General features: G+C 46.6%; 49 protein-coding genes (2 of these 49 only partly in view). 24 read left to right on the top strand and 25 right to left on the bottom strand.

The features are described 5' to 3' along the window. The 16 genes from HHL16_RS12295 to HHL16_RS12220 all read right to left on the bottom strand — a co-directional run. A protein-coding gene (locus tag HHL16_RS12295; RefSeq protein WP_169425493.1) for a hypothetical protein crosses the window boundary here: on the bottom strand, window positions 1-984 show its start. Its footprint begins 5307 nt before the window's first position; the window shows 984 of its 6291 coding nt (coding positions 1-984); it begins with the start codon at window positions 982-984; the stop codon falls past the left edge of the window. Window positions 985-993: 9 nt separating this feature from the next. After that, window positions 994-5727, bottom strand: a complete 4734-nt coding sequence (locus HHL16_RS12290; protein ID WP_169425492.1) for a hypothetical protein — start codon at window positions 5725-5727, stop codon at window positions 994-996. 21 nt (window positions 5728-5748) lie between these two features. Next, window positions 5749-6177: a GPW/gp25 family protein gene (locus HHL16_RS12285; RefSeq protein WP_169425491.1), complete on the bottom strand. Its 429-nt coding sequence runs from the start codon at window positions 6175-6177 to the stop codon at window positions 5749-5751. Window positions 6178-6196: 19 nt separating this feature from the next. Continuing rightward, the gene (locus tag HHL16_RS12280; RefSeq protein ID WP_169425490.1) at window positions 6197-6484 is read right to left on the bottom strand and encodes a PAAR domain-containing protein; all 288 of its coding nucleotides are present in this window, start codon (window positions 6482-6484) and stop codon (window positions 6197-6199) included. 17 nt (window positions 6485-6501) lie between these two features. Further along, complete coding sequence (gene vgrG / locus HHL16_RS12275; protein WP_169425489.1) at window positions 6502-8274, bottom strand: type VI secretion system tip protein VgrG; 1773 nt, start codon at window positions 8272-8274, stop codon at window positions 6502-6504. Further along, the gene (locus HHL16_RS12270) at window positions 8274-8966 is read right to left on the bottom strand and encodes a hypothetical protein (protein ID WP_169425488.1); all 693 of its coding nucleotides are present in this window, start codon (window positions 8964-8966) and stop codon (window positions 8274-8276) included. Before HHL16_RS12270 ends, vgrG begins: the two co-directional genes overlap by 1 nt. Further along, window positions 8956-9120 (bottom strand): DUF5908 family protein, encoded by a 165-nt coding sequence (locus tag HHL16_RS12265; protein ID WP_169425487.1) that lies wholly within the window; start codon window positions 9118-9120, stop codon window positions 8956-8958. Before HHL16_RS12265 ends, HHL16_RS12270 begins: the two co-directional genes overlap by 11 nt. 2 nt (window positions 9121-9122) lie before the next feature. Then, window positions 9123-9593, bottom strand: a complete 471-nt coding sequence (locus HHL16_RS12260) for a phage tail protein (protein ID WP_169425486.1) — start codon at window positions 9591-9593, stop codon at window positions 9123-9125. A gap of 1 nt (window position 9594) precedes the next feature. Further along, window positions 9595-10059, bottom strand: coding sequence for a phage tail protein (locus HHL16_RS12255; RefSeq protein WP_169425485.1), 465 nt, complete (start codon window positions 10057-10059; stop codon window positions 9595-9597). A gap of 39 nt (window positions 10060-10098) precedes the next feature. Next, entirely contained in the window at window positions 10099-11085 is a 987-nt protein-coding gene (locus HHL16_RS12250; protein WP_169425484.1) for a hypothetical protein, read from the bottom strand. A 30-nt stretch (window positions 11086-11115) separates the two neighbouring features. After that, entirely contained in the window at window positions 11116-12117 is a 1002-nt protein-coding gene (locus tag HHL16_RS12245) for a hypothetical protein (RefSeq protein ID WP_169425483.1), read from the bottom strand. A gap of 25 nt (window positions 12118-12142) precedes the next feature. Further along, entirely contained in the window at window positions 12143-13564 is a 1422-nt protein-coding gene (locus tag HHL16_RS12240; protein WP_206022402.1) for a phage tail sheath C-terminal domain-containing protein, read from the bottom strand. 53 nt (window positions 13565-13617) lie between these two features. Continuing rightward, on the bottom strand, window positions 13618-14913 hold the full coding sequence (locus tag HHL16_RS12235; RefSeq protein ID WP_169425482.1) for a hypothetical protein: 1296 nt from the start codon (window positions 14911-14913) through the stop codon (window positions 13618-13620). Window positions 14914-14922: 9 nt separating this feature from the next. Further along, window positions 14923-15507, bottom strand: a complete 585-nt coding sequence (locus HHL16_RS12230) for a DUF4255 domain-containing protein (protein ID WP_169425481.1) — start codon at window positions 15505-15507, stop codon at window positions 14923-14925. 467 nt (window positions 15508-15974) lie between these two features. Further along, a complete protein-coding gene (locus HHL16_RS12225; RefSeq protein ID WP_169425480.1) occupies window positions 15975-16895 on the bottom strand; it encodes an aminoglycoside phosphotransferase family protein in 921 nt (306 codons plus the stop codon). A gap of 21 nt (window positions 16896-16916) precedes the next feature. Then, entirely contained in the window at window positions 16917-18134 is a 1218-nt protein-coding gene (locus tag HHL16_RS12220; protein ID WP_169425479.1) for an MFS transporter, read from the bottom strand. A gap of 309 nt (window positions 18135-18443) precedes the next feature. On the opposite strand from HHL16_RS12220, the gene HHL16_RS12215 reads away from it, so the two are divergent. The 5 genes from HHL16_RS12215 (at window position 18444) to HHL16_RS12195 (ending at window position 24072) form a co-directional block, all read left to right on the top strand. Then, window positions 18444-18863, top strand: coding sequence for a VOC family protein (locus tag HHL16_RS12215; protein ID WP_169425478.1), 420 nt, complete (start codon window positions 18444-18446; stop codon window positions 18861-18863). A gap of 170 nt (window positions 18864-19033) precedes the next feature. Continuing rightward, window positions 19034-19624 carry a FecR domain-containing protein gene (locus HHL16_RS12210; RefSeq protein ID WP_169425477.1) on the top strand — a complete coding sequence of 197 codons (591 nt, stop codon included), beginning with the start codon at window positions 19034-19036 and terminating at the stop codon, window positions 19622-19624. Window positions 19625-19713: 89 nt separating this feature from the next. Continuing rightward, the gene (locus HHL16_RS12205) at window positions 19714-21831 is read left to right on the top strand and encodes a carboxy terminal-processing peptidase (protein WP_169425476.1); all 2118 of its coding nucleotides are present in this window, start codon (window positions 19714-19716) and stop codon (window positions 21829-21831) included. A gap of 56 nt (window positions 21832-21887) precedes the next feature. Beyond that, the gene (locus HHL16_RS12200) at window positions 21888-23036 is read left to right on the top strand and encodes an AhpC/TSA family protein (RefSeq protein ID WP_169425475.1); all 1149 of its coding nucleotides are present in this window, start codon (window positions 21888-21890) and stop codon (window positions 23034-23036) included. Window positions 23037-23064: 28 nt separating this feature from the next. After that, window positions 23065-24072, top strand: coding sequence for a TlpA disulfide reductase family protein (locus tag HHL16_RS12195; RefSeq protein WP_169425474.1), 1008 nt, complete (start codon window positions 23065-23067; stop codon window positions 24070-24072). A 294-nt stretch (window positions 24073-24366) separates the two neighbouring features. On the opposite strand, the gene HHL16_RS12190 is transcribed toward HHL16_RS12195, so the two are convergent. Then, window positions 24367-24777 (bottom strand): hypothetical protein, encoded by a 411-nt coding sequence (locus HHL16_RS12190; RefSeq protein WP_169425473.1) that lies wholly within the window; start codon window positions 24775-24777, stop codon window positions 24367-24369. Window positions 24778-24938: 161 nt separating this feature from the next. Between HHL16_RS12190 and HHL16_RS12185 the strand changes: the two genes are divergently transcribed. The 17 genes from HHL16_RS12185 to HHL16_RS12105 all read left to right on the top strand — a co-directional run bounded on the left by HHL16_RS12185 (window position 24939) and on the right by HHL16_RS12105 (window position 44920). After that, window positions 24939-26909 (top strand): sensor histidine kinase, encoded by a 1971-nt coding sequence (locus tag HHL16_RS12185; RefSeq protein ID WP_169425472.1) that lies wholly within the window; start codon window positions 24939-24941, stop codon window positions 26907-26909. Continuing rightward, window positions 26899-27543 carry a response regulator transcription factor gene (locus tag HHL16_RS12180; protein WP_169425471.1) on the top strand — a complete coding sequence of 215 codons (645 nt, stop codon included), beginning with the start codon at window positions 26899-26901 and terminating at the stop codon, window positions 27541-27543. Before HHL16_RS12185 ends, HHL16_RS12180 begins: the two co-directional genes overlap by 11 nt. A 293-nt stretch (window positions 27544-27836) precedes the next feature. Next, a complete protein-coding gene (locus tag HHL16_RS12175; RefSeq protein WP_169425470.1) occupies window positions 27837-30173 on the top strand; it encodes a polysaccharide lyase 6 family protein in 2337 nt (778 codons plus the stop codon). Window positions 30174-30195: 22 nt separating this feature from the next. After that, window positions 30196-30531, top strand: a complete 336-nt coding sequence (locus tag HHL16_RS12170; RefSeq protein WP_206022401.1) for a cupin domain-containing protein — start codon at window positions 30196-30198, stop codon at window positions 30529-30531. A 190-nt stretch (window positions 30532-30721) separates the two neighbouring features. Beyond that, window positions 30722-31474 carry a class I SAM-dependent methyltransferase gene (locus tag HHL16_RS12165; protein WP_169425469.1) on the top strand — a complete coding sequence of 251 codons (753 nt, stop codon included), beginning with the start codon at window positions 30722-30724 and terminating at the stop codon, window positions 31472-31474. 173 nt (window positions 31475-31647) lie between these two features. Next, window positions 31648-32211: a sigma-70 family RNA polymerase sigma factor gene (locus tag HHL16_RS12160; RefSeq protein ID WP_169425468.1), complete on the top strand. Its 564-nt coding sequence runs from the start codon at window positions 31648-31650 to the stop codon at window positions 32209-32211. Window positions 32212-32277: 66 nt separating this feature from the next. Then, window positions 32278-33465, top strand: coding sequence for a FecR domain-containing protein (locus HHL16_RS12155; RefSeq protein ID WP_169425467.1), 1188 nt, complete (start codon window positions 32278-32280; stop codon window positions 33463-33465). Window positions 33466-33578: 113 nt separating this feature from the next. After that, the gene (locus HHL16_RS12150) at window positions 33579-37175 is read left to right on the top strand and encodes a SusC/RagA family TonB-linked outer membrane protein (RefSeq protein WP_169425466.1); all 3597 of its coding nucleotides are present in this window, start codon (window positions 33579-33581) and stop codon (window positions 37173-37175) included. A gap of 25 nt (window positions 37176-37200) precedes the next feature. Continuing rightward, window positions 37201-38703, top strand: a complete 1503-nt coding sequence (locus HHL16_RS12145; protein ID WP_169425465.1) for a RagB/SusD family nutrient uptake outer membrane protein — start codon at window positions 37201-37203, stop codon at window positions 38701-38703. Between the two features lie 30 nt (window positions 38704-38733). Continuing rightward, window positions 38734-39594 (top strand): hypothetical protein, encoded by an 861-nt coding sequence (locus HHL16_RS12140; protein ID WP_169425464.1) that lies wholly within the window; start codon window positions 38734-38736, stop codon window positions 39592-39594. Window positions 39595-39617: 23 nt separating this feature from the next. Then, window positions 39618-40121 carry an LEA type 2 family protein gene (locus HHL16_RS12135; protein WP_169425463.1) on the top strand — a complete coding sequence of 168 codons (504 nt, stop codon included), beginning with the start codon at window positions 39618-39620 and terminating at the stop codon, window positions 40119-40121. Between the two features lie 13 nt (window positions 40122-40134). After that, a complete protein-coding gene (locus HHL16_RS12130; RefSeq protein ID WP_169425462.1) occupies window positions 40135-41163 on the top strand; it encodes a TlpA disulfide reductase family protein in 1029 nt (342 codons plus the stop codon). 87 nt (window positions 41164-41250) lie between these two features. Beyond that, window positions 41251-41976, top strand: a complete 726-nt coding sequence (locus tag HHL16_RS12125) for a porin family protein (RefSeq protein ID WP_169425461.1) — start codon at window positions 41251-41253, stop codon at window positions 41974-41976. Between the two features lie 18 nt (window positions 41977-41994). Beyond that, window positions 41995-43170 carry a S41 family peptidase gene (locus HHL16_RS12120; protein WP_169425460.1) on the top strand — a complete coding sequence of 392 codons (1176 nt, stop codon included), beginning with the start codon at window positions 41995-41997 and terminating at the stop codon, window positions 43168-43170. A gap of 121 nt (window positions 43171-43291) precedes the next feature. Further along, a complete protein-coding gene (locus HHL16_RS12115) occupies window positions 43292-43873 on the top strand; it encodes a hypothetical protein (RefSeq protein WP_169425459.1) in 582 nt (193 codons plus the stop codon). Continuing rightward, the gene (locus HHL16_RS12110; protein ID WP_169425458.1) at window positions 43866-44150 is read left to right on the top strand and encodes a transcriptional regulator; all 285 of its coding nucleotides are present in this window, start codon (window positions 43866-43868) and stop codon (window positions 44148-44150) included. The genes HHL16_RS12115 and HHL16_RS12110 overlap by 8 nt, the downstream gene beginning before the upstream one ends. Window positions 44151-44236: 86 nt before the next feature. Then, entirely contained in the window at window positions 44237-44920 is a 684-nt protein-coding gene (locus tag HHL16_RS12105) for a hypothetical protein (protein ID WP_169425457.1), read from the top strand. 82 nt (window positions 44921-45002) lie between these two features. Here HHL16_RS12105 and HHL16_RS12100 read toward each other — a convergent pair whose 3' ends face one another. From HHL16_RS12100 to HHL16_RS12085, 4 genes are all read right to left on the bottom strand, one after another. Beyond that, window positions 45003-45767, bottom strand: a complete 765-nt coding sequence (locus HHL16_RS12100; RefSeq protein ID WP_169425456.1) for a hypothetical protein — start codon at window positions 45765-45767, stop codon at window positions 45003-45005. A 66-nt stretch (window positions 45768-45833) separates the two neighbouring features. Then, entirely contained in the window at window positions 45834-47366 is a 1533-nt protein-coding gene (locus HHL16_RS12095) for a hypothetical protein (RefSeq protein WP_169425455.1), read from the bottom strand. A 50-nt stretch (window positions 47367-47416) separates the two neighbouring features. Next, complete coding sequence (locus tag HHL16_RS12090) at window positions 47417-50665, bottom strand: TonB-dependent receptor (RefSeq protein WP_169425454.1); 3249 nt, start codon at window positions 50663-50665, stop codon at window positions 47417-47419. 42 nt (window positions 50666-50707) lie between these two features. Next, the gene (locus HHL16_RS12085; protein WP_169425453.1) at window positions 50708-51733 is read right to left on the bottom strand and encodes a FecR domain-containing protein; all 1026 of its coding nucleotides are present in this window, start codon (window positions 51731-51733) and stop codon (window positions 50708-50710) included. Between the two features lie 193 nt (window positions 51734-51926). On the opposite strand from HHL16_RS12085, the gene HHL16_RS12080 reads away from it, so the two are divergent. Further along, entirely contained in the window at window positions 51927-52475 is a 549-nt protein-coding gene (locus tag HHL16_RS12080) for a sigma-70 family RNA polymerase sigma factor (RefSeq protein ID WP_169425452.1), read from the top strand. Here the strand turns inward: HHL16_RS12080 and HHL16_RS12075 are convergent. The 3 genes from HHL16_RS12075 to HHL16_RS12065 form a co-directional block, all read right to left on the bottom strand. Further along, complete coding sequence (locus HHL16_RS12075; RefSeq protein ID WP_169425451.1) at window positions 52472-52924, bottom strand: MauE/DoxX family redox-associated membrane protein; 453 nt, start codon at window positions 52922-52924, stop codon at window positions 52472-52474. The two genes, HHL16_RS12080 and HHL16_RS12075, sit on opposite strands and share 4 nt — an antisense overlap. 119 nt (window positions 52925-53043) lie before the next feature. After that, entirely contained in the window at window positions 53044-55251 is a 2208-nt protein-coding gene (locus tag HHL16_RS12070; protein WP_169425450.1) for a TonB-dependent receptor, read from the bottom strand. Between the two features lie 83 nt (window positions 55252-55334). Continuing rightward, complete coding sequence (locus tag HHL16_RS12065) at window positions 55335-56786, bottom strand: AMP-binding protein (RefSeq protein WP_169425449.1); 1452 nt, start codon at window positions 56784-56786, stop codon at window positions 55335-55337. A 216-nt stretch (window positions 56787-57002) separates the two neighbouring features. On the opposite strand from HHL16_RS12065, the gene HHL16_RS12060 reads away from it, so the two are divergent. After that, the gene (locus tag HHL16_RS12060; protein ID WP_169425448.1) at window positions 57003-57572 is read left to right on the top strand and encodes a GNAT family N-acetyltransferase; all 570 of its coding nucleotides are present in this window, start codon (window positions 57003-57005) and stop codon (window positions 57570-57572) included. Between the two features lie 46 nt (window positions 57573-57618). On the opposite strand, the gene HHL16_RS12055 is transcribed toward HHL16_RS12060, so the two are convergent. Next, window positions 57619-57671 carry the end of a hypothetical protein gene (locus HHL16_RS12055; RefSeq protein ID WP_169425447.1) on the bottom strand. 136 nt of this gene lie beyond the right edge of the window, so only the last 53 of its 189 coding nucleotides appear in the window; its start codon lies beyond the right edge, outside the window — the gene reads right to left on this strand; it ends in the stop codon at window positions 57619-57621.

Raw genomic sequence — 57671 nt, 5'->3', positions numbered from 1 at the left:
CGGGACATGGTTCTCCGGAATGTTCCATACCCAGTGGCTTGAGCCTTTACCATCGCAGTTTTCGAGCCAGGCAAGGTTGCTCACGTTCCGCACTCCGGGTACATCGAGAATTACATGATAAACATCGGAGAGATGGATCTCTTTTCTCATCACTATCGATTCCAGTTCTTCCGTATCCACAAAACCATGGCTCGATCTGAGATCATAAGGCCTGCCTGCAAAGATCTCTTCGATGCTCTTCGATTTGTCTTCGAGCAATTGACGGAGCGTATAGAATTTTGGTGCAGGAGAAAAAAAGTTCCGGAGCGCTTCCACTACTTTGGTGTACACATCTTCAGCGTCGGCATTGAGCTCCAGATCGATATCGAGACAAAGGCCGATAGGTTTCTTTTTCAGCACGATCAGCTGATCGAAATCTTCACAGAGATTTCTGTGGGCCATGAGTTTTTCATGGATGGTTTTGATCAGTGCGGCCTGTTCCTGCTGGTCTGTGATTGATTTTGTATCGTAGTTCTTTTCGAACTCGATGTATACTTTGTACAATCCGTTGTAGCAGTCTGCGCAGTATGGATCGATGTGTTTTCTTTTTTCAGTGCAGGCGTAGAAGCTATCTTCGAGCCACGCATTTTTCACTCCTTCGATATCCACCAGCAGTTTTCTGAAATCGGTGATGGTAAGCGGATTGCAGGTGAGTATCTCTGCCGGCGTGAAAAAGTTGTTCTCTTTTGATTTGTCCAGCGGATTCTTTGCAAACAGGTCTTCGATGGGAAGATGGGTACGATAACCAAGATCCATCAGTGCATAACAAAGCACTTCGAGTATGGTGATGCCGGGATCATGAGCATTGTGATCCGTCCAGATCTTGCCGGCCAGTTTGCCAAGATGATCGAGCCCCTCGGCACGCAGCGCTTCCCAATCGAGGTATTCAGGGAATCCCGTATTGAGTTTGCTGATGAATTGTATGTTCGGATTGTTTTCTGGCATAATTGCAGCTTAGCTGTTAGGAGTGGATTTGCATTCGATGAATTGCACCGGTCTGATGCTGTCTGATGTATCGCCCCATTTTTCGCGGGTTACCGGTGCGATGCAGATATCGATGTCACCTGCGATGAGGATAGATCTCGGTGTAGCAGGACAAATAGAAACCGGCGCCTCCTTTTCATCTGCCGGATATGTTTTGGTCAGTTCGTGCCGCATGTTCAATGCAAGAATGAAATCGATGTAATCCAGCGATTCGAGAAACCCGATGATATTGGATCGGTTAACGCATTGGCCAAACGTGAGTTTGTAGCTATACGGATCGCCGATTGCCCATGGCGCCATGAATGTGCGGATATCCATTGCCAGTTTCTCTTTGTAATAATTTTCGTCTTTACCTTTCATCAGGCGAACCTTCAGGCAGAGATGGATCTTTTCGTATCTGGGATTCATGCTCCGGAACCGAACGAAAGGAGAGGTGCGCTTTCTCACATACTCATCTATCTTTTCCAGTAAGCTCACCGGTGCCTTTGGCTCAAAGGCATTGCCTGCTTTGAGTTTGGTGAGATCCGGGATCACAGCCAGCAGTACATGGCCGGGTGCATACGGGAAATCGTTGATGTGCTCGTGCGCATTCAATCCCAAACTATGGTTGATGCATTTTGTTTTGAAGATCTGCGGAAATGCATCGAGCACAATTCGTTCGTAATCGAACTTTTGATTGGCGCGTCCCTTATGACGAAGATGCTCACTCACGCGAACGTAGTAGAGTTGTTCTTCCTCTGGTATCTGTCCACCAAACGACTCGTATGGCTGCAATATCTTTTTCACGGAAGCATCGGCAGTAACCAATTTGGCGATCTGGTTTGCATCAAGTGGCTTGCTCAGTCTGAGTTTGTCGTTCTCCGGCGTATTGGTGAAAGTAGCGCGGATTGCCTGCGCGTGAATGCCGGTTGTCTCACTCACCAGTTTGCTGTTCTCCGGAATAGTTGCTTTGATCCAATGAAACTCAGGTGGCATGATGGTATTGCCGGTGGTAATGTTTTCCGGTATGGCAAACTGAATGATACCTGATGTGGTAAGGTTTTCAGTAGCATCGTTCAACACTTCAAATCCGGTACGGAGTGGTTTCCATACATTGCTTTCGAGATAATGCCAGTACACTTTTTCCTTGTCGGATTCTGAATCTGCAGTGGCTTCAGCCAATTGAAAAAGAATACTGAGGTTGCTGCCTGGTGTGAGGTTTTCCAGTCCGAGGTATAATGTGCCTTCGTCACAGAATGTAGGCAGCATCATGGGCGACAGCTTTATTACTTCATGTTTGAATGTGTTTTTGAATGGATACAGGTGAATGAGATCGATATCTTCAGCAGATGCCGATGCTTTGTAATCGATGCCTATATTGGAAATGGTAGGTGTCCATGGTTCCTTAGGAATAACGGCGCCTCTGGCTTTGAACATGGTGATATTGTTGTTGGTGTACACCAGCCAGTCGTGTACCGTCTTGAAATCTTTGTACAGCGTTGAGTCTTTCAGTTCATCCTGATCCGCTGGAAGTGGTGGAATGGGAGGCGGTGGTACAGGCAGTCCTACATTGAACATGGCCATCCACACATTGTCTGTGATGTCCACGGTAAATGGTGGAGGCTGCACTTTCACCAGATCGATGATCTCCGTAATCAGCAATTTCAGTGCAGGATCGGCATCATCTGATTTTTTCTTGATATCCTCCAGTTCGTCGAATAGCTTTTTGGGATCGATGATAATGATGTCGTTCTTGTCGTTGATGCCATAGTATACCGCACCGTCAACCAGTGATGGTGTGGGAGCAGAGAGTTTTCCCTCTGCCGATAGCTGGCGCGCCAGTACTATCGGATAATCTGTATGACGGAAGTCCTGGCATCTGAGGCTTAGCCGAAGAAAGCTGTTTCTTACGCTTGTGTCTAATTTCTTAACTCCCTTGTATGGTGCATATTCCCGTGGCTTCTCCGGTAAACCAGTAAACCCAAGATGTGTGAAATGAAATTGATTGGTGTATAGTGATTTAAAATGTTGTTCGTCTCTGAAACACCTGATTGTATTAATGTCGGTAGGCGGATCTGGAAAAAGCGGATCAAGATTGTCTTCGATCTTCGTTTCTTTTACCAGCTCTTTTACTGGTCCTTTATTCGTTTGTTTGATTACTTCTTTTAATACTTCTGTTTCACATTTTTTGTCGCCATCGTTGGGGTACCAGTTGCCATCCTGCAGTATATCTGTTTTCATGAGGAACCTGGCTGTTTCTATTTTGTCGGATACTTTAACAATGTTGCCGTTCTCGTTCCTGTTTTCGGTTTTGTACGCTTCGTAATATTTGTCAAAGTCTTCGGGTTTATCTTTCCAGAAAACATTCACCCAAACATCTGACCATTTCTTCAGGAATACTTCTTCTGAACCGATATAGAAATTGGAATTGATCTTAGGCCGTACACCGAAGGCATAGAACGGACCGCTGGGGTCCATCAGGCTTTCATCGTTCTGTACGATTATTTTTTTGAGACCGCATACCCGTACGTCGATGGTAGTAGTCGGAAGCAGCTTTACCTTTTTGAAGAAATGATAAAGTGATACATCGAAATTGTCTTCAGCCGGATCGCGTTTCAGACAACACTTTTCCTCTTTGTTTTTGGTGCTGAAATTTGTTTTGTAATGATCGTCCAGTTCGAGCTTTACCAATGGGGCGGAGGATTGCAGCTCTTCTTTCAGCTTTTCGTTGTCGAAGAATGTTACTGCAGGTTTATCTGCATTCAACACTGCTTCAACAGTAAGTGTGAATTTTTTTGATATGATTTCTGATACTTTGAAATTGAGTGCCGGCGTATCACTTGGACTGATCCATTCTTTCTCTCCGCTGAATACCAAACTGAATGGTGTTCTCTTTTTGAAGAACTCTTTAACTACATCCAGCGTAGGGTCGATGTTTATTTCGAAATCATTTGCCAATATGATGGTGTCGAAGCGGAATTTCTCTACAGGGCAGTAGCAGAATGGCTGTAAAGGATGTTTGTTAGTTGGGGAGGGTTCAATTTTATTATTAGAAGTAAGCTGCTGCCGAAGGAAGTTTGCCTTTTCTTCACTCAACCCTTTTTTTACTGCTGCTGCAATCAACTCCTGACTTACATAGTAATATTGAGTATTGAGTGCATCCTGCAATACTTCACGTGGATATTTGTCGTGGCTCTTCGGATCACTGGGGTCTTTGGGAATAAAATATGTGACTTCGTATCCAAGATCATTGGGGTAATTGAAGTTTTCCGGACTGGTGGTGCCTGCTGTTTCATCGCAGCATCTTTTTGTTTCAGGATATGATAGCTGCTTCAGGCTGTCGCAGATATTTTCCTTGATTTCACATTGCAGATTGATGGTAACAGTGCGCACGCCTTCCTGCATAAACAGTACCGGCGAGGCGAGCACAAAACCCAGTCTGCTATTGGGATACGGCTTGTATTCTGTTGAACCCGGCAGCTGGTATTTGCTTTCTTTGTTGCCGAGTGTGTAGTAATTGCGAACGTCGGTCTGGAAGTCTTTTTCTACACCGTCTGCCTTTGTGAGATCGGGAGCCATGTAGAGACCTTCGAGCAGATTCTTATCGCCCAATGCCCGATTGTTGAGGTAGAGTGCGCGAATATCTTTCACCTGTGCGCGGTTCACCACTATTTCGTCGTCGAAGGCAAACAACACTTCCTGCTTGTTGATGTCTTTGCCATCTTTTACAAGTAATCCTTTTTCGAGCAGGTATTTATCGAGTTCTTTCTGGATCTCGATCACAATATGCACTTTGTCCGGAACGGCCTCTTTAGGTTTGATTCGGAGAACAGATTTGTAAAAATAATCGAGGTGTTTTCGGGTGAAGCCATTCAGATCGTCCTGCAGTTTGGTGAACAGTTTCAGAAAAGCAAAGAGGAGCGCGAGATGTGGAAGATGTTTCTGATGCAGTTCATCTTTCAACGGATCAAAGCTCTGATCGAGGCTCAGCTCCGCCGATTTTGTGAGCACTCTGATGGGCTCGAAAAATGCACTGAAGAGATTGGTGGTTTGATTGTACAATTCAGACAGCTGATCGCAGCCAGCCGCTTTATCCAGTGCTTTTACCTGCTGCTCAGGCAGGGCAGAGTTGCCGATATTGAAAGTGTCGTTGCTCAGTATCTCTCTGAAATCGATCGCTTCCAGGTTCAGCACATTGGCGGCCATCCGGTTGAGTGCAATGAATTGTATCAATGCCGGACGGATCTTGTCTTTGATGATGCTTTCGAATACACGTTCAACGGGCAGTCCGCTTCCCTGGATCTTCACATACCATTGGTAGATGCGTTTGATAGTGTTGTAGTAGATGAATCTTTGCATCAGCTGCAAACCCGCAGTGGAAGGGCGTTTAGCGAATATGGATTTGTATAGATCCAGCTGTTGCTGTACCGACTGATAATTGTATTTGATGAGACTGGCGAGCACAAATGGAATGCTTTTCTCGAAGAAGGGCTTCCAGTCGGATATATTGAGTTGATTGTCGTAATGGTTGATGTTGCGGCTGAGCTGATAGAAATAGTCGAGCAGGTCTGCCATTTTCCGGGAATCGATCTTTGCGTTCCCGGCAAGCAGATTGTCCATGATGCGCTGCCGCTGACTCACTCCCTGTTCGTGCTGAAAGGGGTGGGGCATGCAATTGCAGAAGCTCGCCTTTTGATCGATATTGTGCTGTTTCCCCGCTTTCATGTTAAATTCTTTTCAAAAACTTTAGATGGTTTTCAGTGCTTCATTCAGGTAATAATCATACACGTAGTTGAACCTTGAATTGGTGCCGGGTATGGTGTATTCTACGAGAATGGTGAACCTGCCTTCGATGAGATCGAATGAGTCGGCTGCTGTGATCTCGATCTTGTCTGCGATGATGCGCGGCTCGTAATAGAGGATCGCATTTGTTACCAGTTCTTTGATGTATCCTCTGATGGTGGCGTTCATCGGTTCGAAGAGATAGTCCTGCAGATTGCATCCGTATTTCGGTTGCATCACTCGTTCTCCGAGGCTGGTACTGAGCAGTATGTTGAGACTTTGGTTGATATCCTGCACGGCACTCACCATTTCCACGGAACCCGCTTCAATGCTGAATTCCGGAGGGAAGGCCCATCCTGTACCGAGAAAAGAATTGAATAAATTGTCGTTCATCCTGATTGGTGTTTACTGGTTATCCTCCGATGATCACGGTAGGGAATCCTGTTACGATGCTGCCTCCGTGTGCTGTGAGATCGCCCTGCCGGGCAGCGGGCCGCCCTCCGATGAGCACGGTGGTGGAGCCCTTGACGATGGAGTCTGGCGGTCCTGCACAAACACAGATGTCAGAGACAACTGCTGCCGGCATACCGCCGATCAGTACAGTGGGCACACCCGGACCAGCTATTGGTCCGCCTACATGCGGATTAGGTGTAGCGAGAGGGCAGGTATGCAAATCTGTTAGTCGTGCTGCTGCTGGCATAATATTTTGGTATTGGGTTAATTGATTTTTACCGGTAATCCTGTTATTTCATTCGGGCCTTGTGCTGCCAGTTTCGCAACTGCTCCTTCGATACTCACATTCGCATCTGCTTTTATGGAGATGCTTGGCCCTCCGATACTCAGTGTGGTGCCTGCTGCGATGGTGAGCGCTGCACCGGCTTTAATGTCGATGTTAGCCGGACTTTCCATCTTGATCCCCGAAGGCTGCATGGTCACTTTGTTATTGTTCTGGTCTTTGATCTCGATCTTCGATTCTTTCTCGTCGAGTGTGATGCTGTTGCCTGCCGGTGTATCTATTTTGATGGTCTTCGTATCGTCGTTGAAACTGATATGCATTTTGGACCGAGTGGTGAATCCTTTTTCGTGATTGGCATCTGAACCCTTGATGGGAGCGGCTTTGGCGCTGCTGTGCAACATGCCGAGCACCACTGCATCGCGGGGATCGTCGTTGATGAAACCTACAATCACTTCATCACCGATCTCAGGCCGGAAGAATGCACCGCGGTCGCTGCCTGCATCGAGAGAAGCCACGCGCGTCCAAATGCCTTGTGCGGCATTGTCGATCACCGGGATCTTCACCAGTATGCGATCCTGTCCGTCCGGATCACTTTGCAGTTGAACAGCGATGCCGATCTGCAATCCACGAATGCCGCCGATGAGCCCTGCTGCAGAACGATCATCGAGATCGTCGTTGTGTTGCTCTGCATAACGACGCGGATCGAGTCCGAATTGAATATTTGTTTCCCAGGTTCCATCTGCTATGTCGTGCTTCACTGCTGTTACACATGCATTGCCGTTGAAGCGTGCGCCTACGCCTGTGATCTTCACCATGTCTCCGGGATGTACGCCTTCAAATCCTGTGAAACGTGCACGTCCTCTGATTTTGGCGAGACGGCTGCGCATCATCATTCCTTCCGTCCAGCTTTGCAGTTCCTGTTCGAGACGATGACCGCTGTGATGAACGAAGTATTTATCCGGACTGGTTGCATTGGCGATATCGCTTCCCGGAATATTGCCGTTTTCATTGAACTGCACAGTAGAGCTTTCTGTTTTGAAGAGCTGCTGATTGCTGTAGTCCCATGATGTGGCTTCGATGTTTTTGAACTGATAGCGGGCATCCATCTCTGCTTCGAATTCCTGAATGGATGATCCATAGGCCACTTCCATTACGGATGCTGCTTTTGTGTTGGGTTTGAAAACCTTAACAGTGCCATCATCCGTTAAAACCAGCATGGCATTGGCTTCTGCGCGAAGCAGCAGAAAATCCCAGTCGGAAATATGATGCTGCACCAGCTCCTTGTGTTTGAGACTGGTTTGTTCTGCATCGGATTTCAGTTTGTAGGGACTGGTGAGCTGATCTACCAGTTCATTGTCTTTAAGGTTGTTGAAGTAACGGCTATGCCGTCCGATGGTCATGCGGATAGCTTCGTCGTGACATTCGATCTGCAATTCTGTTCGGCCCTTCTCGCGGATGCGGATGGCATGTCGCGTGATGATGCCTTTGAAGAATTGCTTGTTGTTGCCATCACGTCCAACTTTGATGATGATCTTCTTGCCCGGAATAAAATCGTTCTTCTCACTGATGGCAAAAGTTTTGTCGGCCACTTCTCCGTCGCGGATCACCAATTTCGCCATGGAGATGCGGTTCACTTCTTTGAGAATGGAGAGGGAGAGCACCTGATAGAATGCTTCCATTTCCTTTCCATCCAACAGAATGGTGAAGGTGGCAACATCGTGCTGCGCAGTATTGGTTGTACTGACTTCTGCCATTATTCTTCGGTTTTATTGAAGGGTGGGAAGATGAGTTTGTCTCCGGTTCTCAGCTTTCTGATGGTGGTGAGATTGTTCACAGCACCCACCTGCAGAAAGTATTTCGAATCGTTGTATATGTTGAAGGTTAGCAGGCAGAGCCGGTCGCCGGTGTGTGCAACCCGCTCGTGTGTGAGATCGGGCGAGCTTCTTTTCATTTCGCCTTCGCGTTTTTTCTCGCTCAGGTATTTGAGAAAAGTAGCGCCGATTTTGATTCGTAGCGGCGATCCGTCGGGATTGAACAAAGTGTAGTTGATATCCAGCTGCGATAACACGCAGGGAAAGGTGAATTCTTCTCCCCAGAAGATGGTGAGAAAGCGCGGGCGATGGATATCGCCCTCCATGAAATACACGCATTTCTGAAACGCTTCCAGCTGTTGCTTTACAGTTTTCTTATCATGCGAAGCATCATAACCTTCCAGTGTTTTGGTGCCGTCGAGAATGATATCGAGTTTGAACTGTTCGGGTTCAGTGGAAGTGTAACGCGGATCGGTGCCCTGTTGTCCGTGTCCCTTATTGGTATCGAGATTTACTTTGTAATTCTGCGTATACGTTTCGGGATTGATGGGCACTTTGAATTCACCGAGTTTCTGTGTGAACTCTTTATCCTTGTAACTCCAGATGGTGATCTTATGGAGGCTTCTATCTGCCATGTTTGTCTTTGATTATTTCCAACACTTTTTCAATGCATGCTTTGACGAGCTCATCATTAGCAGCGGCAGGAGCCGTGCTCTGAGCGGATCCTGCGGCATTGCCACTCTGCGTAACGGTGGCCCTGATGATCAGTTCGCGCACTTCAATTGCCATGATTATGGATTTTGGAACAGCAGGCGGTTGTAATTCAGTTCCAGTGTCTCTATCAGCACTTCGCCGCGTTCGGCATTGAGCTCGCCGATCTTCCAGCTTCTTGGCCATACATTGTTGATGGTCCACTTCAGCATGGGTTTGTGATCTTCTCCGAGAAGCATGATATTCACGGTTGGGATCACTTCGATCTGCTCTTCGTCGAATGCTTTTTTCAGCCAGGCGGTGAGTTTGCTGTCGCTGGGTTTGAGCAATCCGCGTTTCAGGGTAAGCGGACCATACTTCCTCCTGGTAGGCATCACATGCTCAAAGCGGTTTTCCCCTCCCTCTTTGATGGATTCCGTATCCATGGTGGAATCTAGCCCGGTCACCGATTGAAAGCGCACATCGATGCTTTCACCCGGAATGGTGCTGAACTCAACGCTGAAATGAAAGTTGACGGTCTGATAAAATGTATTGGGACTGTTCTCTGCCATACTATTCTGCTTCTACAATTTTCAATCCTTCGTGTACGAGTTCCATTGTTTCGATGGCTACTTCATTGCCATCGGCTTTGAGGTCGGTGCTCTGGATCTTGCTTGGCCATGCGTTCTCCAGCGTCCAGGTGATCACCGGTTTGTGCTCTTCGTTCAGCAGCTTGATGGTGATATCTCTGCGGAACACAGATTTGATCTTGTTCTTCTCCTGAAACTTGGCGGTCTCTCTCCAGAGTTTGAAGAATTCAAAATCCTGCAATACTGTTCCCCGTTTCAGTATCACGTTGCTGTATTTGGTGAGGCCCGGTTGCTTGTGTTTGTTGTAAGTGGGGTTGATGCCTTCGCGATATTCGATCACTTCCGTTTCGAAATCGAGGCCGGTTACTTCGGTGAAACCCATACGTGTACCGCCCCAGCTGACTTCGAAGTGAAACTTCGGAAGCGGATATTTGAAATTGTCTGCCATACTATGCTAGTTTATTGAATGATGAATGTGTTGAGCAGATTAAGAACATCTGCCTTTCGGATCGGTGATGGTAACTGCATCTTTTAAACTGCTGATGCACGATGCAATGGCTTCCTTGTCTTTGCTTGCATTGAGATAATTCTGCGAGTCTGTATTCACTTCGTCTACAGATTTTTTGTAGCGATTGATCACCCACTGCGTGTATTTGTTGTCTGCAACCGGGAAGCTGAACTGCGGCATGATCTCGCAACTGTCGTATCCGCCTGGCGTACCGGGCGTTTGACCAGCACCACCTTTGTCGTCGTTCTTCTCTTTGCATGGATCGCAGGGTTGTTCATCGTCTCCTGCGCAATTGAGGCGGCATTGCCACTCTTCGAGGATGCACGACAGACCGAATGGTGTGCATACATCTTCGTGCACCATGTTGGCGAGTCGGATGATGTCCATGATCTGACGGATGATGTCTTCTTTTGTTTTCAGCACCACGTCGAGACTGGCTTTGTAAGATTCGAGACATTTCATGAAGCCTTGTCCGGGTACCATGATGGATTTATCGAGGTACTTGATGCAGTTCTGCAACGATTCGTATTTGGCGTTGATCTTATCCAGTTGTGAATAGAAATCGCGGATCATGCAGAAGAGGATCTCAACAGCTTTCACGGTGTAACCTGAGTTGTTACAGATCTTGTCCACCTGTGAAATGATGAGACTGAACTGCGAGCAGATATCTTTGGATTGTTCGTCGAGCTGCAGCAATCCATCCTGCCATTTTTTGAATCCGTCCCTTCTTCCTTTGCTGAAGTCGAGTTTGGCTTTTGCCTGAATGGCCTCTTCACTTTTTCTTCCGAATTCATCCTGCTTCTTTTTCAGCTGATCGCTCCAGCTGTCGTAGCAGCAATCGCAACCTTTGCCGGGATCTTCGCCGGGGTCTTTGAGGCAGCAGCTGGCTACGCTGTTCTTGCCCACCTGATCCCAGTTGGCAGGAATCGGTTCGTATTTTTTGCAGTTTTTATCGTTGGATGACATATTGATAATTTTTTCTTTTGGTGATGATGGTTAACAGTCCTGCGGCTGTGGCTGCTTATCAGGACAGGAACTGGTTTGCACGTCTTTGCAGATCTTGCAGATATCCTTCTCGCAGTTCTCCAGTCTCTTGCCGCAATCGCATTCGTCGATCACGCAATGGCAATCGGCACAGCAGTAGAATTGAACGGCATCGCGTACGCCTTCGAAGTCGCTTCGTTTGCCATAGAGTTCCACTTCAGTTTTGGCGAGATCTTTTTTGGATTTCACCAGATCGTCGAGTACAGTTTTGAGATCTGTTTCCGATTGTTTGATGCTGTCCTGAACCTGCTTGTCGAACTTCTTGATGCGATCGGACAGTTCAGTCTGCAAACCATCGAGTGACGTGATGTTGGAGAAAGTCTGAATGCCGGCCACATCGAGCGAAGACTTGAAGATGGAGTCGATGTCGAACGAAAGATTCGAAGGCATGCAGATGAGTTTGTCGATCACATCTTTCACGTTATTGCACTGCTGCGGTCTTTCTTTCTGAGGCTTTTCACCACCACCGCTGCAATTGTTGGGTGTTTCTCCCAGCAGTTCTATGATCTGTGAGCAGTTGCAGATATCGTCTTTGCAGTCGCGGAGTTTGCAGGCTGCTGCGCGCAGATCGTAGGTTTTATCTTTTACATCCTTGATGGATTTGGAGAGTTTCTTCAGTGCGTCTGCGAGCAGTTTATTGCTGGCGAGATAATTCTTCACACCTTCTTTGATGGAGTCGCCGGTTTGCAGCAGCTCTGTGGTTACCATCAGAGAGAGGTTGCGGTGAATGCGGTAATGTCTTTCAGTCCATACGAACCAGCATTGTTTGTCGGCGATGAGGCCGTCGAGGCTTACTTTTTTTACTTCGAGTTCGGCCACTTTGCCTTTCAGTTCGTAGACTTCTTTGCAGTAGTCGTCTCTGAAACGATTGATGGTTTCTTTCTGCGTTGGTGATGGCAGTTCAACGCATCCGCAATCGCCGGACTGTGTGTTTTGAGATTGATTATAACTCATAGATTAGTTGTTTTTTGGGTGATCATTAAACTTCTTCGAGCATTTTGTGCATGAAGCGGAGGATGATGAATTCGGCGGGTCTTACAACGGCCATGCCTATTTCAACGATCATTCTTCCTTCGAGCACATCCTGATAGGTCATGGTTTCGCCGAGGCCTACATGCACGTAGAATGCTTCTCTGGTGGTGGTTCCCTGCAATGCACCTGCTTTCCACTGCTGCGTGAGATAGTTGATGATCATCGATTTTACGCGCGTCCAGGTATTGAGATCATTAGGTTCGAACACAAATTGTTCAGTGGCGTTCTTGGTAGATTCTTCCACCATGTTGAAGAAGCGTCGAACAGGTACGTAGCGCCATTCGTTGTCGTTGCCCGCGAGTGTGCGTGCCCCCCAGATGATGGCCTGTCCACGACCGGGGAAGGAGCGGATAACGTTGATGGATTTGCCTGCTTTGGTATCGACGTTGAGGTCTTCCTGGTCTTCGTGTGTGATGGCATATTGAGGGCCTACTGCATAGTTGATATTCACGTTGGCAGGAGCTTTCCAAACACCGCGACTGTTGTCTACCTGCGCATACACACCTACTACGGCAGGAGAGGCGGGCAGCAGCATTTCCATGCTTGCAATGGCATTCTTTGCCTGAAAGTATTGTGTATTGTTGCCAGCTTTCAGTTCTTCGAGTGTTCCTCCGAATGAAGATCCCTCGATTTTTACGAGTGCATCATTGTCGGAATCGCTGTCTTTCACCTTGTATTGAAAGTCAATAGTGGTGCGGATCTGTGGGAAGTATACGGCGGCATATTTCAGATCGTCGGTATTGCCTCCGAGGTTGTCGCGGAGCAGATCGCGATCGGCTTTCCAGTCGAAGCTGTCGGCGCTGTGGTAAACATCCAGCACTACAAAACGGTCCTGCAGTTTTTTTGCCTGTCTGATGGCATCGGCATAGAGTGCGTAGTAAGTGGGACCATCGGTGAGATTGATGGCGTCCGGAAAAACGATGAGCGTTACTTCATCGATCTTCTCCACTTCGTTGAGGCCGGTGCGCAATCTGGAGTCGAGCACTTCGGTGCCGCTGCTCTGGTAATTGCCGGCAGATACAATGTAGCAGGGGCCTCCGCCATTGGCGAAGAACAGCTGCAATGAGTAGTACATGAGAAATTTCGATCTGGCGGCGGGATCAACTTTTCCTTTGATCTCTGTTCTGGCACCGTTGGTGCTGAACGTAACCACCAACCCTTTTTCCGCATCGGCTCTTCCGAAGAACTGTTCGTATTCCAGCATGGAAGAAATGCGTTTGCCTTTGAAGAGGAGATCATCGTCTTCTTTTTCACGTGCTTTTTCCGTGTACCCGATGAAGGCAGGAATAGCAGTTTCTACAGAAGCGATGGAGGGAGGGAGTTTTGGAATCTCTTCTATGTACACTCCCGGTGTTTTGTATTCTGCCATAATGATTGTTTTGTTACTTGTTATTCAAATTCGGTTTATTGTTAAGAAAACTGTTATACGTCGAAGAGGTCGGATCGCGGAACGATGATATCTGTGTAGATTCTTCCGTTCTCGATCTGGATTGCTTCATAGGAACCCGGATTGGCTATGTATTTGGAGCCTGATAAGGTTTTGAATTCAGTTTGCACGTAGCTCGAATTGCGCATACTCAGAGAGGTGAGTATGCCTTTGCCGCTGTCGTATTGGAGGTAAGGATCGAGGATTGGATTTTTTTTGATCTTCAATTGCTTGTTGTTGCGATATCTCCAGAATGTGAAACGGCTTTTGAAACGGATCTCGAATATGGGTGGCGGAGTGATGCCTCCGGCAGTCAGCCTACGCGTGCGAAGGAGACCCTGATTGTCTATGAGTGTGAAATCGTTGTTGGAGAGCGATGGTTTCAGAGAGATCAATCCCCATGTATCCTGTTCGATCAGTTTGTTGTCTGCAAAGATGATATTGTGGGTGGCGCTGAAACCATTGTCCCCGCTTACTTTCAGCGTGTATTGTTTAAATGGTTGTACGCCGGCAACCGAACGCAGATCGATCAGCACTTTCTCTTTGGAGGACGGGAGAGGCTTTTGCATGGTCCATAGTGTTGATCCGCCATCATCCTTCAATTCGAAATTTGCAGCACTGACATTGCCTGCATTGAAGAAGCTGTAGGTGAAGATGGATGGAAGCAGCGTACGATCGTTCTCCGTAACAAAATTCCCGGCATTCAAAGTTTGCCATTGATCAGTGCCGGCACTGTCCACAAAAAATGCCTGCCAGGTATTGCCTCCGGCAAGTGTTAGCTCTCCCTGCTCGTAGGTGTCCTTAGAGCCGGCGGCAGGAGGCTGGGTAGTCAAAAATGGGAACAGTTTTGGAACGGCTGATTCCTGATTGGTGAAGTAAAATAAGGCAGGCATCACCTTATTGATACGTGTATTGGTAATGGTTTCGAGTGAATTGTTTTTCTGTGTGAGCTGAATATTGATCAGCAGATCTTCGGGAAGCGGAACCAGTGGCCGGTAGGCTGTATCTCCCGAAGGGAGTGTGGTTTCGGTGACGGCCATCATAACGCTGAAGCCCGAATAGCGGGGCACAAGCTTCAGCTGGCATCCTGCCAGTTGCGATAGCTGTGCAGGAGGAAAATTGTATTGCAGATCGTCATTAACAGATGGTCTGTTTTGTTTCAGTTTGTTCAGCAGAAAAAGTTGTTGTGCATCAGGAGTAGGTTGATCGAAAATGGTATCTCCGTTACTGTCGGTGAGATAGTATTCGTGCAGTATGCGCAGTTCGAATAGTGGCTGATACAATCTTGACATATTCTGCGGTTAATTGTTGGGCATTTTTTTGATAGCAGTGTCCACGCCTTCGATGAACGGAACTTCGCGCAGCATGGCCCTTTCGGTGATGGCCACCAGGCGGAGTTTGTACATCACAAAGGGAATCTGTCGTCCTCCCAATGATCCCCAGAGGTGATTGATCTGTTCGAATGTGAGGGTGTACAGTTCCATGGTGAATTTCAGTTCGGGAATATCGTTGGAGCCGGATACTGCTCCATGTGTGAATGAGTTGCGGCTCTGGAAAAAACGAACGACCGCTGAAAGCCGCTCCAGCGCATGTATGTATTCAGTACCGGAGTAATTGCATGTAACCAGTACATATAGATTAAGGAATACCGGTGGATTCTCGTAGATGGCCATATTGGACATGCCTTTCTTCACTGTAGCAGCATTCTTCAGTGTGCTTTCTTCTTCGATATTCACCAGTGAGATAACAATTCTTTTGGTGAGGGAATCGCTGTTGGCGGTTTCGAGCAGGCCGATATTGTCGATCACCACATCGGCTCCACCGATGGACAGATCGATATAATTCTGCAGGTTGTCGCGCAGTGAGGCAAGTGCTTTATCAATCATCGCACCATTGGGTTAAAGTTGAGAAAATAGCATCCTGTCTGGAAGTTGATTGTTGTTTAAAATCAACGCCAGTAGAGGATTGTGTGAAATCGTAACGGTATGTATGGGCACGGAAGGGGTGGTTCCTTACGGTAATGTAAAACCGAAAGGAATAAGCGTAGAACCTGACATAGGAAAGTCTGTCAGCTTCGCGGCCGTTAATCAGCATTAACCAGTGGTGGAGAAAAGATTACGGATGGAGAACAGGGAAAAACATCATGCTAGTAATCGAAGTATTTCATAAGGTCGGAACTGGGATCGGGTCTGGAAGGTTTGTATCGAGGCATGGTGGTGGGGAAAGAATGGTGCCTCGATTCAAATTTGTCAATAATTCAATCGATGTCCAAATAAAGTTCGGTGAACTTTTCCACTTTTTATTGACGAAGTTATGCACTTACCTGTTAGTGGTATACGAGACAAAGAGGCGCTCAAAGATTTTCAACGGCCCATTGTTTTATTTCGTGGTAACCTTCTTCATCGTTTCTTGCGGTGTGAATGTGTAAGTGAAACAGGGTATAATGAATATTGTAACATTCGAGCACTTTATCGAAATGCGGAATGAGTTGATCTTTTTCTTCCTGCATCTGTTTCCAGAGTTTGATGAAGGTGAGGCCATCGTTTTGTTTCCAGGGCTCGCACATATGAATGATGTCGTAGAAAGGATCGCCGATCATCATCTCCGCCCAATCGATCACAGCAGCTACCTGATTGTTGGGAGTGAGCAGGAGGTTGTCGTATCCAAAATCTCCGTGTTGCAGTTTTCTGGTTTTCGGAAGATAGGGGAAGAGTGCCTTCATTTTTTCAATCATCTTTCCAAAATATTCGCCATCGAGCCAGGTGGTAGATGCGAATTCCTGCCAGGTGATGGATGTTTTTGAATTGAAGAAAGCAAGCAGAAAATCTTCCCATGTATTGAAGAGACCATTGCCGTTGGCATCGGTGTAGCCCCATCCGGAATAATTGCCAATGTCGAGCTGATGAATATGATCGAGCTGTGTGAGAATGGTTCTGCCAAGATCTTCGTGGCCGGTAAGGTCTTCTGTGCGAATTATTCTGTCGGCAGGAGTGCCTTCGATGAATTCGGAGATGCAATAGAAATAGCCCGGACTGAAGTCTCCCGTTGATTTTACTTCGGGAATACGACAGCCAGGGCTATTCAAATGCCGGTATGCAAAAACATCTTTCTGAAAATCTCTCAGATGCTGATTGATGCGCAGTACCAGCTTTTCTTCTCCGGCATAAAAAGTGAGGGCCTGCGACCACCATCCATCTGCTACAGGTTCGATGTTATGGATGTAGTTGAACTTTGTATCGAGAAACTGTTGTATCTGTGGGATATCGAAATGCATATCCAAATATACAACCAGCTTTTAGTTTGCTTCGAGAACGGGTTGAGGAATTTGTTCAGCAAAAACTTCTTCCTCTTTTTCTTCCACCGGTGATTCGGTGGCTTTCTTCGTCTGTGTTAAAAATGTGAGTGCAAACGCGAGCAGCAGCAGTGGAATGCTCATCCACACTACATTCTGGATGCCATAATGTACAATCACCAAACCTCCGGCCAGTGAGCCGACTGTGATACCTGCATTGTAAACCGAAGGCAATACACTGTTCACCACTTCAATTTGTTGTTCAGGCAGCCCGGTGATTGTATGCACATTTGCAGCGAGGAAGCCACCGGTATGAATAAAGCCCCACAAAGAAAGTATCAGCACTGCAGGAACAAAGTAACCACCGAACTGATAAACCAGCAGGTGTACAACAATCAGTGACAGGAAAAATGCACGTGTGGTCAACACTACGTTTTTGCTGAGCGCAATACCCATTGCCCAGTTACCTGCAATACCTGTGATACCGAATACCAGCAACATGATGCTGATCTGCGTACCGTTCATATGCGATACTTTTCCAAGGAACTCTGCGAGATAACTGTAAGAAGTGAACATGCCTGAAAGCATAATGAATACAATGCCCATCTTGAGCCACAGAATACCATTTTTGAAAACTGCTGCATAATTCTGTGAAGACTGTTTCTCCGTCACCGGCATGCTCGGCACAAAATAAGCGATGCCTGCGAATGCGATCAGGTTGATGATGCTTGCCACATAAAAGCTCGCTTTCCAGTTGAACACATCAGCTGCATAGGTGGTGATGGGAACACCCAGCACCGTTGCGATGCTCAATCCAGACATCACAATGGCGAGGGCTTTGGGAGCGTCTTTTGGTCCGGCATGTTTTACCGCCACCGAAGCCGATACAGCCCAGAACACAGGATGCAGAACAGCAGGCAATAACCTTGCGATCATCAGCATGGTGAAGCTGGTAGAGAAAGCAGAAAGAATGTTTGATACTACAAAAATGGCAAGCACCAACGCCATTATATGCTTACGGTTTATTCTGGCTGTGAGAGCTGTGGTGAAGGGGCCTGTTAAGGCAACTGTCAATGCAAATCCACTCAGCAGCCAACCTGCCGTATCGATACTTACATTAAAATTATCCCTGATGGCAGGTAAGATCCCAATGACGCCAAATTCGGTAGTGATGATACCAAATGCGCCCAGCGCCAGTATATAATAAATCGACTTGTTCATTTTTCGGTTTTTAAGTATGGTTTTGGAACAAAGCACTGCACTGCTTCCTAAGGAAGCTTTTTCAAACGACAGCAATTAAGTTGAAGTAGATAACCCGGCCGGGGTAAATCGATGATGCAAATTTATAGAAAGATCGAAATGTTTCAATAAATAATTTATCAAGAGAAATGTTAACATCTTTGGGCAAATGAGAGTGAACCATTCTGATAATCCGGTTGTTGCGGGACATTTGGCCCGGATCTTTGCTGGCTGCCGGCTATTTTGCAGGGGAATCAAACGGTTGAAAAAACATCCAAAACAGCAAAGAAAATGAAACAGCATATCGCTCATATTGCGCTCGTAGTGCGGGATTATGATGAAGCCATTGCCTTCTACACGCAAAAACTCAACTTCAGATTGATTGAAGATACCGTGCTCAGCGACGTCAAGCGCTGGGTGCTGGTTGCGCCTCCCGGTGCGAAGGAATGTTGCCTGCTGCTGGCGAAAGCCGCGAACGAAACACAGGCTGCGCACATCGGTAATCAAACCGGTGGGCGTGTATTTCTTTTTCTTTTTACAGAAGATTTCCATCGCGATTATGAGGAAATGTTGCAGCGTGGCATTCATTTCGTGCGTCCGCCAAAGGAAGAACCTTATGGTACGGTAGCGGTTTTCGAAGACCTCTACGGCAATCAATGGGATCTGCTGCAACCAAACGAATTGAATACGGCAGCGCAGCTTGAGCAATAATCAGAAGTAATTTTTATTCGGTAATCCAGGTGTTCGCATCTTCCAGGGTTCCGCACCGATGCATTAATGAAAGCGATGATGTCCTGCACTTTCGGAAGTATATGAATTGTTTATGATATGAGTAATGTGCTTCCACTTCTTTAAATTTGACCTCGCCTTAAAACTGCTTCATGAAAAAGAACGGAATTATTCTGATTGCCTTGCTGATTGTTTCCGGAACTGCACTGCTTTACCTGATGTTCAGGTCGGGGCAACCGGTGAAGGAGCCTGGGTTTACCGGCAGGGATACCATCGCGGGGTCGGCGGTTTCCGGTGATACTTTCGTTCCTCCTGCAGATACTTTTCCGTTCAACAAACATGCTTTTGAAGAAAAGCTGCTGAAGGACAGCAGCCGGGTACTGGTGCTCGAAGGGTCGAGCGTTAAACAATCCGGTTCGGGTAGGCAGGTACTGGCCGACGGAGAACTCATATTCCAGATCCCTCAAAGATCACTGCCTTTTGTGGTGAATACCCGGATTTTGCAGCTGACAGTATTGCAGCCATCCATATTCCGCGTAAGCGCTTTCAGTCACGAAAATGGTGAGCTGATAGAAGTGCTGGAAGGTGCGGTGGAAGCTAAAAAGCGCTACCAGTCTGATTTCCCTGAGAAAGATACTGTCCGCTCTGCCGAACTGCTGATGATCAACGACCAGATCGACCTGATGGAAAAAGAGAAAGATTCTCTGAAACCGCTCCGCCAATGGTGGACCGACCGTAAATAAAATTCCTGTCCGCCCGCTTCACCCTATTTCCGCAATTCGTTGTCTTATTGAAAGATTGGCCATCGCAAACAGGGCCAGCTTTCAATGATATGGTAAGATTAAGATCCGCATTCATTATCCCTGCTATCGGCGCTGCGCTCTGTGTAAGCACTGCAAAGGCCCAGACCTTCAAGGGAATCAGTGACGACAGTCTTCGCAACGGCATCCTCAAATCTGTTGCATCCAAACTCAAAAAACAGCATTACAGCCCCAAACAACTCAACGATAATTTCTCTAATCAGGTATGGGATCGCTTCATGGCGAGCCTCGACCCGGCGAGGAATATTTTCCTCAAAGAAGATATTGCAAAACTGGATAAGTTCCGCAATCAGATCGATGAAGAGATCAGCCAGCCTTCCACAGCATTCTTCGATGCGGCTTACGCCATTTACGTAACGCGCATGCAGGAAACCAGCAAGCTGGTAGAGCAACTGCTCAGCAAGCCGATCGATCTCACAAAGAACGAAGTGTACAATACAGACAGATCGAAAGCCGAATATCCTGCAACAAAATCAGAAAGAGAAAAGCTCTGGCTGAGCTACCTGAAATATTCTGTGGTACGCAATTACTACACACTCGAAGCGGCAGCGGGCGGCAATAAATCCGGAGCCAAAACAGATGAAGCCCTCGACAAAAAAGCAAGAGAGAAAGTAGGCAACTGGTACAAGAAATACTTCCTGAAAAATACCAACGACAAGAGCCGCAACGAGAAGTTCGCGGTTTATATGAACACCATCACACTGGAGATGGACCCGCATACGATGTATACATTCCCTAACACAACTGATAAACTGAATATCAGACAGGGAGCATTCTTCGGCATTGGCGTAGAGCTGGGTGTAGAAGATGCGGATGTATATGTGAAAAGAATGGTGCCGGAAGGATCTGCTTACAAAAGCGGATTGATGAAAGAGAAAGACAGGATCCTTGCTATTGCCGATCAGGATGGCAAAATGCAATCGACCGCAGCGATGGAGGCAGATGAAATTGCAGGAATGGTTCGCGGCGCAAAAGGCACATCCGTGAAAATGATCGTACAGCAACCTGGTGCAGCAGAAAGAGAAGTGTCTATACCACGTGCAGAAATTTCTGATAACCCCAACCTCGCCAAAAGCGCGGTGGTGATCAATAACGGAAAGAAGATCGGTTATATCTTTTTACCGATGTTCTATGTGAAATCTGATGACCCGAATGTTCCAGGTTGTTCTGCAGACATCGCACAGGAAGTAGAGAAACTGAAAGATGAGAATGTAGACGGCATAGTGCTCGATCTTCGCGGAAACGGCGGAGGTGCACTGATGGAATGCGTGAGAATGGGAGAGAACTTCATTCCCTCCTCTGCTATCACTTTCCTGAAAGCAAAAGACAGCATTACTCCATTTACTTCACCGGTGGTAACAGCGCCACGTTTCAGCGGACCTTTGGCTATTCTGATAGATGAAGGCAGTGCATCCGCATCTGAAATGTATTCTGCTGCCATGCAGGATCACCGCAGAGCGCTGGTGATCGGCACCTCTTCTTCATTCGGAAAAGGAACGGCGCAGCAGAGCATGAACATGGGCAAAATGGGCGATGCTTCCAAAGGCATTCCCGATGTCAGCTACGGAAGCATCCGACTCACCGTTCAGAAATTCTATCGCGTAAATGGCGCTACCACACAACTGAAAGGAGTGATACCCGATGTAGTGCTCACAGAGAAAAATAATCTTTCGTTGCAGCGTGAACAGGATCTGCCTGCGGCACTCGCTTCTGATTCGCTGCCGCTCAATGGATATCAGCAGAACTTCCAGAAATGGAACTATGCACTGGTAAAATCAAAAGCCATTGCACGTGTTAAGAACAATGCTGCACTGCAACAGCTGAATGGAAATATGGAAGCGCTGAAAAAACTGCAGCAGGCACCAACACCCATTAGCCTTGCAGCCTACAGAGCACAGCAACAGCAGGCGCAGCAATACGAAAAAGCTATTCAGGATGGCAAATCTATGCAGAACAATACCCTGCAGATGAAAGCCTCCGAATGGACCCGATACAGTCCGGATTTCAACAAGAGAACCGAAAGCCAGGAGAAGATCTATCAGGAATGGCTGCAGAAGCTCAGCAAAGATCTTTTCTTGTCCGAAGCTGTGAATCTTGTTCAGGATATGATTGACAATCCATCAAAATAACCGCCGGTTAAGTCGGCAGAGATACATACACTGATAACTAAAACAAACATTTTACAATGAAGAAATTGATCCTCCCCGCATTGCTGATGGGCGGTTTTGCTGCCAATGCTCAGGATGCAGTAACCATCACCGGAGAAGCTTCCTGGTTGCCTAACGATACAACTGTTTATCTCGCGGAGTTTCGCGCGAATACAGAATTCGATAGCGCAGTTATCAAGAATCACAAATTCACTATCACCAAAAAACTGCCAAGAGGCGGCAATATCGGCATGCTGAAGATTGGTGCAGGATGGCCGGAAGGTGCTGAAGGAGAAAAGAAAATAGCTATCCTTTATCTCGAACCGGGTACAATGAAAATGACCAGTGGCACTACGCCTGGTATGAAGACTGCCAATTACGATGGAAGCAGCTTCGCTAGAGAGTGGACTTATTTCCAGAACAATATTTACGAAACATCTCCAAAATACAGCCGCCTTCCTCAGCTGGAAGCAGAGATCGGCAAAGCAAAAACTGTAGGGGATGAAGATGCTTCAGAAGCAGGCATCAAAGAATGGGAGAAACTGGCGGCGGAAAGAAATAATGATGCCCTGGCATTCATTAAGAAATATCCTAACTCAGGTGTATCTTCTTTCATCATCAACATCTATTTCAATGGCACAAAAATGCGTGACTCTCTGTTGAATTCACTCACAGACCATGCAAGAAGCAACTATTGTGCACAGAGAATGATCAACCCCGATCCGGAAATCAAACAACAGTTTTCTTTCGGAACTCAGGCTGATAAATTCGCTGTAGGTACCGTTGCTCCTGACTTTACAGCTTATGATGTAGACGGTAAAAAAGTTACCCTCGCAGATTTCAAAGGAAAATATGTATTCCTCGATTTCTGGGCCAGCTGGTGCGGACCCTGCAAACCGCAGATGCCATTCCTGAAAGCAGCGAACGATAAATACAAAGGAAAGAATATGGTGATGCTCGGCATTTCGCTCGACAAAACCAAAGAAGCCTGGACCAAAGCCATCGAAAAAGAAGGCCTCAACTGGCTGCATATTTCTAACCTGAAAGGCTGGCAGGAACCCGTTGCACTCGCATTCGAAGTTGGAGCGATCCCTGCAAACTTCCTGATCGGACCCGATGGAAAGATCGTTGCTAAAGGTCTGTACGACGACAATATCGAAAAAACACTGTCTCAACTGATCAAATAGTTTTTTCACATTAACCAACTGCTGTTACATGAAATTGAAATCAATCATTCCCGCATTGCTGTTAGCATTTCCTGTATTGTCATTTGCACAGGGATTTGAAATCAGGGGCAAAGTTCCCGGAGTTATCAGCGGATCTGCAAGGATCAAAGTAAATCAACTGGGATCAGGTGAAGATTTCAGAAGAATCTATGCTCCCGATTCATTGTTAGCAAAAGTGCGTATAGAGAATGGTGAATTTGTGCTGAAAGGGAAACTGGACCATCCGGTGTCTGTTACACTTGGCATCAGCACAAAAGCAATCGGCATGTTGTTGGAGAATGCCAATTATACCGTGGAAGCACCTTTTGCAGAACTGAATGAAAAAGCAGTGAAAGGTGGTACAATGAATGCAGACTATGTTGATTTTGCTGCAAACAGAACCGATCCGGAAACTTACATAAGAAACAATGCATCCAATCCTTTTGCAGGATGGGTGGCATACAGATACTTCAGTGAACCTGTTTCAAAAGCACAGGAGTTTCATGCGCTGCTGGCGCCTAATGTACAGCAAACGTTCTTCGGCAATGAATTGCAGAACATCATCAAACGCGAACTCTCTTTGTCGCTCGAAGGAAAACCAGCTCCCGTTATTGCTGTGAACAAAGCAGAAGGCGGAAAGCTGAACCTGCAGCAGTACAAAGGAAAAGTAGTGGTGGTCGATTTCTGGGCCAGCTGGTGTGCACCATGCAGATTGTATCTTCCCACACTCAAAAAGATCTATGAGAAATTCAAGGCTGATGGTGTGGAATTCCTGAGCATCTCTATGGACGATAAAGACGATAAATGGAGAAAAGCGCTGGAGGAAGAAAAGATTCCCTGGATGCAAACCATGGCTGACGGCGGTTTTCAGCCAGATGGACTGAGAAAGGTTTTCAATTTCAACTACATCCCTTATCTGATCGTGATCGGAAAAGACAATAAGGTAGCAGCAGAAGTGGATCATTCCAAAAAAGCAGAGCTCGAAAATATCATACAAAAAGAGTTGATTAGGAATTAGTAGTATTTTCTCTTTATGTTCAACAACAGGCTGTCCCGCAAGTGCAGCCTGTTTGTTTTTAGGTATATCCTGATGCAGGTGCGGTGTTGCTGATGGCAATGTCGCACCTGTTTTTATTGAAGGCTGCAATGTTTTTTTGAAGCAGGAGTGCGCATGTATGAAAATCAGCAACCATGCAGCTATTCAGCCAATCGCTGAATTTTTGCATGGTTGCTGACTTGCTTAAAAAGCCGAAGCCGCTCCTTTCGAAGCGGCCTCTTACACAGGTGGCTTATGTCTTATAGTGTTTGTTTGTTAGAGTCCAACTCCATAATCAATGGTTCCGCTGATAACATCATTGCCGGAAAAAGTCTGCGTTTTTACCACTTTGCCATCATGCAGAATTTCAAGCTTTGCATTTCCACTTGCAACGATGCCAATGCTGAGTGCAATCACTCCGCGTTCGCTCATAGTAACATTTAATTTCTTGCTGAATGGAAGACTTGCATCTGCCAGGCTGCTCTGGCCGCCTGTTTCATTTGTGAAGTGCAGGTCTGCTTTAGGAAGGCCGCTTGTTGATGTAACTTTGTACTCGATGGCGAGTGTGCGCGGAAATCCTTCGTCTTTCTTATCGCTCTTGCTGCAGGAAGCAGCGCCTAACATCACTACAGAAAGTAATAATGCAAAGGTCAGTTTCAATGGGTTCTTGCTCAAAAGTGTCTTCATGATCATTGTGTTTAGTAACTGATACGTAATTAGATGTACAAAAGTACCGGACCATCGATGGTATAACAATCCCTGCTTATATGGTTTTTGCTTTACCTGTTTCCCGGTATTTTTCCACTAATTGATTTTTGTTCCTCAATTATTGTTTATTTGCCTCCATTATGCGAAAAATCAGTCTGACCACCCTCGTCGTCTTGATCACTTTCTGCAGCCTGGCACAGAAGCCCAACCGCTATACAGACAGTTTGAATGCAATTGTTCAGAACGGTCCATCCGATAGCGCCAGGGTAAGGGCAGCACTACTGCTTTCCTACCACTGGGCAGCATGGGATCCAGGTAAGGGACAGGAGTATATCGATATTGCGAAGGCCAAAGGAGCGGAGAAGATCCCTTACCTCAATGCCCTTACTTACTGGTACCAGGGTATCATCCATTATGTGAAAGAAGAGCTCGACAAAAGCTCCGAATCATTCATGAAATCGAACGAACTGCTCAAAGCATTCGATACGCGCGAAGCGCTCAGTTTCCGTTCTCAGGCATGGCATAACTATGGTATCGTATTGCAGACGAAAGGAGATGAAGAAGGTTTTGCCAGAGCCATGATCGATGAAAGCATTCCGCTTGCACAGCAGGCAAAAGATACCGGCTATCTCGGAAAGAATTATCTCGATCTCGCCATCGTTTTCAAAAACACCAAACAATACGATAAGGCAGTTGCCTATCTGAAAGATGCCATCAGTACACTGGCACAATTCAGAAAACCGCTCGATCTCATCAATGCTTATACCACTCTTGCCGAAACATACACTTTTAAAGAAGAGTATAACAATGCAAAGCCGATGTTGGATAGTGCGCTTGCATGGCTCACCCGCCGTCCAAATTCTTACCTGATGGTGGAATACTACACGGCAGAATCTATCTACTACGTTGCTGTGAAGGAATATGGGCAGGCGCTCACCAGTGTGGAGAAAGGAGTGGCCATCGCAAAAGCGCAGGATAGAAAATACGATGAGCAAAGGTTGCTGCTCGAAAAATACTATGCTTATTATTTTCTGAAAGAATACAAGAAGGCAAAGGATGTATTGGCGTATCTGTACGAACAGCCGCAGTTTATGCAGCTTTTCTCCAGCAGGCTCGAATTGTTCTCCGGCATGGCGCTTACCAATGCTGCCATGGGAAATATGAAAGAAGCGTACGACTGGCAGGTACGTTACAGCAAACTCAGCGACAGCGTAAATGAAAGCCGGCTGAAAGACGAGATCAATGCACTCGAAGTGAAATACGGCAATGCCGAAAAACAAAAGAAGATCGAAGTGCTGAAAGCGGAGAACGAAAAATCGTCGCTCTCTGCACGCAATACCATGCTGATGATCTGGTTCCTCGGATCTGTTTGCGTTTTATTACTGGTGGTTGCTGTATTAACGTTATTGTATATCCGAAATAATAAAAAACTTGCCCGCCAGAAAGATCTGAACCATCAGCAGCAGCTGAAGGAAATAGAGCAGCAGCAACAGATTCAGGTCGGTCATGCATTGTTGCAGGGCGAAGAAAGAGAACGCAGGCGTGTTGCCGGCGACCTGCACGATGGGCTTGGTGGATTGCTCGCTGGTGTGAAGATCAATCTCTCAGGTGTAGCAGCAACAGATCAGCACCGCGATCTAAGCAGGGTAGTGGATCAGCTCGATCATTCGATCAGTGAGCTGCGCCGCATCGCCAGAAACATGATGCCCGAAGCATTGCTGAAATTCGGCCTGGAAACAGCGCTGCGCGAAGCCTGCGAGAACCTCATCACCGATAAAGTGAATATCCATTTTCAGAGCTATGGCATCAGCAAGGATATTCCACATGAAAAACAATTGACCATCTACCGGATTGTACAGGAGTTGTTGACCAATGCCATCAAACATTCATCGGCAAGCGAAATACTGCTGCAATGCAGTCAGAACGATGAAACGTTTTTCGTAACCATCGAAGACAATGGAAAGGGCTTTGATACGGGAGCGGTAAAAGAAGTGAAAGGCATCGGCCTGGGCAATGTAAAGAACCGGGTTGAATACCTCGCAGGAAAACTGGAGATCAGCTCCGCCATTAACGAAGGAACCTCAATAAATATAGAACTGAATGTTGCATAATACCAACGAAAAGATACAGCTGGCCATTGTAGACGATCATCCTGTGGTGATCGAAGGCTTGCAGCGATTGCTGAACAGCAGGGATTATCTCGATGTGGCAGGCACTTTTACATCGGGCAATGCTTTTCTGCAACACCTCAAGGGAAATAAGATTGATATCGTACTGCTGGATATTTCACTGCCAGATATCAATGGCATGGAGCTCTGCAAGGAGATCAAGAAACGATCTCCCGGAACCAGTGTGCTGGTGTTGAGCAATCATAGCGAGCGAAGCATCATTATGCAGATGCTGCAGAACGGTGCCAGCGGTTATCTGCTGAAGAATGCCTCTGCTGATGAACTGCTCAACTGCATCAATGAGGCATTGAACGGACAGATCAGTTTCAGCAATGAGATAAAGCAGATCATTGCAAGGCCTTCTGCCCATGAACTGAAAGAAGTGCCCCAGCTCACCAGACGCGAGAAAGAGATCCTGCACCTGATCTCCGACGGATTAACCACGCCGCAGATCGCAGAAAAGCTCAGTCTCAGCCAGCTCACCATCGAAACACACCGAAGAAATCTGTTGCAGAAATTCGATGTGAACAATGTGGCCGCTTTGATCAAAGTGGCTGTGCAGCAGGGATTGGTGTAATTAATAGCTTTCTTTTTACAATATTAGTCCTGATCTGAAGGCGGCCTGCTGCATGCAGCGAAAGCCAGTGTTCATTTCAAGTGGTAAGGCCCTGATCTTTTGATCGATCAGATCGATACGCGCTTCCTTACTGAACCCACCTCTGGCGTTCAGGTATGGGAGCGCTTTTTTATGCAAAAAACTCCCTCCTCAGCATAGCCTCAAAGCTAATATTGCTGCACGGTTTGCAAATATTCGGTACAAACGAGTGAGTACATTTGTGAGAGTACCCCGTAACCTAAAATAATAAGGCTATGATCAGAAAAATTGTCTCCATACTGCTTTCTGCCGTTATGGTGATGATACTGCAAACCGGATTCGCCCAGCGTTACCGTGTAGCTGATAATGAAGGGTTGAAGCGTGCAGTATCCAATGCCAAACCCGGCGACAGCATTGTACTTGCCAATGGTGTATGGAACAACGTGGCTCTTGTGATAACTGCACATGGAAGTTCGGATAAACCCATTGTGATAATGGCAGAGAAGGAGGGAGGGGTTGATTTTTCCGGAAATTCATTTATCCGTTTCGGATCGGATTATGTGATTGTAAGCGGCATCTATTTCAGAAACGGATTCACAGAAAAAGGAGCGATTGTAGAATTCAGGAAATCGGACAATGAGCTGGCAAATAATTGCAGGCTTACTCACTGTGCAATCGGGAATTTCAGCAAGCCGGATCGTGCCGAAGAAGATCACTGGATAATCCTTTGGGGAAAGAAGAACCGCATCGATCATTGCGTAATCGGCAATAAGCTCAATGGTGGCACCACCATCATCGCAGAACTGAACGATGCACGCAGCCAGCAGAATGAGCACAGCATTGACAGCAACTACTTCAAAGGACGACAGCCGCTCGGCGCCAACGGCGGCGAGATCATCCGCATTGGCGTATCACGATATTCACTTACCAACAGCAGTACGCTGGTACATCATAATTACTTTGAAAGATGCAATGGCGAAGTGGAGATCATTTCCGTAAAAAGCGGCAACAACCGGCTCACTGAAAATACATTTTATGAGTGCGAAGGAGGATTGGTGTTGCGGCATGGCGCCAATAACACTGTACTGAACAATGTATTCATCGGAAATGGCAAACCCTATACCGGAGGTGTGCGCGTAATAAATCCCGGCCATACCGTTGCCAATAATTTATTTGTCGGTCTTGCCGGAACCGGCTTCCATGGCGGATTTACAGTTGTGAATGGAGTACCCAATTCTCCGCTCAACAGATATTTGCAGGTTACTGATGTGGATATTCATCACAATACCTTCGTGCATTGCAAAACCATTCTTTTCGGTGCGGGAAAAGATAATGAAAGGATACTTCCTCCAGCGCGCGTAACATTCAGGGATAACTTAATTCTCTCCAATAGCAATACTGTTTTTGAGGATGCCAACAAGGATGGCGGCATCCGGTTCAATAACAATGTTTTTTCAGGAAAGACCGATCAGCAGTTGCCACTCGGTTTCATCATTTTGAAACCGGTTTTCAGCACTATCACGTTTAACGGAATGCGATATGAGATACCAGTTGCAAAAGCAGGAGCAGATCTCTCTAAGCTGCAATTGATGGACGCCACGAACACGGGTGTTAGCTGGGCAGATATTTCGTTATCAGCTCCGGTAAATTCACAGGTGCATTTGGTATCTGCTGCTGAAAGCAGGCTGTTGCCGGAAGTTGTAAAGAAAGCAAAAGCAGGGGATACAATTCTGCTGACGGATGCAGCTGTTTATCCGGTAACAGAACCTTTGCTGATTACGAAGAACCTTGTGTTGAAAGCCAAATCCGGAATTGCCGGAAAGCCACAACTGGTGAATGTTTCAGCAAACAGCCTCTCTTCATTTCTGTTGCTCGAAAATACGCCTGGTCTGCACGTGGAGAATATCATCTTCAACAGCGGGTATGAAAATTATGGTGATGTGAAGAGCGGCATAAGTACTGTTTCTAAACCCATGAGTCTGCACTATGCTTTAACGGTAACGGGATGTGAATTCATTAATTTCACTGAAGGCAGTCATATTTGCATCAGAGGCAGCAAAGGCACTTATGCAGATTCTGTGCTGATCAGCGACTGCCTCTTCAAAGACAATGCAGGAGTGGGCATCGATTTCGGAGCAGAAAAAGATGATAAAGGCATTTACAATATCGGACTATTGCGCATCACCAATACAGCATTCGTTAACATGCTCAGCGGCGCTGTGAATGTGTACAGAGGTGGTAATGATGAAAGCACTACCGGTCCGTTTGTAATAATCGATCACTGCACGTTCAACAATGTGGAGAATCGCATGCAGGGAACAGTGCTGAAGCTCATCGGTGTTCAGGTAGCATCGGTTACCAACAGCATCTTTCACAACAGTGGCAAGGGTGGGAGAGTGATCTGGTTCGAAGAAATGGCCTGGGACAGACTGAATATAAATTACTGCAACCTCTACAACAGTGGCCGGATCAGCACTTTCTTCAACAAAGCAAAGGGAGCGAATATTTCGCAGAAGAAAACGATGTTTGTAAACGATCAGAAGAATGATTGCCGGCTTGCAAAATCTGTACAACTTGCCGGCAGCGACGGCAAACCAATGGGCATACTATAAAAAAACTACAATAAACAACATCATGAGAGCAAGCAATGTATTTCAGTTTGAGCAGGAGGTTCCGTGGGAAGATCTGGGCAACGGCATTCAAAGGCAGGTGTTTGGTTACGATGAAACCATCATGCTCGTGAAAGCGAAATTCGAAAAGGGCGCAGTTGGTACAATGCATCAGCATCCGCATGTACAGGTTACCTACGTGGAAAGCGGAGCATTTGAAATGACCATCGGAGAGGAGAAGAAGATCATCCGCAAAGGTGATGGCTACTATGTTAAGCCCAATGTGATCCATGGATGTGTATGCCTCGAAGCCGGAACGCTTGTAGATGCATTCAGCCCGTTAAGAGAAGATTTTATCTGATCATATTCATCCATCCGTACAGATGATGATGTTCTCACTGGTTACGTAGCAGGGCTGTGCCATTCGGTGCAGCCCATTCTTTTTACCATCATCGCTGTTGGGAAATACCACTAAAATGGTAACCCCCCGATTGCGGTGTGTATGCCATAGTAGCGTACATTTGAAGAAGTAACCAGGTAAATGAATAAGCATGGACAGTACCAGAAGATTCAGCAACCGGGTAGAAGATTATGTGAAGTACAGGCCGCATTACCCGAAGGAAATTGTATACTTTCTCGAAAAGGAATATGATATTACTCCTGATACGATGATCGCCGATATTGGCGCAGGTACAGGTATTTCTTCAGAGCTCTTTCTCGAAGCAGGTTTCAGCGTCATTGGCGTGGAGCCCAATAAGGAAATGCTCGACAAAGCCACTGAGCTGCTCGCAGATTATCCCACTTTCACTCCGCATAACGGCACTGCCGAATCTACAGGATTGCCCTCTCATAGCATCGATATGGTGCTGGCCGGACAGGCTTTTCACTGGTTCGACCAGAAAAAATGCCGCTCCGAATTCAAAAGAATCCTTCAGAAACATGGTCTGCTGGTACTCATCTGGAACGAAAGGCTGATCGAAACGCCCTTCGAAAAAGAATACGACGCACTGATTGTTGAACACGGTACCGACTACAAAAAAGTTGATCACCGGAACATTAGTCCTGACGACATCGCATCGTTCTTTTCGCCTGCTCCCGTAACGCAAACCATTTTCCCCAATAAACAAGTCTTTGATTTTGAAGGCCTGAAGGGCCGTCTCCTCTCATCTTCCTACATGCCCGCCCTTGGCGATTCCGGCTATGAAGGCATGATCGCCGATCTGCAGAAACTCTTCGACCGCTACAAAGAGAATGAGCTGATCGTGATCAATTATGCCACCCGCGTTTACTCCGGCCTCATCTAAGGTGATTGGGTATTTGAGCGGGTTCCGGAAAAATATTTTCATTCGCATTCACCCTCTTTTGAGGTTGCGGTGTTATGTCGTTACCAGAACTATTTTAATTTTTTATATTTGACGCAAATATCCGGTCCATTTTACCTTTCCTGACTAAAAGAGAAAATTCACTATGACTGCCAATGGAAGGTAAACACGGACATATCATAGATTTATCCTCGCTCGAAGCCCTGTTCAGAGAGCACTATCAGGCATTATGCCAGGCTGCCTATTTTGTTACGGGCAGTGAAGATGTGGCTCGCGATATGGTGCAGGACTTTTTCTTCCTCTGCTGGAACAGACGGAACGAACTGCTGATTTCAGGTGATTTCAGAAGTTATGCCATGAAGGCCGTTCGCAATGCCAGCCTCAATTATCTCCGCAGCAACCGCAAATTCTCATTTACCGATGATCCCGAACTGGGTAACAGGGATGCCGAGCCTCAGCGTCATTCATTCGACAAGGAGGCCGAAGAGCGCAGAAATAAAGCGCTGTGGGATGCTATTGGCAGATTGCCGGAGCAGCGGAGAGCTATTTTCTTATCGAGCAACAAGGATGATCTCACTTATGCGCAGATAGCAGAAAAATTCGAAATATCGGTAAATACAGTAAAAACACAGATCCGGCTTGCCTACCAGTTTCTGCGTCAGGAGTGCTCCTGGCTGGTATATTCCATGCTGGTGATACTGTTCTTAAAGTTTTTTTAAAAAAAACTGAAAATGGTTTCACCCTGTTTGCGGGTAGCTGTGTTTAGTCAATAATATAAGTAGTATATGAACAATACCCAGGACGATAATATCCGCTGGGATAAACTGGAAGAGAAACTCAACGAATCAGCTTCGGACGAAGCTGCGGGGAGTGATTTGACCAGTGAGGAACAATCTGTTTTCCTGATTTTCAAAAAAATCAGGGCAAGACTAAAGCCGGTAGATGTGCAGAAAAGTTTTCCATTAGAAGAAGGATGGACGTCCCTCAAAGAAAGGATCGAAGCGGCCGAAGGTCTGCAGAAGGGAAAACTGAGATCACTCAGAATCTTTAGATATGCAGCAGCGGCTGTACTGGTGATAGGTGTTTCCGGTGCGGCATGGTGGCTGATCACAACCCGTAGTGATGATGCCAATAAGAAAACCATCGCAAAAACAAAAACGGAGATACATCAGAAAGCCGAACTGTCTCCATCGGACAATGTACAGATTGTGATGGCGGATGGCAGCAAGGTAGATGTAGACAATCATCCGAAAACTATCACCGAAGCCAATGGTGTAGCCATCAAAACAGCTGACGGTGCGGTGCAATACACTGCGCCGGCTGAAACATCCACCCAGGAGGTGTCTTACAATAGTCTCATTGTGCCAAGAGGCCGCCGTCATCAGATTATTCTGCCCGACGGAACAAAAGTTTGGCTCAACTCTGCATCGAAACTGAGCTTCCCTACTGTGTTTGCAGGCAAATCCAGAGAAGTGCAATTGGATGGAGAAGGTTATTTCGATGTAAAGAAAGACATGACCAAACCATTTGTGGTACAAACAACCGAAGCCAAAGTAGCTGTTCTCGGCACTGCCTTCAACGTAAACACTTTCGATAAGAAGATTACACTTGAAAATGGCAGTGTAAAAGTTACTGCACACGAACAGGATGTACTGCTTAATCCCGGTGAACAGGCCAATGCCAGCGGCAATCTGAAAAAAGCATTCGTGAATGTGAAAGATGTAACGGCCTGGAAAGACGGAAGCATCTTCCTCGACAACGTTACTCTGGCAGAGATCGCTACTGTACTGGAACGCAGCTTCGATTATGATTTCAGTTTTGCAAGTCCTTCCGTCGGTTTGCAACGCTTTACACTGGGAATGAAAACTCCGGAAACGCTGGAAGAAGTCCTGAACAACCTTCGTCTCCTTGCCCCGCAGTTGAAATTTTCGGTCGACGGAAGAAAGGTGCTGGTTTCATTAGAGAAAGAATAACGGTATAGTATAACCGTTTTATTATAGACCTGAACCTTAAACCTTTTAGTCCTACTGATATTCCTGGCCAGGCCCGCCGCCTGGTATTCACATCAACAAAAACTGCTCAGTAAATGAGAAAACTTGCACTGCTGCCTGCTGTACGGGTGGAGCGTAGACTTTTATTGTCTTTCGCTTTCCTGTTCTTCATGTGTTGTTCTACCGGAACTTTCGGCCAGGTGTCGAAGAGTCCGCTCGAACACAAAATTAGCTTCAAAGTAGAGAACGCTACGGTGACTCAATCGCTCAAAAAACTGCACGATGTCACCGGCATCAACTTCAGTTACCGTCCCGAAGATCTGGACGATCTCCCCCGCGTTACCCTCAATTTATCTGACGCAACCACCAGAGCAATTATCGAAAAACTGCTCGAAGGATCCAACCTGCAATATGTTGAATCTGCAGGAGGAAATATTCTGGTGATGCAGAAACCCAAAAAGAAAGCTCCTGTAAAAGGAGACAGATGGGTAGACCTAAATGGTAAAGTAGTTGACCAGAAAGGAAATCCCATGCCAAGAGTTTCCATTGTGAACTCTGCATACCAGCAGGGTACCACTACAAACGATAAGGGAGAATTCAATCTCTCTGTTGCATTGGGCTCTGTATTGAATTTCAGCTTTGCAGGTATGAAGTCTTACAACTACACAGTGAAAGACGACAAATTTGCCGTTATCAAAATGGATACCTCTCCTGTAGTGATGCAGGAATTTGTAGTTACAGGATATCAGTCAATTAATAAAAGAATGGTTACAGGTGCAGTAACCGTACTCACCCCTGAAAAATTTCTCGTTCCCGGCGTTGCCACTGTAGATCAGATGCTGCAGGGTAAAGTACCTGGTATGATGACCACCTTTAATTCGGGCAGCCCCTCAGCCACTCCCAAGATCCGCATCAGAGGAACATCTACCATCCTCGGAAATGCTTCTCCACTCTGGGTTGTAGACGGAATTCCTAAAGAAGATCCGGTAAACCTTTCACCCCTCGAAGTGAACAATGCACTGAGAGCTGCACAGGATGCAAATTTCAGCATGGTAGGGAATGCCATCTCCGGTATTAATCCTAATGATATAGAAAGCATCACTGTATTGAAAGATGGTGCTGCTGCTTCCATTTATGGTGTACGTGCTGCCAATGGTGTGATCGTAGTAAAAACCAAAAGAGGTAAAGCGGGCCCTCTCAACGTGGGCTATGTTTCCAGTTTTGGTTTTACCGGAAGACCACATTACAGCAAACTCAATCTCATGAACTCCAAAGAAAGAGTGGAAGTATCGAAAGAGAATCTGGAAAACGGTATTTATTATGCTTCACCTCCCTTCGAGAATTCTTATGAAGGAGCGTATGCCAAGCTGAGCAGAAGAGAAATCACTCAGGACGAATTTGCTGCACTCGTAAGTAAACTCGAAACCAACAATACCGACTGGTTCAAATTGCTGGCCGCAAACAAACTCAACACAAACCATAGCATTGCCATTTCAGGCGGAAGCACCAAAGGAACTTTCCGCGCATCTATCAATTACGGCTCCAATAACGGCGCCATGAAAGGTGATGAAATGCAGAACTTCGGTGCAAGCATGAACGTATTTGCACCCTTGGGTACCAAGGTTACAGCCAATGTGATCATGAATGCCAACATAAGAAAGAACAAAGGTTTTTATCAGCTGAATCCACTGGATTATGCAACCAAAATGAACCGCACCCTTCTTCCGGATGAGTTTTATCCTGCTGAGATCTCTACTGTTCAGAGCGATAACCTGAATTCTGTACCAGGCAATGTTATTCATTACAATTTCCTGAACGAAAAGGCCAATACATCCAGTGCAAGTACCAGATCCGACCTTTCACTGACTGCGAATCTCAGTTACAGAATTCTTCCAAACCTTACGCTCGACGGAGCTTACAACATAGGCAGTAACAGTGTACACGAAATGTCCTACGCTACCGATCGCAGTTACTATATTGCCAGAGTAAGAGGATACGATTTTGGTGCATACCCTGCCGGACACGATTACCAGAAAAGATCCAGACTCCCGTACGGAGGTATTGCCTATCCCGGGGAGAATAATCTTTTCTCCTATCTTATCAGGCATGCGCTGCGATACGATATCGGCCTCTTCGAAGGAAGACATCATTTAATTTTAAGCGCTTATCAGGAATTGAGATCAACAAAAATAGAAGGAATGAGAAGCCAGGAACCCGGATATTATCCTGACCGTGGCAATACCTTTTATTCTGATTATTATTCCGCTGGTGGTGGCGCTGTGGCTACTGCCATCAAACATACCGTTGCCCGTACCAGTACGCTGGATAACAACACCAGCCTTTTTGGTAGCCTTGAATATACTATTGGAAGAAAGTATGCTTTCTCTTCGTCTATCAGAAACGATGGCAATAACCGCTTTGGCCAGTATTCCAATGCAAAATTCCTACCCGTTCTGAGTTTCGGCGCCCGCTGGAATATATCGGAAGAGAAATTTCTTGAAAAGGCTTTGTGGTTGAATAACCTGGGCTTCAGAGCAAGTTATGGTACACAGGGAAATGTGGTGAAGGCTGTAGGCCCCAATCTCATTGCTTCTTATCCTACTTCACCTATTGATGGACTTACCGAAGAATTTATTCTAGGTCTGAAAAGCCTTCCTTATCCAGACCTTCGTTGGGAAAAAACACGCACCTGGAATTTTGGCTTCGACCTGAGTATGTTCAACAACAGGATAAATGTTGTAGCAAGCTATTATAGTAAACTCACTGTAGATATGCTGCTTGAAAGAGCTATTCCGTTTGAATATGGCATCGGCTCGATGTACGTGAACTATGGAAGAATGAGCAATATCGGAATGGAACTCGGTGTTTCAGTTGTTCCTGTTCGTACCAAAGACTTTGAATGGACACAGGATTTCAGCTTTTCAAGGAATATCAATAAACTCACAGAGTCTGATTCTCCCAACAAACCGAATGACTATCTCATGGGAACCGCAGTGGTTCCGGGAATGGCTTACTCTTCTTTCTATTCCTATAAATTTACCGGCCTTGATCCTCAGCATGGATATCCGTTGATCTATGTAAAGAAAGGACCTGATGGACAGGATGATCTCGATCCACTGAGTTACCTGGTTTACTCAGGAAGAAAAGATCCGATTGTTGAGTTTGGTACCAGTACCAGTCTCAGATACAAACAATTTTCGGTGACGGCTCTCTTCGTTGTGAAACTGGGCAATAAGGTAAGATTAACGCAGCTCTACAGTCAGAACAAACTTGCCGGTGCTCCTCCTGCAGAAGTTAATCTCTCGCGCGAACTGAAATACCGCTGGCGCAAACCAGGTGATGAGAAAACCACCACTATCCCTTCATTCAGCAACTGGTATCAATATACCGGTGAAGTGTCTTTGCCGAATGGCCAGAGAGTGAGTCCTTATCAACTGTATGATCTGTCTGATCTGAGATTGGCCGACGGAAGTTTTCTTCGCTGCGGAGGCATAAATGTAGGCTGGAATGTTCCTCAAAAGATTCTGAAGACGCTCGGATTTCAAATGATGTCAATTAACGGCAGCGTATCGAATCCATTCTATATCGGCGACAAAAAACTGAATGGTCAGGACCCCGAACAGGATGGCCCTGGCGCTACAGCCCTCCCGATTGTACCTTCTTATAATCTGGGCTTCAACATAACATTCTGATCCTTTTACGGCAAAATAATTAGAAATGAAAAAACATTGCTTATTGCTGCTGATGATTGCGATCAGCTTTTCATCCTGCAAAAAATTCCTCGAAGAGCGCACCCAGAGCGACATGACGCCTGAAACAACGGAAGACTTCAGCCAGTTGTTAATGGGAACAGGTTATCCCATCAAAGGAGATGTTTTCAATCATTACCTCTTTCTGATGGATGATGATATTCAGGCCTATTCCAATGATGAACAGGATGAACTGGAAATAATCAAAGCATACGACTTCTTCAGCTGGCAACCGGATGCTTACCAGAGATCCAGTGATCGTGGCATGGGGGTTGGTGCTTCAACTCCCTATCAGAAATATTTCAGCAAGATCATGGGATGCAATATCGCTTTGCAGAACGGAGATAAATCATTGGGAAACCAGGTAGAAAAAGATCAACTGATGGGAGAGGCTTACGCATTGCGCGCCTACTATTATTTCCATCTGGTGAATCTGTATGGCCAGCCTTATAACGATTCTACCACTACTCCCGACAAAAGCCCTGCCGTTCCGCTGGTAGTAACAGCTAACCTGAGCGAAGGTCGGATGACGAGAAACTCTGTAGCGGAAATTTATGCTCAGATCGAAAAAGATGTGGATAGCTCTGTTGTGCGATTGAAAAAATCGAAAAAAGAAACTTCCATATACCGCATTAATCATCTGGCGGCAGCAATGCTGGCGTCGAGAACTTACCTGTTCACAGAAAAATGGGACAAGGTGATCGAAAACGCAAGCTATGTGCTGAACAGCAAAATGCCCTTGCTGGATCTGAATTCCTGGGATCCTAACTACGACCCGCTGATGAATAATGTTTCAAAGCCAATCTACTGCGAACAGACACCGGAAACATTGTGGTTGTTTGGATGGCCCGACGATTATAACGGAAATGCCGGCCTCAATATGTTCTATGATGTTTCGGAAGACCTGGTTACTAAATTCGAACCCACCGACCTGCGCAGCAAAATCTACTTTTTCAAAGTGCCGGATTGGATTGCATGGGTATTCAAAATGCCTGTTCTCAATATTAAAAGAGCTGTTGCAGAAGGTAATTTCAAGCAGCAAAGCGGAGGTTCTTTCCGTGTAACTGAAGCGTTACTGAACAGGGCAGAAGCTTATGCGCAGAAATACAGCACTACCGGTGATGCAACATTTGCAACCAAAGCGCTGGCCGATCTGAACCTGCTGCGTTCAAAACGTTTCAAAGCCGCGGATTTTGTACCTGTGCCTATGATGCCTGCTGCGGATCTTGTGAATTTCTGCCGCGAAGAAAAAAGAAGAGAAATGTTCGGCGAGAACATGCGCTGGTTCGATCTCCGCAGATATGGAATGCCCTCCATTTCACACTCCTATGCTCCCAAACCTGGCGTAAGGCAAACCTATGTGCTGAAAAAACGAGATCCCATGTATCTGTATCAGATTCCTATAGATGCTATGGAAGTTAACCCCAGACTGATTCAGAATCCTAATCCGGGCAGAAGAAATCCTTCTTAATACGGCTTACACTGATTAAAAATGAAATCGATGAAACAACATATTTCTTTCCTTAAAGTTGCTCCCGCAGTATTGCTGGGAACAGCTTTCCTGGCATTCTCTTCCTGCAAGAAAGAAGCTGCACTCACTCCGTCTGAAGACAACCGACTCTATCATATGCCACAGGGCAACAAACCGGTTGATCAGCAGATCATGCAGGTGCTGAACAAGTACAGAACCTATATTTTATACAATTTCACGGAGCCTGATTTTATTTATACGCCAACAGGACCATTCTCCAGAAATGCCACGGCAACATCTGCGGGCCCGGAACATGCACAGGAAGCAATGGATTTTCTCAATGCCAACCTGTTCAGCCTCTATCCGGAGGAGTTCCTTCAAAAGGCAATGCCATTGAAGATACTGCTGGCAAAGGATCTTATCGTTCCATTGCAAAATAACTATCCTTCAAGTGATCTGACGCCAACCTACCCGGCAGCGAGAGATGGCTACAATCATATTGTGCTTGGATGGACCAACCGTATTGCTACACTTACTCCGGCTGAAGTAGACAGTACACGCGGACAACTGAACGCATCACTGCTGATGGTAGCCATCAACAGAGGACTTATTCCAATGCCAACAGGCTTCGATAAGGTTACTGTCTATTCGGGTGTTGGTCTCACGCCGAATACAGAAGGGGTGTACAAAACCTACACCCAAATGGGAGCAACGGAAGATCTTCGCGATCACCTTACTTCCATCCTTACAAATGATTATGCAACGCTTGAATCTACCGTATTTATCCCTTCAAGAGATGTAAACGGAAAATTCAGGAAAAAGTACGATCTGATCATCGACTTCTTCAAGGATACCTATGGTATAGATCTGCAGGAGATCGGAAACAAATAAACTAACAGTAACCACTACACTACATGAAATTGTTTAGATGTTCAGCAAGGATGCTGATGCTGGCAGCAGGTTTACCCCTGTTGCTGGCTTCCTGCTCCGTATTCGACACACCGGAGATCCGCGAACCGAAAGAACTGCCCATCCGCATTCTCAAATTCGATACCTCCGGCCATGCACAGATCCGGATCGAAGCACATTGCTACAACCAGAACCGTCTCGGATTCAATTTCAAAGGCGGCGAACTCGATCTGCATTTGAACAGCTACAAACTCGGCCATGCCGTGATCGACACAAATTTCAGTGTGGATGGACACAGCAATTTTATGGTGCCCATTCAGCTGACCATCAATGCTGCTGAGCTCGGAGCTATTCCGGGCCTCGATTTCACTAAAGACAATCTGGTTAAAGTGAATGGTACAATGAAAGGCACTGCCCTCGGCATCAGCAAATCATTGCCCATCAATTACGAAAAGCAACATACCATCAAACTCATTCTGCCGTATGCGGTAGATGAAAATGTGAAGTAATAAAACCTACCTTATGAAAAAAGCATTCCTCTTATTTGCAGCAATCGTTCCGGCTCTTTGCTTTGCACAGCAGCAATTCACAATCAAAGGCTCGCTCAGCAAACTGAAAGGAGCAGCTACTGTGTATCTGATGTATCAAACACCCACTTCCACTGTTTTTGATACAGCAAAGCTGGTGAATGGAAACTTCGTTCTCAAAGGAAATGTGAAAGATCCGCGGAAAGGCATGCTGATTCTGGCTCGTGGCACCAAAACGCTCAGTGATGCCACTACTGTGGAGATGAAGGAGTTTTATCTGGAGAACGGATTGGTTACACTGAAAGGTACAGACTCTATCGGCAAAGCAACGATAACCGGAGGAAAGGCCAATACCGATCTGCGCAAATGGGCTGCGATGAGTGGCACTAATGCCGATGATGTAGACATCAAAGTGGCTGAAACATTTATCAGAAATAATCCTGCTTCCTGGACCAGTCTCGATCTGGTGCTTGCTCCGGTGCGAATGCAAAAAGATGGTGAGCTGATGGAGAAGTTGTTCGAAACACTCTCGCCCGAATTGCGGAACAGTGAAAGAGGACTGGCATACGCAGAAAAATGCCGCCTGAAAAATGCACTGAAACCCGGATTGCCTGCTCCTGAGATCACCGGATTTACGCAAGATGGCAAACCCATAAAATTGTCTGATTTCCGTGGCAAAATTGTTCTCCTCGATTTCTGGGCAAGCTGGTGCAAACCATGCAGGGAAGTAGGTCCGAAACTGGAAGAAGCCTTTGAGAAATACAAAGACAAAGGATTTGTTGTGTTGGGAGTTACCATGAATACCGAGAAAGAAAAAGCGGCATGGATAAAAGCTATCGGAGAAGACCATATCACCTGGCCGCAAATGGCCGATGGTAAAGGCTTCCAGGGAGAGATTGCCAAAACTTACCAGATCAGCATTCTGCCTCAGAGTGCACTCATCGATAAAGATGGAACTTATCTCGGTATCGGTATGGTGGGAGAGAAGCTCTATGAGTGGCTCGATAAACTGTTGGCCCGGTAACCGGTTTCCACCATTCGTACATTGCATACGATAGTTTAACAGGATGTATTTGTTGCAATTGCTGCAATGAATTATCTTACTTTTCGTATGCTGAAAAATCTATCTGTTTGTAAATTCACTGTGCTTGTTTGTTTGCTGTGGATGCCTGCAATGAAGGCCACAGCGCAGTTTTCAGCCGGCATAACAGCCGGGTTCACACTCAGCCAGCCAGATAAAGCACCTGGTGTTATTTACTCTGAATATCTTCCTGCCGGCGGCTTTGCTGCCGGCTTTTCTTTTCAATACAACCTCGATGCAAGGCTGGCCATTTATGCAGAGCCAGGCGTTTTTCAAAAGAATATCAGTTACCGTCGCACCAAGAATTATTCGGCCACCTGGGAGAAGAACAGCAATACTTACCTGCAACTACCGGTAATGCTGCAGTACCGGTATCCACTTGGTAAAAAGCTGGATGCCTTTGCGCAGGCAGGTGCGTATGCAGGCTGGTGGGCATTCAAATCGAAGAAAGGAGCCATCCCAAATATTTATGATCTCACGGACGGAACGGCTCCGGATGGGACGCCCAGTTCTTATTTCCGCATGGCGGAGTATTCGGAGAACAATGCTTTCGAGTCGAAGAAAGACCAGCGTTTCGACTTCGGTGCCGTCGGTGGCATCGGCGCCAATTGGTTGTATAAAGATGGATACCGCCTCTCGGTTGAGATCCGGTACAGCTACTCACTGAACAGCTATCAGAAAGAATACATGGAGAACCAGCAACTGCATTCCCACCGCACAGCAGCTGTAATGATCGGATGGATGAAAGATCTGTAAACCGGAAAAACAATAACCATGCAAGCAATCACTAAACATATACTTGCTATCCTCATTTCAGCAGGCGCTTTGCTGAGCTCCTGCAAAAAAGAAACTGCCGGCCCGGAATCCGGCACTCCGGCCAACTTCAATGAACTCTTCGATCGGTTCTGGTCTGAAATGAATTCCCGCTATCTCTTCTGGGATATCGACCAAACCAACTGGGAAGCGATGCGCAGTAAATATGCGCCCATATTTGCAACACTCGATCTCAATAAAACTGAAGACGTAAAAAAGTCTGTAGGATATTTCCGGGAGATGACAGCCGGTTTGATCGACGGGCATTACTACATTAATTTCCTGCATCCTGCGCTGCGCGATTCCATCATCAATCCATCACGCGATCGCAAGCAGCGTATGGCGGGGTATCATCCCCGTGTGAGCTATGCGTCACTGGTGCGCGCGAGATACCTCTACCTCGATTACAGGGAAGGACGAGACAATACCACCGATCCATCCAGACAGGTCTACGCTTTAACCGGTACTATCGGAGGCGATGTATTGTACTTCCACTGCAATAGCTTTTTTCTGTACGATGCATGGACATCCACCAAAGAAAATGGCGTAAAACCCGTGCTGGAACAGTTCTTCAGAAGCCTGAGCACATTACCTCCGGCCATCAGAGGCATTATCATCGATGTGCGCGGAAATACAGGAGGCGATATCAGCGATATTAATTTTCTCATGGGCAGATTAACCAATCGCAATGTTCAGTTCGGATTTACCAGGTACAAGAACGGCGCAGGAAGACTCGATTTCACGCCATGGGTACCCAGCTATATAAGACCATTGCAGGGCAGTGCCGGTGTTTCGGTACCGGTGATTGCGCTGGCAGATAACTTCTCGGCTTCTCTCGCAGAGAGTGTAACACTGGCTGTAAAACAATTGCCCGGAGGAAAGTTCATTGGTGAAACAACATGGGGAGCGAATGGTCCGTATGCATTCAACGAACAACTCTACAATGCGGGCCCATTCAAGCTTACAGGGTTTATGGAGGTGCAGACATCATCTGCTGCATTCAAAACCGTCGATGGTACTATCACCGAAGGGCAGGGTGTTGTTCCGGACATTCCGGTTCCATTTGACCGGGCTGCTATTGAGCAGGGGCAGGACGTTATCCTGCAAACCGCATTGGATCAGTTGCGCAAACCCTGAGTAGCAATTTCCCCGATTTAAGTGCATTTACCGGCTTTCATCCGTCATTCACCGGAAATTTTACCAAAGGTCTGGTTTGTATTGTAAACTATATTTACTTTTGAGTGTAAATCGAGCAAACATGAAACAATCAGAACCTGTTCTTACACCTTCCGAAAGCCTGCAGCTGATAGCAGGAGTATTGGCGGGAACCAATAACCAGGTGCGAAACTGGCGATTCTATTTTCTATTGTGGGGTTGGCTGATCTTTGCCGCCAGTGTATTATTTTACGTGCTGAAAGAAGTGGCAGGAGTGAAGCTGTTCTTCCTTCCTTTTCCGATACTTGTGATCACAGGCATTGTGGTGAGCATGGTGCAATACAGAAAAAACCGGCATTCATCTGAAGGATACGCAGATCAGTTTCTGCAAAAGCTCTGGATGGTGCTTGGTCTTGCCTTTATTGTAGTTGTACTGGTAAGCATCGTTCGGCAGTTGCCACCATTCACTTACACCATGGTTATCGGAGGAATCGGTACATTGGTAACCGGAATGCTGATCCGCTTCAGACCAATGGTGGTTGGTGGGGTAGTGTTTTTGGCGATGGCAGTTGCCAGTGTGTTTGTGGCAGATGCTTACAAACCGCTGATGCAGGCCGCCGCTGTACTGAGCGGTTATCTGCTGCCCGGATATTTATACAAGAACGAAAAGACAACGGATGTTTAATGAACTCGACCCCGTGCTTGGAACGCCGGTTAGGCTGGCGATTGTTTCGGTACTGATCAAAATGAAAAAGGCCGATTTCGGCCACCTGCTGGAAGTAACCAATACTACCCAGGGAAACCTCAGTCATCAGATCAAAAAACTGAATGAAGCTGGGTATGTGGAAGTGCTCAAAACCTTCAAGGGCAACTATCCGCAAACCATCTGCTCGCTCACACCCACGGGAAGAAAGGCATTTGAAAAATATGTGTCGGATATAAAGGGCTACCTGCATCTCTGACAAAAACGAAACTGGCCTGAAAAGGCTTTTTTCTGGCAAATAAAGTCTGTAATACAAACTAAATTAACAACACAAACAAAAACATCATGTCTGCAGTAGTCAATAAACACAAAGGACCCAATCCCGGCATCACAGCCGTGGTATATGTGGCGCTGTTCGCACTGAGCCTTATCGCTTATTTTGCCATGTCTAACGGAACCGGATATCCGATTGTATTCGGATCTCCCGAAGAAAACCAGCGCATCTTTCTTCAGTACGGTGATGCATTGCGAATCAATGCCTTTCTGCAATTCGGATCAGCCATACCACTTGGCCTCTTTACAGCAACCGTTTGCAACAGGCTCGATTTTCTCGACATCAAAGTGGCAGGCATTTCCATTGCCTTCTTCGGAGGTATGGCTGCTTCTCTGTTCATGGCTTTGAACGGGCTCAGCACCTGGGTGCTTACTCAGCCTGGGGTGGCTGACAATAAAGATATTTTACATGCATTTCAGTTATTCGGATTTGCCACTGGAGGCGTGGCACATATTGCCGGGCTTGGCTTACTGATGGCAGGCATAGCTGTTCCGTGTTTGCTGCTGAGGCTGACACCCAGGTGGGTGGCCTGGTTGGGGCTGTTGCTGGCTGTGGTTTCGGAGTTGTCAGTCCTCAGCTTTATTTTCTTTCCGTTTTCGTATCTGCTGCCTGTTGCCAGATTCGGATCTTTTATCTGGATGATCTGCACAGGCTTCACGCTCACCAAAACATTTCCTATGCGCATCAAGGGCTGATGCCTGCAGTGCTGTCCTTGCCGGTGAATAAACCGGCAGGGCCGCTGCTGCGCTTCTTCGCGTAAAAAATCATCGCCACTGTTTAGAGCGGATAACACATGGATAGATCCCAGAACAGTTTGCCGTCAAATTCAAATGTGGGAGTGGGCATTACATAACGTTTGCCGGTCTCCAGTACAATCAGGTTGAAAGACATTGTTTCGTTTGGAATGAAGTCTACGAGCAGCGATCCGTCGTTGCTGTCGTATGCTCTGAAGTATAAAGGATAGATATTGCCATCGGGAGCGCGGAGATCCGGAATGTCTACGTAGGAACTCAACTCGCCGTTTTTCACAGGAGCGAGTGTGGCGGGAATTTCTTTGATGCCAAGGCCATCATACGTTTCGTCGTAATAGAACTTGTATTGAACGGTTTTCTTTTGTTCGCCGATCCTGATGGTATGATAGAACTGCAATCTCCAGTGATCAGCCGGTATGGGAGTAATGGGAGGCTGCATAAACTGGCGGATGCCCAGCGTATTGTCGATGAGCGCCCCGAATGCATAACTGAGGCCGGAAGGAATGAAGGTGGTATCGAGGTATCTGGTGTCGTCTGCTGCATCTCTGATGGATATGGCAACAGGCTTGCTTCCTTGCGCAACCATTTGTGTGGCGAGGTAGCCAGGTTCGATCTCTGCTTTCTTAACGCCATCGAGGTAGAGCGACACTTTAGGAACATTCACAAGCGCGTTGTTATACAATACAAGCTTTGCGAAGTTATAATTTTCTACAGGTGTTCCTTTGCTGCATGCATTGATCAGACCGATAGTGATGCAGGCTGATACAATCATTGAGAATTTTCTGAACATAATTGGTATAGTTGAAAAAACAGGCGGCGGAGCCCGAAGGCTCCGGCCGCTGTTTGTAAATAGTTACTAGAATCTTGCCCATCCTGCAGCCCAGTTGTCGGCAGCAGCAGGTCCGAATGCACCTCTGTATGCAACAGTGGTGAATGAGAAGAATGAGTTGCAACCAACACACTGCAATCCTGGGAGACCGCAATTTGCCCAACCACTAACAGCTGGTGAGGTAGTTTGCGGTTGATAGAATGCAGGTTGACCAGGAAGGCCTGCGTGATTGAACGGATTTCTCAGCTTGATGTCTGCGTTAGCGTTAGAGTTGATGTACGCCACGTTTTTGTCAGATCCGCAACCAGCGCCGGTTGTAGTAGCCTGAGCAAGGAAATCAGCTGAAGTCCATGGTGTTGGAGAGCAGGTAGAAGCACCACCTACAACAAAAGCAGAAGCAGCGTTGTAAGCATGCACCAGGTTCGATTTCAGAGAATCAACCGGTGTTGTGCTGAGGTACTTGTTCTGAGCTTTACAGTTGTCGAGCAGGATACCGCTCTTGTAACCGAGAATGATGCTGTTCTCCAGAACGAAACCAGCATTTCTTCTCCACTGATTACCCACACCACGGTTAGCAGCAGTAGCTTTAGCTATGTTAGGATAACCGATCAGCGTAAGGTTGCTGATCACAGGGCGTGTTTGTGGATTGTCGTCTGATCCAACACCGCCAGGAAGTGCGTTGTCGTTATCAGCTTCAATGCCATTTGATGTGCTGATGTCGGCACGGGTAGTGTCAGACAGTCCAAGAATGAACTGAAGATGACCCTGATAACCGAAATCGAAATCATAGATGTCGTCCAGAGGATCAACAGCCACGAGGTGTTTGGCATTCACGTTACCACCGAAGAATTCGAAGGCATCATCGTTTGCTTTGTACACTTCAACATAATCGATCTCAGTTCCGCAACCTACACCACCGAGTGTGAGACCATTGATCTCATTGTCTGTAGCGAGTGCATAACCTGCATACTCGATACGTACATAACGGAAGATGCCTGAATTGTCGTTGCAATTTGTTCCACCATAGTTGGCACCAGCTGGTGGATTGTCAGGTACACCTTCAATTCTTGGGTTGCTCTTGTTAACAGGTGCATTACCCAGAATGATTACGCCGCTCCAGTCGCCGGGTTGCGGATTGTTGTTCCAGCGATAAGAGGTGAAGATGATCGGGCAGGAAGCCTGACCTGTGGCTGAAATCTTCGCGCCACGAGTGATGATAAGACCGCCTCCTGGATTGGTGCCTACTGCAGCTCCTCCAAGAATGCGTGTGCCTGCCTCAATTTCCAAAACGTCCAGTGAATCCACCCAAACCAGTCCGCTCAGCGTATACTCGGTACAGCTTTGCAGACGAATGGTGTCTCTTACAGTTGGTCCTGTACCCAATACACCTGTAAGTGTTTGAGTACCGCATGAACCCGGTGTGCTGCAGGGAGCCAGCGTTGCTGAATTGGCGCCACCAGCATCCGGATTGTCCTTGAAATTTTTCTTACAAGCCAGAAAAATCATTACACAGGAGAGTACTCCCACCGTTGAACCCAAAAGGATGTTTGTCTTTTTCATCACTTTTTTGATTTTAAATTTTTATAGAATAAGAAATCAGAGGGCCAATGTTATCTGCTGAACTGGTAACTGATACTTAACCCGTAGGTGCGCCCCGGAGTAAGCCGCTGTATCAATAAATCTGTGTTCTTTTGGTATTGTAAGTAGTTGCTTTTGTAATTGCCGCTTTTCGCATCTTCATACTCCTGCGGATTCTTTCCCTGATTGGTATATACCACCGAATAGGCATCAAGAAGGTTGCTGATATTCAGTTTTACTTCCATCTTCTGCTTCAGAAAACGATAAGCTATCTGCGCATCGAGAGACTTCATCGGCTGATCGTACTCACTCGTTGAAGCACGTGTTACTATAATGAAAGGCCTTGCCGATACTGAGTTGTAACTGAGACTCAGGTGCAAATGTTTGTCGTCGTAGTAAAGCCCCAGATTGGTCATGATATTGCTCTGACCCGTTAATGGTCTTTCTTCTTCTTTCCCTACTATTATTTGAGGAAGCACATTAAGCGGATTGGCAGGATCCATTTTGTTGAGGTTCTCATCCATCGGTGTTACCTTACTTTTCAACGCTGTGAAGTTTCCATACACGGTAAGATTCTTGATCACAGGAATCTCCGTGAACTGTAACGTTTTCCGAACCTCCATCTCTATGCCGTAACTCTTGCTCCTGTAATTGTTGTAGAGTTCGTACATGCGTTGACTTTCCACCTGTCTTATCTCCATCGGGAATTTGATGTTCTTGTAGAATACCGAAGCAGACAATACTTCTCCTGCTCCCGGATACCATTCAACCCTCATATCGTAATTGTCCAGTGTTGTGGTGTGCAAAAAGTAAGCGTTGTAGTTTCCTCCCAGTTCAAAATCATATTCCCTGAACCATGCCATCTCACGCAGATCCGGTCTGATAACGCTTTTTGCGTATGCTGCGCGGATGTTGATTTTGGATGTGAGGCTGTATGTGATATTCGCAGAAGGGAAGAAGCGCCAGTTATCTTCTCTGTTGTAGAGTTCAGAGAAATCAAGCTGATTGTCTCCGCCACGACCTCGGTTGATGTCTTTCACAATTCCATCGAGAGCACCATTCACTTTGTTCATGTCGAAGTATTCTGCTCGTGCTCCCCAAACCAATCTGAATTTCTTCCATCTGTGATCGAACATGGCATAAGTGGCGTGCAGTGATGCGGTGCGATTGTAATCGTCTCCGAAATTGGATACACCGCTGCGTCCGCCACCATACTGTGGACTGAATAACTGTCCTACCGACGGATAGGTGGTGAAATCGCCGGGATAATCGCCCATCATGGCTACAAAGAAACGTCTGTCTTTCACCCAGCCTGCATAACCGGGCTTGATGATCGTTCTCACATTTCCAACCTGAACAGGCAGCTGAACATTCAGATTCCATCCTGTATTTTTTTCCAGTGTATTGGTGTACATGCGAAGTGATGCAGGATCATCGGCCGGCATCGAATTTCCTTCGGGATAATAACCCGCCATGGTGAATTCATTGTGCGGGAGATCGAAGTTCGATGGAACAGGATTCCATACCAGCACATGGTTATCCGGACGAACCTTCTTCGCATATGCATAGTTGATATTCCAGTTCAGTTTGATTCCTTTATTGCCAATGCGATGTTCGCCGCGCAGCTGGCTCTGCCAGAGTGTGGTCTGGAACAAACGTTCTACGAATGCTGAACTCGTATCGTTGTCGGTTGCCTGATGCAGACCGGTTCCAAAATTGGCTTGCTGATCGAGCAGGCGGGTGAACAGGTTCTGCCAGCTGATCGTAAAGGAAGGAGTGGAGTAGCCCACACCCAGCACACCGCCGATATTGGTGTTGAACATAAATTGTCTGCCATTCAGCATGCTGGTATGTCTTTCATCGGTTCCTGTTCCGAAACCATATCTCGCCGAAAGCAGATCCTGGATCTGTTGCGTATTGCGGTAACTGATCGATGCGATGAAGCCTACCTTTTGCTGACGTGCTGTATTGATATCGAATACTCTGCCCAGCGATATCTGATAGTTCTGTGATGGCTGCGCTTTGTAATAGTAGGGTTGCCAGTTGTTTTGCAGAATGGTGCCGTTTCCTTTTGAGGTCTGCAATTCGCGGATATCCTGCAAAGATTTCCAGTCTTTCTTTCCACCAACATAACGATGTGAAGCATAGTCTCCGAAGTACTCGCGGTTGTTCTCTCTTTTCAGCGATAACAGGTTTTCTCCGGTAGTATTGCTGTTGATGCTTGCGCCAACTGTTACGTTGAGAAAGTTTTCTGTTGGTATTCCCTTTGTGTTGATCTGCACCAGTCCACCTCCGAACTCTGCACTCATATCGGGAGTAAGCGTTTTGTTTACAGTGATATTGTCAACGATGTTGGAAGGAATGATGTCGAATGCAAATTGTTTTCGGTTGAGCTCGGTGCTGGGCATGGGCTGTCCGTTCAGAATGGCTTGGTTGTATCGTTCGCTCAGTCCGCGCACTACCACATATTTATTGTCGAGTGAAGAAATGCCGCTGATTCTTTTGAGGCTTTCTCCGATGTTCTTGTCGGGTGTTCTGCTGATCTGTTCTGCACTGATGCCATCGGTGATGGCTGCATTGTTTTTCTGACGTGTAAAAAAGCTGGCCACCGATTCTCTTTTCGCTGATGCTTTTACTACAACGGCTGATAATTGTCCTTTTTCTCTTTTCAGGGTGATATTGAGATCGGCTGTTTGATTCTCTTTCACTTCAATCTGTGTGATCAGTTTCTTCCCGTAACCGACTGCTGTGATCTCTGCTTCGTAAACACCTTTGGGAAGTGTAAGCTGAAAACTGCCATCGATGGCAGTACTGAGACCCTGACTGCCGATACGGATGGTAACATCGGCAATCGGATCCCCATTGTCTTCGTCGATGATCTTTCCGGCGATGCGGCCGTTGTTGTTCACGGCTGCTGCAGCACTGGTGCGGAGCACACCGATGTTCTTACTGGAAGTAACGGAGAATTTAAGTCCGTAATGATTGGTGAGATGTTTCAGCACATCCGCTAATGGACTGTTCGCAAACTGAACATCCTGTACGGAAAGATTGCTGAGCGATTTATTGTCGAAGGTAAAGGTGTAGCTGGTTTGTTGTTGCAGGGTGCGCAGCAGGCTTGCTGCGTCTGAACGACTGATGTTCAGCGAAACTTTTTCGGTGAGTGGTTCGCTGCTCTGCTGTGCATGTACGGATTGCATGAGCAGCAGGCTCAGCAGCATGCAAAATGTTTTTGTTTGCCATGAGGAGATCAATTGCAGTTTCGATTGGTAAGTCCTGATCATAACAGCGATCATTGTTGTATGTTTTGTATTGATTTTGCGTGCTTAGTTTTTATAGAGGTAACAGCTTCCGTCTTTTTCTTTGAAATGCAGACCATGTGCAAAGAGCATATTGCCCAGCATTTCTTTGGGATCGCCGCCTTTGAAAATGGCTGTGATGTTTTTTCCGTTCAGTTTGATATTGTCCGGGATAATGATATTGAGTCCGCTCTGGCGTTTCAGCCTGTTGAGCGCATCTGCCAGCGGCACATCATCGAGCACCATCCATCCTCTGGTGAATACTGCCGCATCTTTGTAGATCAGCGGTTTGATGGTCATGCCCGATTGCTGCTTGTTGTACACCAGTTGCTGACCAGGTTCCAGAATGCGTGGTGCAAAATGTTTGAGGGTATCGGTCGATGCATTCACGGCAACCTTTCCGGTAACCAATGAAATCTTTACTTCTGTTTCGCCGGGATATGCTTCGATATTGAAAGTGGTACCAAGTACCTGTGTAATGATCTTATCGTTTTCAACAATGAATGGTCGCATAGGATCATTCGCTACATCGAAAAATGCTTCACCTTCCAGTCTGATGGCTCTTTTCTTTTTGCCGTATTGCAATGGCTGATAGCTGAAGTGGCTGTGTGCGGTGAGCCAGATGGCAGTACCGTCGGGCATTACAGCTTTGGCAGTTGCGTCGGTGGTATTGAAAATGGTATCGTAATTCTCTAATGCTGCGAGTTGTTCCGCATCGTATTGCTGGGCGGGTTTTGGCTGCCACCAGAGAAACCAGCCCAGCACCGGAATCAGCACGGCTGCTGCTGCGGCATACCACCATTTTGCATTCATGGGTCGCGATGGTTGAAGAAACCCTTTCCACGTAGCGCTTCTGATACCTTCTGTAACTGATTGGAACAGCGCAGCGGGGATTGTCTCCGGAATCACCGCTTGCTGTTCCTCGTTCAGCAACTCCTGCAATTCATCCAGGTTGTTTTGACTGTTTGTGAGATATTCTATCACAACCTTCTCTTCCTCCGGAGTGCATTGCCGGTTAAAATATTTTTGAAGAATTGATTTGTCTACTGTCATACAGTCTATTCACGCAGGCGGGGAAGAAAGCGGAACCTGCCGGAAGCGGCTTAATAATTTGGTAACACAGTTGATTGTGTATCAATTACAACACATGAACGAATTGTTATCTTTCACGAATAGAAAATGGGGCGAGAAATAAATCCTCATCTTGCACTTGCCTTATCAACCCGGCTGTTCATAACTAACAGGTATGTATCAACGAAAACATCAATTCGAAAAGATCTTCCTGAGCACAAAAGATCTGCTGTACGGCTACATCCGGAAATTCACAGAAAGTGAGCATGATGCCAAAGACATCCTTCAGCAAACCTATATCCGCTTCTGGAGCAGGATAGATGAGCTCAAAGATCCGGATAATGCCCTTCCGCTTCTTTACACGTATTCCAAAAACCTCATTATCGATACGGTGCGACGAAAAGCCGTAGAAAAAAAGAACCTGCAGCAGTATGGGTACATGCAGGATGGGGAGGATAATGAAACCATTCTCCGGTTCACCGGCAAGGAAACCATCCGTGAGGTGAATGAAGTGCTGATGCAGCTGCCCGAACGGCGCCGCACCATCTTTCTTATGCGCAAGGAGTATGGACTAAGCTCCAGTGAAATTGCAGCTAAGCTGAACATCAGTCCACGCGCGGTACGCAGACATCTGGAAGAGACGGTGGTGGCGCTGAAAAATCATCTCACTGCGGCAGAGCTGTTTGCTGTGCTGGTGAGTTCGGCATCGCTGATGCAAAACTAGCGGCGGAATCCGAAATAAATTATCCAGCCGATCAGCAACGCCTGCATTGGAATCCTGAACCAGAGATAGGAGAGGCCCGGTCCGTCGAATGTTCCTTTTTCGTAGTTGATTCTGTTGATGGCCGCATAGATATTTGCGGGAAGTATCAGTACAAGCATGGCAATCATGGCGATGGCTGCTATATGCCTTGTTTGCGGAATTATCAATGCAATGCCCAGCACTATTTCAGCGATGCCGCTGAGAAATATAGCAGTTTCTCTGTAGGGCAATGCGGGCGGGATCATCATGGCCATTCCTTTGGTGAACATAAAGTGCCCCAGCGCGGTAAAGCAGAACATCACTCCCATAGCGAGATTGCCGTTGAAAGTGAGATTCAGCTTGCCTTTGAGGACATAGGATATGAGTATGCCGAGAATAAATGTGCCGAAGAGAACTATAAGTGGTTTCATGTATCAGGTTTGAATTTTCAAATATAGCGCTGATCATCAGGCATGTAAAACCAGGGCCACTTTTCCGTCGGTGAGTGGCCGGATTTAGCCGGTCAATGATGCATTTGTCGGTGAAAATCTTAAAACCGGTAACTGATCACACCCCTGATATTGAATGGAATTCCCGGCGTGAAATGAATTTCCGTTACCGGCTCTGGTTCGTCTTTCAGTCTGCTGGTAGTGGCGAACTGCGTTTCGTTCCAGCTGGCATTCAGAATATTTTCTGTGATGATGCCGATGCCGAAATGTTTCCACTGATATTGTATGCTGGCATCGGTGATGCAGTATCCTTTGGCCACGATGCTGTTGTCTTCGTTTGCGGGCCTGTCTCCCAGATACCTTGTTTTGATACTGGCACTAATGCCCGATGGATGTTTGAACGCGATGCCTCCCGCCAGTGTTACGCGAGGTGCAAGCGGAATGCGGTCTTCGCCTTTGGGCTCTTCTGTTGCTCTTGCATAGGTGTAAGTGAAGTCTCCGTTGAAGAACAGGTATTTGCCGAGCTGATATCTTGCGCCGAGATCGATACCCTGTCTGCTGGATTTTCCTGATGGCTCCACAACGCCTTCATCTCCTACGTACACGAACTCCTGTTCGAGATAGATATACCATGCTGCTGCATTCAACATCAGGCGTGGCAAGGGTTTCCACATGATGCCGAGATCTGCGCCATATGCTGCCGGCAATATCTTTTTACCCTGCTGCGCTACCACTACGCGGGTATCGTTGCTGTGAAATCCTTTGCCGAGTTTCAGAAAGTATTGCAGACGATGGTTCTGGTTGTAAATGATATTCAGTTTTGGACTGAGCGTCGATTTGCTCTGTGATTGTTGTTTGTAGTTTGGCGCCAGCTGATCGGTGTAATCGAATTTCAGGTGATCGATGCGAAGGCCGGGATTGATCACCCATTTGCCTGCATTGATTTCTGCATTGGCATATCCGGAGAGATTGGTTTCGTTGATATCTCCCAGCATTATTGGCTCCACTGTTGTTTTGCGGTTGACGGTATGCGACAATTCGATATTGCTGATATTGTCGTTTCTCAGTCCGACACCCGCCTGAAAATCGATGGTGAGTTTGTTGAGATAGAAGTTGCGATTCAGCTCAGATTGAAACCCGATGATATTTCTTTTTTCTTTCTGTCTGATCTGGTCCCCATTCACGGGATCGTTGAGAAAGAAAGTAAAGTTGCTGTAGAGTTCAAAATCGTAGTGGCTGAAATAGGCAGTGTTCTTCACGAATGTATTTTCATCCACCTGTTTGAGAAATTGCAGGTTGATATTCGAGCGCGAAGTGTTTCCTCCTTCGGTATCGTCGATAGCGCCGAAGCGGCTGATGAGGCCATGGGTGGCCCTTTCAGGGATTTGTCCGCTTGCATTCCATTTGCTGGTGAAATGCGAGGCAGCTATTGAGAGTTTATCGTTATTGGGCAACCATACACTGTACTTGCCCATCAGATTGAGACGGTTGAAATTCTGCGGCGAATCGAAAAAGCCATCTGTTTTGGTATAGTCGGTTGCAAACCATGCTGCATTTTTTTCGTTGTTCAGCAGGTTGAACATGCCGAGGGTTCGGAAGGCGTTGAATTTGCCGGCTTCGAGTTGCACCAGGCTGTTATCCAGTCTGTCTTTCGTTTCAAATGCTACGTATCCTGCTGTTGCGAGATTTCCTTTGCTGGCGTAGTAAGGCCCTTTATCGAAATCGATCTTGCCGATTGTTTCCGGAATGAGAAAGTGAAGATCAGCATATCCCTGTCCATGTGCATGGCTTACATTGTTTACAGGCATGCCATCCACACTGATGTTGATATCGGTTCCGTGATCTATATCGAATCCGCGAAGGAATATCTGTTCTGCTTTTCCACCACCGGCATGCTGACCAATGAAGAGGCCTGGCACCTTGCGCAGCAACTCCTGTGAGGAATTCACCGGATTGGTTTGAAGATCGATATCTGCAATTACGTTGAGATGGCGCACTGCGGCGGTGATCGTCACATTGTCCAGCTGAAATGCTGCTGGTTGTAACAGTATCTTCAAATTATCTGCATCAACGAATATAGTCTGTGCCGCGTAAGACACATGCGTGATACGGAGTGAATCGCCTTTGGCAGCATCGCGAAGGAAAAAGAATCCGTTTTCATTGCTGTGCTCGTGAGCGCCGGAGCGAAGATTGTAGACAGTAGCGTTGACCAGTGGCTTTTTATCGTGGCTCATCACCACACCTTTTACGCCCTGTGCAAAAGAATAAGTTGCGGAAAGGATAAGTAAAATGCAAAGCAGTTGCTTCATGAGATCCGGGTTTGTTTTGGGAGGCCAAAGATAAGACCGGGTGCTCTGCGATGAGAAGCAATTACATAAGCGGTTACAGGGTTTTACTCATACATCTTGTCGAGATAGCGCTGGTAGAATTGTTCCAGTGCCGGATAATCTTTTTTGAAATGTGCATTCATCGGAAAATGAGGAGTAGGGAAGAAGTGAGTAGGACGCAGATGCGACGGGATGTTTTCCAGCAGGTGCATATGATCTTCGAGTTTGAATCCCGGCGAACTGGTGAAGAACAATCCAATGGTCATGTACTTGCGGGAATAGATGGCGGCTGCATCTGTAATGGGATGTATGCCGGAAAAAAGATATTCGAGATTATTGAGATTGATGCGATGCCCCTGATAGCGGATCTCGCGTTCAACGCGGCCTGCGTAATAATAGAGATCCTCTTCTTTGTTGTAGATAACGAGGTGGCCGGTTTTGAAATAACGTTCACCATCGAGTTCTGTAAAATGATGGCTGTCGGGCATGTTGAGGTATCCGTTGAAGACCTGATCTCCTGCAACACAAAGCTCACCCTCGATATTTCCATCTGCTGAAAGTTGTGCATCTGCGATATAGGCACGGCAACCGGTGTTGAGTCTGCCGATGCTTACTATTTTGTTGAAGCTGTGATAGTATGCTCCGGCTTCATAGGTTGTGCAGAAGATGCTCAGTTCGGGAATGCCGAAACAATTGATGATGCCGGCGTTGGAACAATGTTCTTTGATCAGCTGCATATCGGTTTCAAACAACGGTTCACTGCAAAAGAGAATATGTCGGAGCGATTGCAGGGGAACCCGCTTGAACAGGCGGTTCTTCTGCATCAGACGAAGTACAGATGGCACTACACAAAGGATCTGGCTGGCCGGCCAATCGGGAAAGAAAGCATCGTTTCTGATTTCATCTTCTGTGATATGCGCCACCGATGCATGATTGTTCCATGCCAGATACATGGCGAGTATGCATAGGTCTGAAGAGAATGCAAACGCATTGGCGATCACTGCCGTTTCTTCCACTTCGAATAATCTTTCGAGATTATCGCTGAATGCCGAGATGTTGGCATTGCTGATACCCACGCCCATGGCTGCTCCGCCGCGACCGGTAGTGAAAGTGATATACCTGAGCCCTGCCGACGAAAAGGTGTCGGGCGACTCTGTTTCTCTGAAACATAAATAACAGGTGTCGAACCCAGGCAGTTGAAGCGGTTCGTATACATGCTCCTGTTGCCGGCAGTGTGTGAGAAATAAATTGGAGTTGGTAATAATGGCGCCGGGATTAATGATGGCTATCTGCGCTTCGATGGCTGCAATATCATCCTGCAGGGTAACCGGACAATAAACATACTCATAGTTGAAACAGCAATAGAAGCCGAGATAATACAGTTCCGGCTGTGCACTCAGCACCATTATTTTTTTATTGCTGCTATGGGGCAGGGCTTTGCGCAATACAGCGGAGGCTGCATCGAAATCGTGGTAGCTGAATTTTTTATGTTTTGAATATAGGAATACCTGATCCATAAAATAAAGTTTGAATGGTACCTTATTGTATGCCGGTCACAACGGGGATGCGTGTACGGATCTGTCAGGCGGCTTGGGTCAGTGTGCAGGAGGGACCTGTGGTATAAATATAAAAAGAATGGAAAATATATCAAAGTGTTTGCTCATTGAAATTGTAAAGGAAGGGATGGATAAAAAACTCGTAATAATCAGCGTCTTCTTATTTTTGCCTTTACTATGTCATCCTCCTATCTGTTCCAATCTTCCCGCCTGGGATTCCGCCGATGGAAATCCGAAGACCTTCCGCAATTAGCTGCACTCAATGCAGATCCTGCCGTAATGGAATTCTTCCCGCGACCCTACAATTATGAAGAAACGGAAGCGGCTATCGCCCGCTATGATACTTCTTTTGAGCAGAATGGATTCTGCTTCTATGCGGTAGACCGGCTCGATACCGGCGAGTTCATCGGTTTTATCGGATTTAGTCTGGCCAGGTTCGAAGCGGACTTTACACCATGTGTTGAGATAGGATGGCGCATCATGCGATCTCAATGGGGTTATGGATTTGCCACCGAAGGCGCAGCGCGATGCCTGCAATTTGCTTTTGAAGAGTTGCAACTGAAGGTTGTCTATTCTTTCACAGCATGGAACAACGTAAAAAGTGAAAATGTAATGAAGAAGATTGGCATGCGTAAGACTGCGGAGTTTCTTCATCCGGCCTTGCCTGTTGGACATGAATTGCAATTGCATCTGCTCTATCTGATTGAAGCAGGTGAGTTTGCTTTGGCGCATGCTTCAAAAAAGTAATATGCCTGTTAGTTAGGGTATTCCTCTTAGTTATGATATCGAACTGTTAGGTGTGGAACATTTTCCTCATTGTGGAATCTGTTTTACGTCCGATTCTCC

Source organism: Pseudoflavitalea sp. G-6-1-2, from assembly GCF_012927185.1.
Taxonomy (GTDB): Bacteria; Bacteroidota; Bacteroidia; order Chitinophagales; family Chitinophagaceae; genus Pseudobacter.
Note: the sequence above shows the minus strand (reverse complement) of the source record. Positions and strands in the feature narration are given on the sequence as shown.

Coding starts and splice junctions, on each gene's coding strand:
- HHL16_RS12135 (WP_169425463.1), top strand. CDS start 39,618: ATGAAATTGTTTAGATGTTCAGCAAGGATGCTGATGCTGGCAGCAGGT.
- HHL16_RS12160 (WP_169425468.1), top strand. CDS start 31,648: ATGGAAGGTAAACACGGACATATCATAGATTTATCCTCGCTCGAAGCC.
- HHL16_RS12165 (WP_169425469.1), top strand. CDS start 30,722: ATGGACAGTACCAGAAGATTCAGCAACCGGGTAGAAGATTATGTGAAG.
- HHL16_RS12170 (WP_206022401.1), top strand. CDS start 30,196: ATGAGAGCAAGCAATGTATTTCAGTTTGAGCAGGAGGTTCCGTGGGAA.
- HHL16_RS12150 (WP_169425466.1), top strand. CDS start 33,579: ATGAGAAAACTTGCACTGCTGCCTGCTGTACGGGTGGAGCGTAGACTT.
- HHL16_RS12130 (WP_169425462.1), top strand. CDS start 40,135: ATGAAAAAAGCATTCCTCTTATTTGCAGCAATCGTTCCGGCTCTTTGC.
- HHL16_RS12210 (WP_169425477.1), top strand. CDS start 19,034: ATGAAAAAGAACGGAATTATTCTGATTGCCTTGCTGATTGTTTCCGGA.
- HHL16_RS12235 (WP_169425482.1), bottom strand. CDS start 14,913: ATGTCAAGATTGTATCAGCCACTATTCGAACTGCGCATACTGCACGAA.
- HHL16_RS12085 (WP_169425453.1), bottom strand. CDS start 51,733: ATGACAGTAGACAAATCAATTCTTCAAAAATATTTTAACCGGCAATGC.
- HHL16_RS12240 (WP_206022402.1), bottom strand. CDS start 13,564: ATGGCAGAATACAAAACACCGGGAGTGTACATAGAAGAGATTCCAAAA.
- HHL16_RS12250 (WP_169425484.1), bottom strand. CDS start 11,085: ATGTCATCCAACGATAAAAACTGCAAAAAATACGAACCGATTCCTGCC.
- HHL16_RS12245 (WP_169425483.1), bottom strand. CDS start 12,117: ATGAGTTATAATCAATCTCAAAACACACAGTCCGGCGATTGCGGATGC.
- HHL16_RS12280 (WP_169425490.1), bottom strand. CDS start 6,484: ATGCCAGCAGCAGCACGACTAACAGATTTGCATACCTGCCCTCTCGCT.
- HHL16_RS12230 (WP_169425481.1), bottom strand. CDS start 15,507: ATGATTGATAAAGCACTTGCCTCACTGCGCGACAACCTGCAGAATTAT.
- HHL16_RS12075 (WP_169425451.1), bottom strand. CDS start 52,924: ATGAAACCACTTATAGTTCTCTTCGGCACATTTATTCTCGGCATACTC.
- HHL16_RS12270 (WP_169425488.1), bottom strand. CDS start 8,966: ATGGCAGATAGAAGCCTCCATAAGATCACCATCTGGAGTTACAAGGAT.
- HHL16_RS12070 (WP_169425450.1), bottom strand. CDS start 55,251: ATGAAGCAACTGCTTTGCATTTTACTTATCCTTTCCGCAACTTATTCT.
- HHL16_RS12065 (WP_169425449.1), bottom strand. CDS start 56,786: ATGGATCAGGTATTCCTATATTCAAAACATAAAAAATTCAGCTACCAC.
- HHL16_RS12190 (WP_169425473.1), bottom strand. CDS start 24,777: ATGAAGACACTTTTGAGCAAGAACCCATTGAAACTGACCTTTGCATTA.
- HHL16_RS12110 (WP_169425458.1), top strand. CDS start 43,866: ATGTTTAATGAACTCGACCCCGTGCTTGGAACGCCGGTTAGGCTGGCG.
- HHL16_RS12175 (WP_169425470.1), top strand. CDS start 27,837: ATGATCAGAAAAATTGTCTCCATACTGCTTTCTGCCGTTATGGTGATG.
- HHL16_RS12255 (WP_169425485.1), bottom strand. CDS start 10,059: ATGGCAGACAATTTCAAATATCCGCTTCCGAAGTTTCACTTCGAAGTC.
- HHL16_RS12115 (WP_169425459.1), top strand. CDS start 43,292: ATGAAACAATCAGAACCTGTTCTTACACCTTCCGAAAGCCTGCAGCTG.
- vgrG (WP_169425489.1), bottom strand. CDS start 8,274: ATGGCAGAAGTCAGTACAACCAATACTGCGCAGCACGATGTTGCCACC.
- HHL16_RS12220 (WP_169425479.1), bottom strand. CDS start 18,134: ATGAACAAGTCGATTTATTATATACTGGCGCTGGGCGCATTTGGTATC.
- HHL16_RS12145 (WP_169425465.1), top strand. CDS start 37,201: ATGAAAAAACATTGCTTATTGCTGCTGATGATTGCGATCAGCTTTTCA.
- HHL16_RS12215 (WP_169425478.1), top strand. CDS start 18,444: ATGAAACAGCATATCGCTCATATTGCGCTCGTAGTGCGGGATTATGAT.
- HHL16_RS12260 (WP_169425486.1), bottom strand. CDS start 9,593: ATGGCAGAGAACAGTCCCAATACATTTTATCAGACCGTCAACTTTCAT.
- HHL16_RS12100 (WP_169425456.1), bottom strand. CDS start 45,767: ATGTTCAGAAAATTCTCAATGATTGTATCAGCCTGCATCACTATCGGT.
- HHL16_RS12200 (WP_169425475.1), top strand. CDS start 21,888: ATGAAGAAATTGATCCTCCCCGCATTGCTGATGGGCGGTTTTGCTGCC.
- HHL16_RS12195 (WP_169425474.1), top strand. CDS start 23,065: ATGAAATTGAAATCAATCATTCCCGCATTGCTGTTAGCATTTCCTGTA.
- HHL16_RS12155 (WP_169425467.1), top strand. CDS start 32,278: ATGAACAATACCCAGGACGATAATATCCGCTGGGATAAACTGGAAGAG.
- HHL16_RS12205 (WP_169425476.1), top strand. CDS start 19,714: ATGGTAAGATTAAGATCCGCATTCATTATCCCTGCTATCGGCGCTGCG.
- HHL16_RS12180 (WP_169425471.1), top strand. CDS start 26,899: ATGTTGCATAATACCAACGAAAAGATACAGCTGGCCATTGTAGACGAT.
- HHL16_RS12265 (WP_169425487.1), bottom strand. CDS start 9,120: ATGGCAATTGAAGTGCGCGAACTGATCATCAGGGCCACCGTTACGCAG.
- HHL16_RS12125 (WP_169425461.1), top strand. CDS start 41,251: ATGCTGAAAAATCTATCTGTTTGTAAATTCACTGTGCTTGTTTGTTTG.
- HHL16_RS12185 (WP_169425472.1), top strand. CDS start 24,939: ATGCGAAAAATCAGTCTGACCACCCTCGTCGTCTTGATCACTTTCTGC.
- HHL16_RS12090 (WP_169425454.1), bottom strand. CDS start 50,665: ATGATCAGGACTTACCAATCGAAACTGCAATTGATCTCCTCATGGCAA.
- HHL16_RS12095 (WP_169425455.1), bottom strand. CDS start 47,366: ATGAAAAAGACAAACATCCTTTTGGGTTCAACGGTGGGAGTACTCTCC.
- HHL16_RS12290 (WP_169425492.1), bottom strand. CDS start 5,727: ATGAAAGCGGGGAAACAGCACAATATCGATCAAAAGGCGAGCTTCTGC.
- HHL16_RS12120 (WP_169425460.1), top strand. CDS start 41,995: ATGCAAGCAATCACTAAACATATACTTGCTATCCTCATTTCAGCAGGC.
- HHL16_RS12225 (WP_169425480.1), bottom strand. CDS start 16,895: ATGCATTTCGATATCCCACAGATACAACAGTTTCTCGATACAAAGTTC.
- HHL16_RS12060 (WP_169425448.1), top strand. CDS start 57,003: ATGTCATCCTCCTATCTGTTCCAATCTTCCCGCCTGGGATTCCGCCGA.
- HHL16_RS12285 (WP_169425491.1), bottom strand. CDS start 6,177: ATGAACGACAATTTATTCAATTCTTTTCTCGGTACAGGATGGGCCTTC.
- HHL16_RS12140 (WP_169425464.1), top strand. CDS start 38,734: ATGAAACAACATATTTCTTTCCTTAAAGTTGCTCCCGCAGTATTGCTG.
- HHL16_RS12080 (WP_169425452.1), top strand. CDS start 51,927: ATGTATCAACGAAAACATCAATTCGAAAAGATCTTCCTGAGCACAAAA.
- HHL16_RS12105 (WP_169425457.1), top strand. CDS start 44,237: ATGTCTGCAGTAGTCAATAAACACAAAGGACCCAATCCCGGCATCACA.